Source organism: Flagellimonas amphidinii, assembly GCF_013090115.1.
Taxonomy (GTDB): Bacteria; Bacteroidota; Bacteroidia; order Flavobacteriales; family Flavobacteriaceae; genus Flagellimonas; species Flagellimonas amphidinii.
In genome coordinates this window covers 230,687-285,726 of the sequence record NZ_JABFNN010000031.1, presented here as the reverse complement: position 1 = coordinate 285,726, position 55,040 = coordinate 230,687, and the positions used below count along the sequence as shown (strand labels likewise).

The 55,040-nt window shown below is 36.1% G+C and carries 44 protein-coding genes and 1 pseudogene (1 of these 45 cut by a window edge); 19 read left to right on the top strand and 26 right to left on the bottom strand.

The window, feature by feature from the left end; all coding sequences use genetic code 11:
* Positions 1–251: 251 nt before the first annotated feature.
* The 3 genes from HJC33_RS09720 to HJC33_RS09710 all read left to right on the top strand — a co-directional run bounded on the left by HJC33_RS09720 (position 252) and on the right by HJC33_RS09710 (position 2,769).
* A complete protein-coding gene (locus tag HJC33_RS09720) occupies positions 252–1,265 on the top strand; it encodes a sensor histidine kinase (RefSeq protein ID WP_171658625.1) in 1,014 nt (337 codons plus the stop codon).
* The gene (locus tag HJC33_RS09715) at positions 1,262–1,963 is read left to right on the top strand and encodes a LytR/AlgR family response regulator transcription factor (RefSeq protein ID WP_171658624.1); all 702 of its coding nucleotides are present in this window, start codon (positions 1,262–1,264) and stop codon (positions 1,961–1,963) included. The genes HJC33_RS09720 and HJC33_RS09715 overlap by 4 nt, the downstream gene beginning before the upstream one ends.
* Before the next feature lie 68 nt (positions 1,964–2,031).
* Positions 2,032–2,769: a tyrosine-protein phosphatase gene (locus tag HJC33_RS09710; protein WP_171658623.1), complete on the top strand. Its 738-nt coding sequence runs from the start codon at positions 2,032–2,034 to the stop codon at positions 2,767–2,769.
* A 1-nt stretch (position 2,770) separates the two neighbouring features.
* Here HJC33_RS09710 and HJC33_RS09705 read toward each other — a convergent pair whose 3' ends face one another.
* From HJC33_RS09705 to HJC33_RS09690, 4 genes and pseudogenes are all read right to left on the bottom strand, one after another.
* On the bottom strand, positions 2,771–5,149 hold the full coding sequence (locus HJC33_RS09705) for a GumC family protein (protein ID WP_171658622.1): 2,379 nt from the start codon (positions 5,147–5,149) through the stop codon (positions 2,771–2,773).
* Positions 5,150–5,200: 51 nt separating this feature from the next.
* On the bottom strand, positions 5,201–5,968 hold the full coding sequence (locus HJC33_RS09700; protein ID WP_171658621.1) for a polysaccharide biosynthesis/export family protein: 768 nt from the start codon (positions 5,966–5,968) through the stop codon (positions 5,201–5,203).
* Positions 5,969–5,981: 13 nt separating this feature from the next.
* Positions 5,982–7,931 carry a polysaccharide biosynthesis protein gene (locus HJC33_RS09695; RefSeq protein WP_171658620.1) on the bottom strand — a complete coding sequence of 650 codons (1,950 nt, stop codon included), beginning with the start codon at positions 7,929–7,931 and terminating at the stop codon, positions 5,982–5,984.
* Positions 7,928–9,062 (bottom strand): annotated as a pseudogene (locus tag HJC33_RS09690) (DegT/DnrJ/EryC1/StrS family aminotransferase). Before HJC33_RS09690 ends, HJC33_RS09695 begins: the two are co-directional and overlap by 4 nt.
* 329 nt (positions 9,063–9,391) lie before the next feature.
* Here HJC33_RS09690 and HJC33_RS09685 point away from each other — a divergent pair.
* Together HJC33_RS09685 and HJC33_RS09680 are read left to right on the top strand one after the other, a co-directional pair.
* The gene (locus HJC33_RS09685) at positions 9,392–9,568 is read left to right on the top strand and encodes a hypothetical protein (protein WP_171658619.1); all 177 of its coding nucleotides are present in this window, start codon (positions 9,392–9,394) and stop codon (positions 9,566–9,568) included.
* A gap of 87 nt (positions 9,569–9,655) precedes the next feature.
* Entirely contained in the window at positions 9,656–10,681 is a 1,026-nt protein-coding gene (locus HJC33_RS09680; protein ID WP_171658618.1) for an NAD-dependent epimerase/dehydratase family protein, read from the top strand.
* 6 nt (positions 10,682–10,687) lie between these two features.
* On the opposite strand, the gene HJC33_RS09675 is transcribed toward HJC33_RS09680, so the two are convergent.
* On the bottom strand, positions 10,688–11,749 hold the full coding sequence (locus HJC33_RS09675; RefSeq protein WP_171658617.1) for a hypothetical protein: 1,062 nt from the start codon (positions 11,747–11,749) through the stop codon (positions 10,688–10,690).
* 2 nt (positions 11,750–11,751) lie between these two features.
* Entirely contained in the window at positions 11,752–13,185 is a 1,434-nt protein-coding gene (locus tag HJC33_RS09670; RefSeq protein ID WP_171658616.1) for an MBOAT family O-acyltransferase, read from the bottom strand.
* 259 nt (positions 13,186–13,444) lie between these two features.
* On the opposite strand from HJC33_RS09670, the gene gmd reads away from it, so the two are divergent.
* From gmd to HJC33_RS09640, 6 genes are all read left to right on the top strand, one after another.
* Positions 13,445–14,557 carry a GDP-mannose 4,6-dehydratase gene (gene gmd / locus HJC33_RS09665; protein ID WP_171658615.1) on the top strand — a complete coding sequence of 371 codons (1,113 nt, stop codon included), beginning with the start codon at positions 13,445–13,447 and terminating at the stop codon, positions 14,555–14,557.
* Positions 14,558–15,649 carry a GDP-L-fucose synthase family protein gene (locus HJC33_RS09660; protein WP_171658614.1) on the top strand — a complete coding sequence of 364 codons (1,092 nt, stop codon included), beginning with the start codon at positions 14,558–14,560 and terminating at the stop codon, positions 15,647–15,649.
* A 30-nt stretch (positions 15,650–15,679) separates the two neighbouring features.
* Positions 15,680–17,125, top strand: coding sequence for a lipopolysaccharide biosynthesis protein (locus tag HJC33_RS09655; protein ID WP_171658613.1), 1,446 nt, complete (start codon positions 15,680–15,682; stop codon positions 17,123–17,125).
* 54 nt (positions 17,126–17,179) lie between these two features.
* Positions 17,180–18,349 carry a glycosyltransferase family 4 protein gene (locus HJC33_RS09650; RefSeq protein WP_171658612.1) on the top strand — a complete coding sequence of 390 codons (1,170 nt, stop codon included), beginning with the start codon at positions 17,180–17,182 and terminating at the stop codon, positions 18,347–18,349.
* A gap of 4 nt (positions 18,350–18,353) precedes the next feature.
* Positions 18,354–19,631 (top strand): glycosyltransferase family 4 protein, encoded by a 1,278-nt coding sequence (locus tag HJC33_RS09645; RefSeq protein WP_171658611.1) that lies wholly within the window; start codon positions 18,354–18,356, stop codon positions 19,629–19,631.
* Positions 19,632–19,901: 270 nt separating this feature from the next.
* On the top strand, positions 19,902–20,867 hold the full coding sequence (locus HJC33_RS09640; protein ID WP_171658610.1) for an O-antigen ligase family protein: 966 nt from the start codon (positions 19,902–19,904) through the stop codon (positions 20,865–20,867).
* A 12-nt stretch (positions 20,868–20,879) separates the two neighbouring features.
* Here HJC33_RS09640 and HJC33_RS09635 read toward each other — a convergent pair whose 3' ends face one another.
* The 4 genes from HJC33_RS09635 to HJC33_RS09620 form a co-directional block, all read right to left on the bottom strand.
* Entirely contained in the window at positions 20,880–21,914 is a 1,035-nt protein-coding gene (locus HJC33_RS09635) for an acyltransferase family protein (RefSeq protein WP_171658609.1), read from the bottom strand.
* A 39-nt stretch (positions 21,915–21,953) separates the two neighbouring features.
* Entirely contained in the window at positions 21,954–23,210 is a 1,257-nt protein-coding gene (locus HJC33_RS09630; protein ID WP_171658608.1) for a hypothetical protein, read from the bottom strand.
* Between the two features lie 3 nt (positions 23,211–23,213).
* On the bottom strand, positions 23,214–24,338 hold the full coding sequence (locus tag HJC33_RS09625; RefSeq protein ID WP_171658607.1) for a glycosyltransferase: 1,125 nt from the start codon (positions 24,336–24,338) through the stop codon (positions 23,214–23,216).
* Between the two features lie 109 nt (positions 24,339–24,447).
* On the bottom strand, positions 24,448–26,256 hold the full coding sequence (locus HJC33_RS09620; RefSeq protein WP_171658606.1) for a hypothetical protein: 1,809 nt from the start codon (positions 26,254–26,256) through the stop codon (positions 24,448–24,450).
* 421 nt (positions 26,257–26,677) lie between these two features.
* On the opposite strand from HJC33_RS09620, the gene HJC33_RS09615 reads away from it, so the two are divergent.
* Both HJC33_RS09615 and HJC33_RS09610 read left to right on the top strand, forming a co-directional pair.
* The gene (locus HJC33_RS09615) at positions 26,678–27,544 is read left to right on the top strand and encodes a glycosyltransferase family 2 protein (RefSeq protein ID WP_171658605.1); all 867 of its coding nucleotides are present in this window, start codon (positions 26,678–26,680) and stop codon (positions 27,542–27,544) included.
* Positions 27,545–27,579: 35 nt separating this feature from the next.
* Positions 27,580–28,785, top strand: a complete 1,206-nt coding sequence (locus HJC33_RS09610; protein WP_171658604.1) for a glycosyltransferase family 4 protein — start codon at positions 27,580–27,582, stop codon at positions 28,783–28,785.
* Between the two features lie 6 nt (positions 28,786–28,791).
* On the opposite strand, the gene HJC33_RS09605 is transcribed toward HJC33_RS09610, so the two are convergent.
* Positions 28,792–30,177: a phenylacetate--CoA ligase family protein gene (locus HJC33_RS09605; protein WP_171658603.1), complete on the bottom strand. Its 1,386-nt coding sequence runs from the start codon at positions 30,175–30,177 to the stop codon at positions 28,792–28,794.
* A 54-nt stretch (positions 30,178–30,231) separates the two neighbouring features.
* Positions 30,232–30,633 carry a hypothetical protein gene (locus tag HJC33_RS09600; RefSeq protein WP_171658602.1) on the bottom strand — a complete coding sequence of 134 codons (402 nt, stop codon included), beginning with the start codon at positions 30,631–30,633 and terminating at the stop codon, positions 30,232–30,234.
* 155 nt (positions 30,634–30,788) lie between these two features.
* Here HJC33_RS09600 and HJC33_RS09595 point away from each other — a divergent pair, with 155 nt between their 5' ends.
* Positions 30,789–33,023, top strand: coding sequence for a TonB-dependent receptor (locus HJC33_RS09595; protein ID WP_171658601.1), 2,235 nt, complete (start codon positions 30,789–30,791; stop codon positions 33,021–33,023).
* A gap of 10 nt (positions 33,024–33,033) precedes the next feature.
* Complete coding sequence (locus tag HJC33_RS09590) at positions 33,034–33,396, top strand: heavy-metal-associated domain-containing protein (RefSeq protein ID WP_171658600.1); 363 nt, start codon at positions 33,034–33,036, stop codon at positions 33,394–33,396.
* A gap of 36 nt (positions 33,397–33,432) precedes the next feature.
* Here HJC33_RS09590 and HJC33_RS09585 read toward each other — a convergent pair whose 3' ends face one another.
* Both HJC33_RS09585 and HJC33_RS09580 read right to left on the bottom strand, forming a co-directional pair.
* On the bottom strand, positions 33,433–34,815 hold the full coding sequence (locus HJC33_RS09585) for a tyrosinase family protein (protein ID WP_171658599.1): 1,383 nt from the start codon (positions 34,813–34,815) through the stop codon (positions 33,433–33,435).
* A gap of 64 nt (positions 34,816–34,879) precedes the next feature.
* Entirely contained in the window at positions 34,880–36,973 is a 2,094-nt protein-coding gene (locus tag HJC33_RS09580; protein WP_171658598.1) for a fibronectin type III domain-containing protein, read from the bottom strand.
* Between the two features lie 246 nt (positions 36,974–37,219).
* Between HJC33_RS09580 and HJC33_RS09575 the strand changes: the two genes are divergently transcribed.
* Together HJC33_RS09575 and HJC33_RS09570 are read left to right on the top strand one after the other, a co-directional pair.
* The gene (locus HJC33_RS09575; protein ID WP_171658597.1) at positions 37,220–37,837 is read left to right on the top strand and encodes a sugar transferase; all 618 of its coding nucleotides are present in this window, start codon (positions 37,220–37,222) and stop codon (positions 37,835–37,837) included.
* On the top strand, positions 37,830–38,471 hold the full coding sequence (locus HJC33_RS09570) for an acetyltransferase (protein ID WP_171658596.1): 642 nt from the start codon (positions 37,830–37,832) through the stop codon (positions 38,469–38,471). Before HJC33_RS09575 ends, HJC33_RS09570 begins: the two co-directional genes overlap by 8 nt.
* 63 nt (positions 38,472–38,534) lie before the next feature.
* Here HJC33_RS09570 and HJC33_RS09565 read toward each other — a convergent pair whose 3' ends face one another.
* The 9 genes from HJC33_RS09565 to HJC33_RS09525 form a co-directional block, all read right to left on the bottom strand.
* Entirely contained in the window at positions 38,535–39,713 is a 1,179-nt protein-coding gene (locus HJC33_RS09565; RefSeq protein WP_171658595.1) for an OmpA family protein, read from the bottom strand.
* 116 nt (positions 39,714–39,829) lie between these two features.
* Positions 39,830–40,291 (bottom strand): hypothetical protein, encoded by a 462-nt coding sequence (locus HJC33_RS09560; RefSeq protein WP_171658594.1) that lies wholly within the window; start codon positions 40,289–40,291, stop codon positions 39,830–39,832.
* A gap of 3 nt (positions 40,292–40,294) precedes the next feature.
* Entirely contained in the window at positions 40,295–41,437 is a 1,143-nt protein-coding gene (gene bshA / locus HJC33_RS09555; RefSeq protein ID WP_171658593.1) for an N-acetyl-alpha-D-glucosaminyl L-malate synthase BshA, read from the bottom strand.
* 29 nt (positions 41,438–41,466) lie between these two features.
* On the bottom strand, positions 41,467–44,379 hold the full coding sequence (locus tag HJC33_RS09550; RefSeq protein WP_171658592.1) for a glycoside hydrolase family 3 N-terminal domain-containing protein: 2,913 nt from the start codon (positions 44,377–44,379) through the stop codon (positions 41,467–41,469).
* 92 nt (positions 44,380–44,471) lie between these two features.
* Positions 44,472–44,954, bottom strand: a complete 483-nt coding sequence (locus HJC33_RS09545; RefSeq protein ID WP_171658591.1) for an ABC transporter ATPase — start codon at positions 44,952–44,954, stop codon at positions 44,472–44,474.
* Position 44,955: 1 nt separating this feature from the next.
* Positions 44,956–45,741, bottom strand: coding sequence for a (Fe-S)-binding protein (locus HJC33_RS09540; protein WP_171658590.1), 786 nt, complete (start codon positions 45,739–45,741; stop codon positions 44,956–44,958).
* Positions 45,742–45,750: 9 nt separating this feature from the next.
* Positions 45,751–47,073, bottom strand: coding sequence for a 4Fe-4S dicluster domain-containing protein (locus HJC33_RS09535; RefSeq protein WP_171658589.1), 1,323 nt, complete (start codon positions 47,071–47,073; stop codon positions 45,751–45,753).
* 3 nt (positions 47,074–47,076) lie between these two features.
* A complete protein-coding gene (locus tag HJC33_RS09530; protein ID WP_171658588.1) occupies positions 47,077–48,039 on the bottom strand; it encodes an MlaD family protein in 963 nt (320 codons plus the stop codon).
* Positions 48,040–48,108: 69 nt separating this feature from the next.
* The gene (locus tag HJC33_RS09525; RefSeq protein ID WP_171658587.1) at positions 48,109–49,296 is read right to left on the bottom strand and encodes an N-acetylmuramoyl-L-alanine amidase family protein; all 1,188 of its coding nucleotides are present in this window, start codon (positions 49,294–49,296) and stop codon (positions 48,109–48,111) included.
* 130 nt (positions 49,297–49,426) lie between these two features.
* On the opposite strand from HJC33_RS09525, the gene HJC33_RS09520 reads away from it, so the two are divergent.
* Entirely contained in the window at positions 49,427–52,114 is a 2,688-nt protein-coding gene (locus tag HJC33_RS09520; protein WP_171658586.1) for a putative LPS assembly protein LptD, read from the top strand.
* Between the two features lie 51 nt (positions 52,115–52,165).
* A complete protein-coding gene (locus HJC33_RS09515) occupies positions 52,166–52,546 on the top strand; it encodes a RidA family protein (RefSeq protein ID WP_171658585.1) in 381 nt (126 codons plus the stop codon).
* Here the strand turns inward: HJC33_RS09515 and HJC33_RS09510 are convergent.
* From HJC33_RS09510 to pfkA, 3 genes are all read right to left on the bottom strand, one after another.
* Entirely contained in the window at positions 52,539–53,390 is an 852-nt protein-coding gene (locus HJC33_RS09510; RefSeq protein WP_171658584.1) for an N-acetylglucosamine kinase, read from the bottom strand. The two genes, HJC33_RS09515 and HJC33_RS09510, sit on opposite strands and share 8 nt — an antisense overlap.
* Positions 53,391–53,469: 79 nt before the next feature.
* Positions 53,470–54,471 (bottom strand): type I glyceraldehyde-3-phosphate dehydrogenase, encoded by a 1,002-nt coding sequence (gene gap / locus HJC33_RS09505; protein WP_171658583.1) that lies wholly within the window; start codon positions 54,469–54,471, stop codon positions 53,470–53,472.
* Between the two features lie 20 nt (positions 54,472–54,491).
* A protein-coding gene (gene pfkA / locus HJC33_RS09500; RefSeq protein ID WP_171658582.1) for a 6-phosphofructokinase crosses the window boundary here: on the bottom strand, positions 54,492–55,040 show its 3' portion. The gene runs 438 nt beyond the window's last position; only the last 549 of its 987 coding nucleotides appear in the window; the start codon falls outside the window, past its right edge — the gene reads right to left on this strand; its stop codon occupies positions 54,492–54,494.

Genomic DNA, 55,040 nt, shown 5'->3' with positions numbered 1-55,040 from the left:
CATAAAGCAAGTTGAAGGTTGGTTTGGTAAGTAATCCTTCTTATCAATACCAGTCAATAGTGAGGTGATTCGTGACGCACTACGATTGCATCGGGAAATAAAATAGTATGTTCAAACCCAAATAACACTGAGCATATTAAAAAACTAAAACTGCAGCAAATGCGGATTAAGGTGGGAAAAGTGTTGTTCACAGTATATCTTTTCTTTTGCTACCTTGATAAAATTATTTTTACATCAAGTTTTTACCTTCAATGTCAATTTCTAAAAAAGAGCTCGTTTTTCAACTGGTCCTTTTGGTTCTTGTATTTCTATTCTATTCATTCGATAGGGAAAATCACGGGTTCCAATGGAGGCAAGTGGCCTTTTTTGCCAATTATGCTCTTGCTGCGGTTACGATTGGATACTGGCTCATGCCTCACTTTTTATATAAGAAGAAGTATTGGCAATTTTTTTCAGGGGTACTTTTAATCATTATTGGCGCTATCTTGATGGAAGAATTAGTGTTGGAATTGATTTTTTACGCTGGTAGCCGTAGAGCTCGAATTTTTCCTGGAATTTATTATGCCCCATTTGGCATAATACCTATCATAGCCATTCTAGCTGGCTTTAAATTTGGATGGGACGCGCTACAGAAACAACAGCAAATCGAGGAATTAAAAAGCTCTGTCCACGAAAGTGAACTCCAATTCCTTCGTTCACAGATCAATCCCCATTTTCTTTTCAACAACCTTAACAACCTTTATTCTTACGCTTTAGAAGGTTCAACAAAAACACCTGAAATCATTTTGGAACTCAGTGGGATTTTACGATATATACTTTATGAATGCAAGGAAAAGTTTGTACCATTGGAAAAGGAAATTTCGCAACTGCACAACTTTATAAAACTGAATAAATTACAAATAGAAGATCGAGGGTCTGTAGCATTCAATATTGGTACTATTAACTCAGGTTATAAAATAGCACCGCTAATTTTGATCGTGTTTATCGAAAATGCTTTTAAACATAGTCAGGCAGGGCAAACGGACAATATTAAAATTACGATTGACTTGCACATGAAAACAAATGTCTTGTATTTTAGTTGTACCAACAATCATAAACCAACTCAAGGACTAGATACTGTAGCAGCTGGAATAGGGTTAAAAAATGTAAAAAAACGTCTAGAGTTGCTTTATTTGAACAACCATGATCTTGTTGTAAGAGAAAATCAGGAAACCTATGAAGTAAAGCTTTCCATCAAACTGAACCAAATAGAAGAAGGGGCATGACCTGTATTATTGTTGAAGATCAACCACCGGCACAACGTATCCTCAAAAAATACATTGATGATATGGAATCTCTGGTACTTGTCGGTACATTCCAAGATTCAATGCAAGCGATGGAATATTTGAAATTGAAACAAGCAGAACTTATGTTTCTGGATATACACCTTCCCAAACTTTCAGGTATTGAATTTCTTAAGACGATGAAAAAACCACCGCTGGTAATATTAACCACCGCCTTCTCCGAATATGCTCTTGAAAGTTATGAACTTAACGTTGTGGATTATCTATTAAAACCCTTTTCATTTCAGCGCTTTGTACAAGCCGTATCAAAGGCATTTGAGCTCAATGGGCAGAAAGAAATGGAAAACAAAGCCTTAGTAATCTCTAACAGGCAGGAAATTTATGTTAAATCAGGTTATGAGCATGTAAAAGTGGCACTGGATAGCATAACCCATATTACTTCCAATGCAGATTATACAGAAATAAATACTAGACAGAAAAAGTACCTCTCTAACGAGTCATTACGCTATTGGTTGGAAACATTACCAAAAAACCAATTTTATCGCATTCACAAATCGTATATTGTAAACACAAATGGTATTGAGAAAATCGCGGGAAATCAACTATATCTAATTGATGGCGCCAAACTTCCTATAGGGCGTTCCTATAAAGAAGATTTTTTAAAAAAGGTATTGGGTTAGTTATAGAAAAGTATCGCCATCCATAAAAAGAAAACTTATACCCTATCTTTGCAATCCAAATTTTATGGATGCTGCATTTTTTTGAGAAAAAACGATATCTAGTCGATTATCTGCATGGATTGGTGGATATCCACAACCATATACTTCCTGGAATTGATGATGGCGCCAAAACAGCTGATGACTCTTTGCAACTTTTAAAGGGGTTTTCTGAGTTTGGGGTCAAGAGTTTTTTCTGTACACCCCATATCATGCATAATTACCATGATAATACTCCTGAGAGCATTAAGCAGGCTTACAATATTTTAAAAGCAGAGCTTGCTCAAAAAAATACGGATGTAAAAATTGACTATGCTGCAGAGCACATGATTGATGATAACTTTGAGACGCTTTTAGAAAATAATGGTGTATTGGCGTTGAAAAAAGAATATTTGCTCATTGAAATGTCTTATTTACAGCCTTCATTCAATTTTGACTTCGCCATAGAGAAAATAGCACAGCACAGTTACTTTCCGATTCTGGCCCACCCTGAACGCTACTTGTATTTTCACCAAAAATATGAGACATATAGCAGTCTAAAAATGCAAGGGATTCTGTTTCAAATGAATCTTTTGTCCTTAGGGGAATATTATGGTAAAGAAGTCCAAAAAGTGGCTTTAAAGCTATTAAAAGATGGTTTTATCGAGTACGTTGGGTCCGATGTTCATAACATGAGACATTTATCAGCATTAAAAGAAGTTAGGCTATCCAACAATACCTTGAAATTATTGTTACCTATAATAGAAAATACTATTTTAACTTTTTATTGAATTAAGAGAAACTCCACCATTTCTTAACAGTTCTACCATAGCCGTAGCCATATTTGCCCCCATAACCTAAGTTAGCCTCTTTAACTCCGTTTACAATGAAAGATAGGTTTTTAACTTTCTTTTCTTCTATTAGTTTAATTGGGTATTCCAAAACCTTCTGCTCAGTTACCCCAGCTTTGGTCACATATAAAATTTGATCTGCATAATCACTGATTAACAAAGTATCAGTCACAACCAACATAGGAGCAGAATCAACAATCACATAATCATATTGAGAACTGGCTTCGTCTAAAAACTGTTTTACCCGATTGCTCATCAATAATTCAGCTGGGTTGGGAGGTATTTTACCCGAAAAAACAATATCAACTTTGTTCTCATTGATTAACATAGGGGTTATTACCTCTTTAAATCCTATCCTTTCATCATATAAGTACTCTGTCAGCCCTTTATTTGTTTTTCTCCCAACAACTTCTTCACTAGATTTTACATTTTCTACTTCTAAATCTGAATAAAAATTGTGCAATTTTGGATTACGGATATCAGCACCAACCAAAAGCACTTTTTTTCTTGCACTTGCCAAAACCATACTCAGGTTAGAGGATAAAAAGGTCTTTCCTTCTCCTGAAACACTAGATGTAATCAAAACAATACTTCCACGATCGGATTTTACTTTCTTTTTTAAGACATAATCTAAATTAGTTCTTAAAATACGTAATGATTCACCCAATACATTACGATCCATTCCTGAAACCAATTTACTATCTTTTCTACCTAGTTTTGGTAATTCAGCCATAACCGATGCTTTATTGGAAATGGTTTGTTCCAATTCAATTTTACCATGTACTTTGTCATCTATTAAATCTCCTAAATAGATGATGGAAAAAGGTATCAAAAGGCCAACTACAATAGCTGCCAAGTATACCATATTGGATTTTGGGGATACAGGTTTATCAGAACCGTATGCTGCATCAACAATTTTAGATTTAGGAGCCGCTGAGGCAAAGGTAATTTGGGATTCTTCTCTTTTTTGTAACAGATATAAGTAAAGAGACTCTGTTGTTTGTTGTTGTCTAGAAATATCTCTTAAAGCTCTTTCGTTGCTAGGAGCAGCATAGATTCTAGAATTAATTTGCGAAAGTTGTTTACTTAAACTATTCACCTGAAGATCTAAATTGTTGGTAACATTATTTAAACTGGACTGCATACCTCTTCTAAGCCCCTCTAACTGTTGATCTAGTTTAATAATAACTGGGTTTTTTTCATTAGAACTTTCCAACAACCTATTCCTTTGTGCCACCAACTCATTGTAACGTTCTGCCGCATTTGCAATTCCTGGATCGCTCAAACCAACATTTGTAGGGATAATATCATATCCTTGCTGATCACTAATCAGGTCCTTCATGGAATTGGCAATATTAAGCTGAATACTTGCATTTTGTAGTTCTTGCTCACTTGCAGCGCTTTGATTAAAATTTACACTGGACTGAGAACCCAAATCAGCAATTCCCCTACTCGACTTAAAATTTTCCGCAGTTTCATCTACAGAGGATAAATCCGTGTAGATTTCATTGATTCTATCATTTATAAATTTGGTAGTTCTATCCGCTATTGCCTTTTTATCAGCTACCGCATTGGAATTGTTAGTCAAGATTAGCTCATCAATAATATCAATGGCCCTTTGTTGTATAGGATCGGTCAATGACATATTGATAATATTGGAAGAAAGTTCATTTGAAGCCTTGATAAACATACGATTTCTGTACGAGCTAGCTACGTCGGGAATAGGATTTATAGCCACAACCACTCTTTTGTTTTTATAAGGCTGCAAATGTTCTGTATCTGGGACCAATATAATATCACCAATTTTTGTGTTGATTTTTGAACCAAAATCATAGGTCTTAAAAGGTCCATTTTCATCTTCACTATAATCAAATGAAGTATTGGAATTAAGATCAACAAAAAAATGATGTTTAGACTTATTTACTAGAGAATCAGAGGAAATAAAGTTTATATTGAAAGGAAACTTTCCCCCATACAATTCATTATTTCTAATGTTCCCTATGACAAAATAACGGACATTCAATTTCAACTTTTTTACTACTTGGATAAAATTACTTCTAGCCTGTAGCAACTCTATTTCGTCTTCAATTTTGGCTTTCCCTCCAGAGAAGATATCCAAATCTTGAAGCACACTCAATTCTGAAGAAGCACCTTTATCCTCTAGAATTTGAATTTTTGCAGAAGCACTATACTGAGGAGTAGCATATCTAAGATAAACAAAAGCCAAAGCAATAGTTAAAGCCGCTGAAAGCGCAAACCATTTCCAATGCCTTAAGTAAGAATCAATCTGTTTTTTTATATCAGAAGAGGATCCATTCATCTATATGGGGAATAATCTGTTGTTAAATAGGTTTTTATCAATTTAGAAACCCTAATTTCTTGTTAACAATACAACTGTAGAAGTTACTAATACAGATATAATAGAAACAGCAATTGACGCTCTTTGATCCAAACTTGAAGCTGTTTTGCCAGACTTATTGGGTTCCACATACACTACATCATTCTGAGTGAGGTAATACACTGGAGATTTCAGCGCATCTTTTTGATTTAGGTTAATTCTGTTGTATACTTTGGTACCATCAAAATCCCTTATTACCATAATATTGTCACGTCTACCTTTTATATTAATATCCCCTGCCATTCCCAAAGCTTCCATAATGGTAATTTGTTCTCCATTAACTGGAAATGTTCCTGGTCTATTAACGGCTCCGAGCACAGTTACTGTAAAGTTTCTAATCCTAATATTAATAATTGGGTCTTTTAGATAATCAGCTAATTTTTTGCGAAGCAACTCACGTGTCTCACTTGGTGAAAGTCCAATAATCTTTACCTTACCAATAACGGGAAAATCAATTTCCCCGTTCTTATCAATCAGATAGCTTACCTGCTCGGGTCTTATTCCAGATTCTTCCGAACCTTTATATAAATTAAAGGGAGCACTGGCTTCTGGATCCAAAGTAGAAATATGTATGCTTACAAGGTCATCAACCTTAAACTTGGTAGTTGCAGAGTTTTCATTGATCAGTGTTTCAAACTGACTGGCATCTTGAAAATAAACTACATCTTGCGGAGAACTACATGAGACTATCAGACACGCAATAATAGCATAGCATGCAATTACAAATTTTGTTTTATTCATAAAAGGTTTTATGTTATCTGTTCAATTGTGGCAATTCAGGTTTGGCTTCTTGACCTTTTGGGTCATCTTCCTTTTTGTTGATGTCCAATTTACAAAAATCAGAATTGTTAGAGATGTATTCTGGAACAATACTTTTCATTAGCTGTACTACATTGTCTTTAAAAAACAAATTTGATATGCAGAGTTCATCAATCATTGTTCGAGTCTTGGAATAATCTATATCCCTCACTTTACTAATCATTATTTTATCATGATATGTTGGAAGAGTATTCTCTCCATTTGCTAGGAGTTCTTCATATAATTTCTCTCCTGGTCTAAGTCCAGTAATTTTTATATCAATCTCATCAGGATAGTGGAGTCCAGAAAGTCTAATCATGTTTTTAGCCAAATCCATAATCTTAACGGACTCTCCCATATCAAATATGAAAATTTCTCCACCTTGCCCCATTGCACCCGCTTCCAATACCAACTGCGATGCTTCCGGTATGGTCATGAAATATCTTGTAATATCCTTGTGTGTTACGGTCAATGGACCACCTTTTTCAATCTGTTTTCTAAATAAAGGAATAACAGAGCCATTGGAACCCAATACATTGCCAAATCTAGTTGTAACAAATTTTGTTTTACCTTCTTGCTGTCTACATCCTATATACATCTCAGCAATACGTTTTGTCGCACCCATTATATTAGTTGGATTAACAGCCTTGTCCGTAGAAACAAAAACAAATTTTTCCACATCGAACTCTACCGCTAAGTCCGCCATAGTTTTGGTACCTGCAACATTTATCTTCACCGCCTCATAAGGATTGTGCTCCATCAATGGCACATGCTTGTAGGCAGCAGCATGGAAAATTCGATCAGGGCTATGCTCCTCAAACAAAGTTCTCATTTTGTTTTTATCTCTAATATCTCCAACTATTGGAATAAAATTGAAAAATCCAGATTGCTTTAATTCTTGTTGTAGGTCATATAGGGCAGATTCCGCCTGGTCGATGACAATCAAAGACTTATAATTATACTTACATATCTGTCTTACCAACTCACTGCCTATTGAACCTGCACCACCAGATACCATAATCACTTTATCTTCAAAATCCTGGCTGATTTTGCTATTCTTGATTTGAATTGGTGGACGATCCAAAAGATCTTCTATTTGAACCCTTTTAATCTGAGATACTTTTAGTTCTCCATTAATCCAATCCTCAACCGGAGGAACAATTTTAACTTTAACCGGGAGGTCTACAATTTCATTGACCAAGGTCCTAAGGTGCTTGGGACGAATATTTTGAATCGAAAAGATTACTTCCGAGATGTTGTGATACCTTACAAAATCTTCCGTGAGTACAGATTTGTTATATACCTTGACCCCATTAATCTGCTTACCAACTTTTTGAAGGTTATTGTCTACAAACCCCACAACCTTAACCTTCATTTTGGAATGATTTGCCAAAGTATTATGGGTAATAATCCCAGACTCTCCAGCACCATAGATAATTAAATTTGTTGTTGGTGTTTCATTACTTTTTATTAAACTCTCATAACAAATCTTAAAAACATATCTTGATGAGGTTAGAGTAATAAAGGTGAGCAAACTATTAATGATGATTATAGACAACGGAATAGTAAACCCTTCAGCTAGACTTACATATTTATTTAATAGCACCACCCCAATTGTACCAATACTTGCTAAGCAAATTGCGTTGAATATAGAATAAACATCCTTAATGCCAGTGTGCCTTACTACACCTTTGTAACTCCCTGATACTAAAAAGGCCACAAGAAACAATAACACAACAATAGGTAACTGCGACCAAAGTCGCTGTACATCAAAATTGAAACTTAGATTGAATCGTATGAAATAGGCCATCACAAAGGATACAGCCACAATACCTAAATCAATCAGCAATACGGTCCATTTGGACGCGTGATGCCTTTCATTATCAAAAATGTATTTTTTAATCATCTAAATTCACTTTTAATGACATGACAAATTCTTTCCAAATCCTCTTGGCCCATATTGGACCCACTGGGCAAACACAATCCTTGTTGAAAAAGGGCTTCACTTACACCATTGGTATAGTGAACTGATTCTTTAAAAACCGGCTGCATATGCATGGGCTTCCAAAGTGGTCTTGATTCTATATTTTCATTTTCAAGTGCTATTCTAATTTTCTCGCGTGTCTCAAAAGATGGGGTCAATATACAGCTCAACCATCTGTTGGAAAAGCTACCTTCCATTTCATCCAAAAACTCAATCCCTTGAATAGCCGATAAATGTTCCTTATAGTATTCAAAATTGAATCTTCTTGCAGCGACACGATTTTCCAAAACTTCCATTTGTCCTCTTCCAATACCGGCAAGTACGTTGCTCATCCTATAATTATAGCCAATATAAGAATGTTGGTAGTGTGGGGCTTTATCTCTAGCTTGAGTAGCTAAAAAAACTGCTTTTTCCTTAATCGCCTGACTTTTGGCCAATAGAGCGCCACCGCCTGATGTTGTTATGATTTTGTTCCCGTTAAAAGAAAGAATACCAATCACCAAAACTTGCACACTTTACTCCTTTATAAGAGCTTCCCAATGCCTCAGCGCTATCTTCAACTACTGGAATATTATATTTTTTGGAAATAGCATGTATTTCATCAACTTTGTAAGGCATTCCATATAGATGGACAGCAATAACCGCTTTGGGCTTTTTGCCTACCTTTATTCTATCTAGAATTGCTTCTTCCAACAATTCAGGACAAATATTCCAAGTATCCGATTCGCTATCTACAAAAATAGGAGAGGCACCTAAATATGCAATCGGATTAGCTGATGCAGAAAAAGTAAAGCTTTGGCATAACACCTCATCACCAATGCCTACTTCTAAAAGCTGTAGAGCCAGATGAATGGCTGCTGTTCCAGAACTAAGACAAGCTGCATGTGTATTGTTTCCAACGTATCTTTCAATACTCTTTTCAAAACCTTGAACATTTGGACCTAAAGGAGCTATCCAATTGGTAGCAAAAGCCTCATTTACATAGCTTTGCTCTGTATCACCCATGTGAGGTGAGGAAAGCCAGATTTTTTTATTAAGCAGGACATTTTCCATGTTTGGGTGTTATTTAGTCGTAAAAATAATGTCAAAGTCTTTTTTGAAAGACAAAATGATAAACTTATCGTTATATGAGCTAAATACTCGTTCAAATAACTTCCATACTATTCTTTGCTTTGTTCTTAAAAAAATAAACCCTTTATAGGCATTAGCTTTTTGGATATTTATACATCCATTGTCCGATTAAACCATTTTAAATTAAAAAACCTCAAAAACATCTTTTATTGAAGCTGGTTCCCTAGGAAAACCTAAACCATCTTGGCACAAGGTCAAAGTAAGAAAATGAAAGATTAGTCACCTTTACTTCTAATCATTTATAGACTTCCATGGATACTCATATTACAGCTGTTCTTATAAAATGGGGCAAGTTCAAAACCTTATATTGGTTCAAATTATATCATAATATGTTAGAGCCCACTTTGGTTTTTGATGGCAGAAGATTGGTGAACAAGCAAGAAATGGAAGATATAGGATTTGATTATTATAAACTTGGAGAACATTAGATAATACTCTTTAGGATGAATCAATCATAAATCTATTACTTCAAATACCGATTATCTGCATAAATTTGCCTAGAAAAACATAAGCATTTGAAAATTTTAGTTACCGGTGCAGCTGGTTTTATTGGATTCCATGTTGCTCAAAAATTACTGAAACATGGTCATGAGTTGGTTGGGTTGGATAACCTTAATCCTTACTACGATGTAGACCTGAAATATTCCCGTTTATCCCAATTAGGTATAGACAAGTCAGAGTCTGCCATTTTTGATACACTTTGCACAAGCAAAACATACGGTACCCGATTCCAGTTCATACGAATGAATCTGGAAAACAGGGAAAAACTTCCCGAGCTTTTTAAGGAAATAGGCTTTGAAAGTGTTTGCTCAATGGCAGCCCAAGCAGGTGTACGTTATAGCATAGAACAACCTGAACCCTATGTAGACACTAATGTGGTTGGATTCCTAAATGTTTTGGAAAGTTGCCGTAACTTTAAAGTTAGTCATTTGGTCTATGCCAGTAGTTCCAGTGTCTATGGACTTAACGAACAGATTCCTTATTCTTTGGATCAAAAACTAGATAAACCTGTAAGCCTGTATGCTGCCACTAAAATAAGTAATGAGCTTATGGCTCATGCTTATAGCAATTTATTTGGCTTTAGGACAACAGGTCTACGTTTTTTCACCGTTTACGGCCCTTGGGGACGACCAGATATGGCAATTTATTTGTTCACCAATGCTATATTGAACAACAAACCCATCAAAGTCTTCAATAATGGTAATATGGAAAGGGACTTCACCTATATTGATGATATTGTAGAAGGAGTCATTCAAGTACTAGAGAAAGAAGGCAATGAAAAACTTCATAACGTTTATAATATTGGCGCTGGAAATCCAGTAAAATTGATGGATTTTATCACCGAAATAAGTAAAACCCTTAATACTGAACCCCAACTGCAGCTACTCCCTATGCAAAAAGGCGACATGGAAAGAACCTGGGCCGATATAAGCCAGCTTAAAAACGACTACGGATACGAGCCAAAAACCCATATTAAGGAAGGCATTGGAAATTTTGTAGATTGGTACAGGGACTATTACTCAAAACAACAAACCAAATAATTGGAATTAGTTTGTCTTCAAAAAAGGAGTAATTTGCTGGGTATATAGGTTGGCCCCACTTTCATCCAAATGGTCAAAATCTGCCCAATGCTCCCTAGATTTTAAAAACCCATAGTCTTGTAGTGAATATACCCCAACACTATCGGATGGCACTTTCTGATAATCATCCCTAACATACCCCGAATAAGTATTGACATCAACCAACTTTGGAATATAAATTTTCCTTATTGCTATTTTATTGTCAATGCCTATTTGAATAATGGATTGCACAAAACGTTCCTGCGCACCTACATTGTTAATGAAGTCACTTTCCACCCATACTTTTTTCACCAATCTTCGCTTGGCAACCTTTAAATAATTAGTAACCGAATTATCATCGGTCTCATTGGTGTACAAAAAGTCATTTTGGTATAGATTATAATATTGGTCACTCTTCTTGCCTGAAAAGTTTGCCATAGTATAGTCATAAACATGTTGTGGAATTTCATGCTTATCATAAATAACACCATAAGACTTTTGCAAGAACTTATTATAATTTTCATACTCCGTTTCAGAAGAACTCAGATTAAAGAACAAATACTCTAAGCATAGCTTTGATTTTTTAAAAATGAACTGAATGTAATCAGAGTTGATTCCTTGTCCATTACCCAACAGCGTTATTGATGTGTATAATAATGGTGTCATTTTATGAAGTCCCTTAAACGGGGTCTTGCCCTTTAGGATAATAATCTCTTTTGGGGACATGTTTTTTAGTCTTTCTGTGAAATACAGCCCTATTTCATTCCCATTATGTGGCACTCCCATATTAATGGCATTAACTCCACTTAAAACCAGTAACGAATCATTTATAGCCCCTTGTACTAAAGAAGAACCAAGAAAAATGGTACTATTTTTAATGCGCTCGGGTTTATTTTTAATTAGGTTAAGATTCCATCCTATTTTTTTGTAAGCTGTATCCTTAGTTTTATGAACTATGAACCCATCGGAAAACTTCACACATGAAAGCCCAAAACACACTGCCAACAACACGGCGGAAAGCACAATTAATTGAACCAAAAACTTCCTCATATCTAAAATTGAAAGTAAATAAAGTCTTGTTGATTATCCATGCAACCAATGATGCAAAGACAAACGATGAGATAGAAAACCCATCTTACCGGTAGTTTCCAATCCCCACCAATTCTTTCTATTGCAAATTTGTCTTTTCTGCCCATCCATTCAAAAGCCAATAAGAAAAATAAAAAGACAAACAATCCCCAAGGCAAAAATTCCAACGGTTCTCCTATTCGACTAAAAATACCATATAAGTAAGAAAACGCATGGTTTAAGTTTTCTGCCCTAAAAAACACCCAAGCTAAAATTGTAAGTAAAAAGGTGGTTGCAATTTGACAAAGCTCTTTTAATGAAGGTAAAAAACTGTTTTGAGCCACTACATCTAAGTTTTTTCTATTCTTTTTAGAAAGCAAAAGGGGTAAAAAATAAAGTGCATTAAGTCCACCCCAAACAATAAAAGTCCAATTTGCCCCATGCCAAAAACCACTTACCAGAAAAATAGCAAAAGTGTTTCTTACTTTCATCTTTAGGCCTCCCTTACTACCTCCAAGAGGAATGTAAAGGTAATCTCTAAACCATGTAGAAAGCGAAATATGCCATCTTCTCCAAAATTCTGCAATGTCTCTTGAAAAATATGGGTAGGCAAAGTTCTGCATCAAATCAAACCCAAATAATTTAGAAGTTCCTATAGCAATATCTGAATATCCTGAAAAATCTCCATAAATCTGAAAAGCAAATAGAAAAGCACCCAAAAGTAACGTTACTCCCCCCTGATCAGCAGAGTTGTCGAAAATTAGATTTACATATTCCGCACATTGGTCGGCAATCACAACCTTTTTGAAAAGACCCCATAAAATCTGTCGGGTTCCATTAACCGCATTCTTATAAACAAAAGTTCTTTTTTTATAGAACTGCGGTAATAAATTGGTCGCTCTTTCAATTGGGCCGGCCACAAGTTGGGGGAAAAAGCTTACAAATGCCAAAAAGGCAACAATATCCTTAGTAGGTTTTAATTTTTTTCGATAAACATCAATAGTATAACTGAGTGTTTGAAAAGTATAAAAACTAATTCCAACCGGTAGAATAATATTTAAAGTATAACCATCAAATTCATATCCGAAAAAGCTAAAAGCAGATTTAAAGTTATCCAGAAAAAAATTGTAATATTTAAAAAAACCTAAAAAACCAAGATTAACAATAATGCTTATCCAAAGAAATACTTTGCGCTTAAATACATTCTCTGTTTTAGCCAAACCTCTTCCTATGGAATAATCCACAAGGGAACTAAAGACAATAAGCGATAAAAATCTATAATCCCACCAGCCGTAAAACAAATAGCTGGCAAAAACAATCAACAAATTTTGGAGTCGTAGATTCTTTTGGGTCACAAACCAATACAAGAAGAATACAATCGGTAGAAAAACTGCAAAATCAAATGAATTGAATAACATACTTCACTTACTGGTTGGTTTAAATGTTAACGGTTATTGGAAAGAACTATTTTCCGTCTGCAATATTACTATTGAATATCAATCTGTCATAAAAAATATTGATATGTTTTAACAAGTCATCGTTAAACGGTTCATTTTATGCTCAAAGAAATTCCTTAATCGTATAATAGTGTATTTTCAAAGAAGTATTTTTGTCTACACAAAGTGAATATGGATATTCGCTAGATATTTTAAAAACACACATTTTAGATACCACCAAATGAAAAAAGCATTGATTACCGGAGCTACCGGTCAAGATGGAGCTTATCTTAGTGAATTCTTATTAAAAAAAGGATATGAAGTACATGGCCTAAAAAGACGTTCATCCCTTTTTAACACTGACCGTATCGATCATTTATACGAAGATCCCCACGTGGAGAACAGGAAGTTTATTCTTCACTATGGAGATATGACGGATAGCACCAACTTGATACGATTGATTCAAGAAATACAACCTGATGAGATATATAACCTTGCTGCAATGAGCCACGTAGGAGTTTCTTTCGAGACTCCAGAATATACTGCAAATGCAGATGGCATAGGTACACTAAGAATTTTAGATGCCGTACGCTTATTGGGTCTAGAAAAGAAGACTCGCATTTACCAGGCTTCAACCTCCGAGCTCTACGGAAAGGTGCAAGAAATTCCACAAACAGAAACAACACCTTTTTACCCAAGAAGTCCATATGCTGTTGCAAAAATGTATGCCTATTGGATTACAGTTAATTATAGGGAGGCCTATGGAATGTATGCTTGTAATGGTATACTATTTAACCATGAATCTCCAATAAGAGGTGAAACTTTTGTTACCCGTAAAATAACTAGAGCTACATCTAGAATTGCTTTAGGGCTACAGGATAAAATGTACTTGGGAAATTTAGATGCCCAAAGAGATTGGGGACATGCCAAAGATTATATTAGAATGATGTGGATGATTCTACAGGCTGACGAAGCTGAAGATTGGGTTATTGCAACAGGAAAAACCACCCCAGTTAGAGATTTTGTGCGTATGAGTTTTGCTGAAGTTGGCATTGAACTGGAGTTCAAAGGAACTGGTGTAGATGAAAAAGCTTTTGTAAAAACCTGTAACGACCCTGACTATCAATTAGAAGTTGGAAAAGAAGTGTTAGCAGTCGACCCTAAATATTTCAGACCTACTGAAGTTGATTTGTTGATTGGTGACCCTTCGAAAGCAAAGAATAAGTTAGGATGGATTCCAGAATATGATTTGAATGCACTAATCAAAGATATGATGCAAAGCGACCTAAAACTTATGCAAAAAGATCAGTTTCTTAAAAAAGGAGGTTACCGTATTCTAAATTATTTCGAATAGATGGACAAAACTGCCAAGATTTATGTTGCTGGCCACAGAGGATTGGTTGGTAGCGCCATAGTTAAAAACTTGGTCAATAAAGGGTACCAGAACCTAGTTGTAAGAACAAGTTCTGAGCTGGATCTAAGAGATTCCCGAGCCGTGGAAAGTTTCTTTAAAACGGAAAAACCTGAGTATGTCATTTTGGCTGCAGCCAAGGTTGGTGGTATCGTTGCCAATAATACATACAGGGCCGATTTTATATATGAAAACTTGATGATACAGAACAATGTGATTCATCAAAGTTATCTCACAGGGGTGAAAAAACTATTGTTTTTGGGAAGCACATGTATTTATCCCAAAAGCTGTCCCCAACCCATGAAAGAGGATTACCTTTTGACCAATGTTTTGGAATACACCAATGAGCCCTACGCTATTGCCAAGATTGCAGGTATCAAAATGTGTGAGAGCTATAACCTTCAATATGGAACAAATTTCATATCTGTGATGCCTACAAATCTTTACGGCCCAAATGACAATTTTGATTTGGAAAAGTCACACGTGCTGCCAGCCTTAATAAGAAAAGTACATCTTGGCAAAGCATTGGATGAAGGCAAATGGGATATCATCAAAAAGGATTTGGACAAATTGCCTATTGAAGGTGTATCAGGAAAAAGTGGTGAAGGCGATATTATTTCAATTTTGAAAAAATATGGAGTTTCAAAGAACGACCAATCCGTGAGTGTGGAAATATGGGGAAGTGGAAAACCTATGCGGGAATTTTTATGGTCTGAGGATATGGCAGATGCCTGCGTTTTCCTAATGGAAAACAGAAACTTTGAAGACACCTACTCCGAAAACAGTAAAGAAATTCGAAATACCCATATTAATATCGGAACAGGTGTTGACATTTCCATTGCTAATCTTGCGGAAACTATAAAAGGAATCTTGGGTTTTCAAGGAAACTTTGTATATAACACAGAAAAACCAGATGGCACTCTAAAGAAATTAACAGACGTGTCCAAACTCAATCAATTAGGATGGGAGCATACTATTGAATTGGAAGAAGGTATTAGCCTATTATATAACTGGTTTACCGCTGATTCAAAATAAAGCTCATCTATTAGTTACTATCTGCTGCCAATGAGCCTTGGAAATAAAATTTTGACCGGTGCCTTTTGGAGCTTGATTGAAAGGGTTTCAACGCAAATAATCCAATCCATATTGGGGATTGTGCTTGCAAGACTACTTTCTCCAACTGACTATGGACTCATTGGACTACTAACTGTTTTTATTGTTATATCTCAAGTTTTTATAGACAGTGGTTTTACTAAAGCTTTGATTCAAAAACAAAATAGAACACAAAGCGATATATACACTGTCTTTGTTTTCAATATTTTAATAAGTGTGACTTGTTATTTGGTTCTGTGGCTTGCTTCTCCATTTATTGCAGATTTTTATGAAATTCCACAACTCAAGATACTCCTTCGGGTATTATCCATTTCTTTAATGCTCAACTCCTTATTTGCTGTCCCAATGACATTGGTTACCATCAATCTCAATTTCAAATTATTGGCCAAGGTAAATTTAATAACAGTAACCATATCTGGCCTTGTTGCCATTTATTTGGCTTACACAGGTTTTGGGGTATGGGCGCTAGTATATCAAACATTGCTAAAATCTTTGTTTACAGTTTTATTATTATGGTTTTTGGTGAAATGGACTCCAAAGTTCCAATTTTCTAAATCATCTTTTAAGGAACTGTTTTCTTATGGTTCTAAATTACTTGCAGGTTCATTGTTAAATACTGGTGCAAACAATATTTCAGCTTTGCTTATTGGAAAAGTTATAAGCACAAAGCAATTGGGCTACTATACTCAGGGCACTCAGTTTACAGATTTAGTATTCAAAACAATAAACTCCATAGTAAATAAGGTTATTTTGCCTACTTTGTCCAAAATTCAGGATCAAAAAGAAGCTTTGGTAAAATACTCCAAGAATATCCTGAAAACCGCAACACTGTTCACCACTCCCATTTTTTTCATTTTAATTGTGATTGCAGAACCTTTCATAAAAGTTTTACTCACAGAAAAATGGCTCCCTGCAGTTCCAATATTGCAAATTTTTGCGGTAGCTAGATTAATTACTATAATCTGTGGAATCAACGTCAATTTGTTGTATGTACTCGGCAGGACAGATATTACATTAAAGCAGCAGTACATTAAAATACCCATAAGACTCATTTTTATTATTGCCGCTATTAAATTTGGAATTGTATATGTTGCCTTAGGAGAGCTATTGGCAACTACCATTCATTATTTTATAGACTCTTATTATCCCGGAAAAATTATGAACTATGGCACAAAAGACCAAATCAAGGATATGGCACCTGTAATGCTCCTAAACCTTTGCTTAATGTTATTGTCTTTTATTTTAATGTACTACATCCCATTGGATTGGTTAAAACTGATTGCCACACCTATATTTTATGGAGTTATGTGCTTAATAGGGATGCACTTTTTAAAAATCCCGGAATATTTGGCCTTGGTAAAAAAGACAAAGGAAATGATTAAGCGTAAAAAAACATAACTTGGATACAATAGCGTTAAATAATGTAGCTAGTTTCTTAACCAAAAACATGAGATGAGGGTAACATTTTTTTCAAACTTCTTCAATCATCATCAAAAACCTTTGGCAGATGAGCTATATAAACTTTTAGGTAATAAATTCACCTTTGTTTCGACAATACCTATGCCGGAAAGTTTTAAAAAAGCTGGATACCCAGATTACAACAACCTACCGTATATACTAAATGCTTTTGAAGATGAAAAAAAGTATGACTTGGCTATGGAACTTGGATATCAATCGGAATTGGTGATCTTGGGAGCCACTTCATTAAATTATATACATAAAAGACTAACCACAGAAAAAATAACATTTCGGTATTCGGAGCGTATTTTCAAAAAGAGTAGATGGCAAAAATTCAATCCGCGGGCAATTATCCATCAGTATAAATTGCACACCAAGTTTAGAAAAAAGAATTTTTATCTGCTCTGTGCCAGTGCCTTCACCGCCAACGACCTTTCTTGGTTGTTCGCCTACCCAAATAAAATGTTTAAATGGGGCTACTTTACTAAAGTTGAAAAAATCCCCATAGATAAGATTTTAAAGGAAAAAAGAGGTGGTTCCTTGAAGATACTTTTTGTTGCAAGATTAATAGATTGGAAACACCCTGAAATGGCAGTTCTTTTAGGCAAACACCTAAATAAAAAAGGTGTTGATTTTGAAATTAATATAGTGGGAAGCGGGGTCATGATAGAAAAGCTTGAAGATTTGATACATCAAAATAATCTTCAAAAAGTAGTTCACCTCAAAGGAAACTTACCCAATGAGGAAGTATTGGATTTAATGAAAGTATCCCATATCTACCTTTTTACCAGTGACAGAAATGAAGGATGGGGAGCGGTCGCCAATGAGGCCATGGCCAATGGATGTACTTTGGTTAGTAGCAATATGATTGGCGCATCACCATTTTTGGTTGAACCAGGACAAAATGGAATGGTCTTCCGTTCAGGTAGCATTCAAGAAATGACAGCGCAAGTTTTCCTACTGGCCGAAAATAGGGATTTGTGTGAAGAACTAGCCAGAAATGCTTACAACACAATATCAAAAACTTGGTCTCCTGAAACAGCGGCCAAACGTTTGTTGGATTTGTATGAAATGTTAAAAAGAGGTATAGATAAAATAGAATACGAAAAAGTTGGGCCTTGCAGTAAAGCCTTTCCAACACCGAGTAACTGGTATAAAAAATAGCAAGATGAATATACTTTGGGTAACAAATTCAATCCTTCCAGATTTAGCGGAAGCCTTAAACATAAAGCATAGGCCTTTTGAAGGATGGCTCATTAACCTTCTGCAAAGATTGTCTCAAAAAGATATCAATCTAACCGTGGTAACAGCCCAAAAGAAAATGGGTTATCATCATCACAAAAGAAATGGGGTCAACTATTTTGTTCTCGAGACCATAAAAAACAAAGCAGAATACGACTCAACTTTGGAAAACCAGTGGAAAAAAGTAATGAAACTGTCACAGCCAGACTTGGTACATATCCATGGTTCTGAAAATGCACATGGTTTGGCTTTGATCAATACTTTTCCAAACCATAAATATGTACTATCCATTCAAGGGCTTATTCTTGTGTACAGTCGTTATTACCGGGCTGGTCTAACTTCTTCAGAAATCTATAAAAATTTAACCATAAGGAATATTTTAAAAAGAGATTCTATCATTTCTGAAGAAAAATGGTTCCGCAAAAGGGGCAACACCATAGAAAAACTATACTTTGAAAAGGCTGGAAATTTTATCGGTAGAACCTCTTGGGATAAAGCGCATACCGTGCATATGAGCAATGGTGGCAATTACTTTCATTGTGATGAAATGTTGAGGAATTCATTTTACGAGACATCGCCATGGGAGTATCAAAAATGTAAGCCATTTTCCATATTCATTAGTCAAGGTAACTACCCTATCAAAGGAATGCATCAAGTTTTAAAGGCTGTTGCACTCTTAAAAAATGACTTCCCAAAAATAAAATTGTCCTTTGCTGGTAGGGATATTCTGATGACCAATGATTCTTTCAAAAACAGAATCAAGCAAAAAAATTACGGGAAATATCTTAGCAACTTGGTAAAAAAGCTGGATCTTTCAGACAACATTGAATATTTGGGCATGCTTAATGAAGAAAAAATGATAAATGCTTACAAAGCTGCTAACATCTTCATTTGCCCTTCCAGTATAGAGAATAGTCCAAATTCATTGGCTGAAGCACAAATTCTTGGTGTTCCTTGCATTTCATCCTATGTTGGAGGAGTGCCGGACATGGTAGAGCACAATAAAACCGGATTATTGTATAGATTTGAAGAAGTGGAACAGCTTGCTGAACATATAAGAACATTGTTTGTTAATACTAATCTGGCCATTGAAATTGGTTCCAATGGCAAAAAGAAGGCTGTCGAACGGCATGACAAAGAAACCATCGTTAACCAAACAATGAATATCTATCAATCCATAATTTCTCGCACCTCTATTGATTAAGGTTAAATGACCTAGTAGGTATTTTTACAACTGGCAATGAAAAATTCATTATTTACTTTCATTAAATCCATAGGGTTTATTCAACTAGGTCTAATTCTTATTTATCTTTTGAATCCCTATAATAAAGGTTTTGCCGTTGGATACTTGTTTTTTGTTTTAATATATACCAAAAAGTCATTTGTTCTTAAAAATTTGGACAAGACCTACTATATTCTTTTTATTTTTTCATTAGTATATGCGGGGTTTTATTTTTTTAACCTAGAGCAAGGAATGCAGTGGCTTTTTATCTATGCCACTTTCCCGCCTATATTTTATCTTCTCGGAAAGAAAATAATTCAAAAACAGACCAACACAAGTATTTTAGCTTATCTCTTAATACTATTTGGAATTGTATATTCATTGACTGGTATCTTATCTGTTGGAACCAATCTTTTAGAAGGAGGGTTTGTTCAATTGGGAAGGTCTATTGCTGATTTTTGGACTGGAAATGAACGATTGGCAACGGCCATGGGTTCATTTTTTGTTTTTAATATGGCAATTCCAGGTTTATTAATCGTATCCAAGAAAAAACTTTCGCTCTTCTCCAAAGTATTATTGATGGGTGTTTTTGTTATTTCCTTGCTCTGTGTTTTTAGGCTTGGTAGTCGTACACAGATTTCTTTGGCCTTCATAGGAATTGTAGTTGGAATTGCCTATCGTATCAAAAGTCAGAACTTACTATCCAATTTTCGATTTTTCTTTGTGCTTTTTATACTACTAATTCTAGCGATAAATTATGTTTCCATTGATTTGGACGCAGATTATCTTTCTTCTTTAGGCCAACGTTTACAAGATAGTGAGAACGCCGCAAGCGCAGGAGGTAGAACCGATAGGTGGTACAAATCAATGGTGAATTTAGTTGAAAAACCCTTAGGATGGTCCGTAGATGAATTTGGTTACTCTCACAACATGTGGTTTGATGCGGCAAGGAATGGTACGGTTATTTCATTTATCTTATTGCTGATTTTCACTGTTATATCAATCAAAAACATCATCCGAACATTAAAAGTGAACCCCAATGCAACACTGTTCAATGCGACCATTCTGCTCTTTAATATTGTAATATTTTTACAATTTTTTGTAGAACCGGTCTTAGAGTCTCTTTATGTTCTTTTTGCTTTTTACTGTCTTATACAAGGATATATCAACCAATACACACAGAACTTTCTTGGAGAAAAAAATGCTGTTACAACTTAGATTTCCATAGCATCAATAACCAATAAAATAGCGGGATTTCTCGCCTAGAACCTTCTTAACCGCCAGACAGAATAGAACATTCACTGTTATTAAAAGAATCACATATACAATAGAAGCTGGTACTTGTAAAACGTGTGGAAAAAAATCATCAACTAGGTAATAGACCTTTTTTAGATGGCGATCAAAAATCACATGGGTAAAATAAAGTGCAAAACTGCAATCGGCCACAATTGAAAAACTGGGAAACTTATTTTCCTGAATATTTCTTGATAGATGAAGAATAATAAATGTAATTGCAATTTTTTGAAGATAAACTAAAGACTCCCTTGGATTGGTAAATCCCAAATAAACTTTTTCATGATCTACCCATAGCAAAGCAAAAGATGTTGCCACTGCAATTACTGTCAGTAGCCAAAATCTTTTTTTGACCATTTGCATAACATATTCAAAATTCATGCTAGTATACATGCCAACTAGGTAGGTAGGCAAAAAATATACAAATTGCCCGATAGTGATATCAACAGTTGTCCTTGTTCCTAAAATTGGCAATAAAAACAACCATGGAACCACCTTCAAAAAGGTTTTTTCCTTAATTGCCAAAAAAATAGGGCTTAACAGAAATACAATCAAAATAAATGGAATGTACCAAAACTGAAAAGATGCTGTACCTCGTATTAATTTTTCTGGAATGATATATAGATAATCCATTAAATCCACATTGGCCTTGGCACCTGTGAAATCTTCTGAAAAAATCAAAAAAACACTTATAAATACATAAGGAACAACTACATTCTTGAATTTGGATAAATAGTACTTCCTAATTTGAAATTTGTGGCTTAAGTAATGAAATAAAAAGCCTGAAATGAACAAAAAGTAAATAGTACTTCCATGAAACAACATGTCTCTTACCGCATTTACAAAATTCGCATCAACCAGATAGTCAGTTTTTGATGAAAACCTCCACGTATGGATAAAAACAATATTTAGTATTGCAAAAGCCCGAAAATAATGAAAGGACCATAAAAATTGTCTTTTTTCTCTAGTCACAGATCAAAGAGTTTTGGTTGTATTTAATGGCTTACCATCTTAGATTTTCATGACACATAATGCTCTTTCGCCTGTGTGCACAGAATCAAAACAGACCATATCTCCCTTTCGGTTCATACGAGGGTGCAAATCGCAGCACCAATGTCTATAACTTTTGGACTGGAATCTTTTTAGGGAGTTTACTGCTGCCAAAAGTTTAGCTTTATTAGTTTCCACGTCGACACTGTACAATTTTGCCATACGGTATTTATCTGGATAAGTGTCTGTGACAAAAGCTGTATTGGAAATAAAACTCTGATGTCCATCCGAGTTGAGTTGTGGATATGCTATACGTTTATATGTTCTTAACGTTGGATCTTCAAACAGTACATGACTATCTAATCCTTCTATCCTACTGTATGCAATAATTTGATTTTTTTCATTCCATACATAGTGCGAAACCATTTCATCAGTAGGAGAAAAATAACATTGTTTTGTCTCTCTGTCATAAACCGCCATTTGAGTCCATCTCTTAGATACATTTTCCACAACCGTCCCTCTATACAAAAAGGACACATATCTTTTATCTGGAGAAAACAAGGAGTGGGTTACATATTGGTGAGCCTCCTCAATAGGGTACTCTTTAAGATTACCTTTATCATTGAGCTCTTTCAAATTAATCACTAATTCTTTGAAACCATCCTCTAAGTTTCCTATAAACAATCCTGTTTCTTCAGGAACCTGCACGTCTTTATATGAACCATCCTCATAGCCATAACCATATCCAGGCATAGTCATTTCTAACCTTCCGTAGCTAAAAGATGTTGCATATTTACCACATAAGGAAACACTATCAATTGGAAAAGGGATTGTTTTTGTGGTTTTATCATGAATATTATATAACCTTGAAACTAGAGTTTCACCGTTTGCATCATTGTAAATAATATGGTCCTTACCGGCCCATTGCAGTCTACATCCTTTGTGATAATTCCACGCTCTTGTTTCACCAATCTTGGTATAATTTCCAGGTTGTCCATCTTGTAAAGTAAAATACCCAACCTCCAATACATCCTTTTTTGTAGGCATACGAAGAGGTATAGTAAGCTTGTTGGCCAACACCATAGTATCATCAAAGGAAAATGGCGATATATCGTGGAACCCAAAAAAATAACCTTCCTTGGTCCATATGTTGTTCAGAGAATAATCTTTTTTGTTGGGCAATAAATCGTATGCAGATTGGTAAAGGTTTCGTATTTTCCCCTTAATCTTAGGGTTGTGCTTTACCGTATCATAAACCAGTTTCTCTAGTTTGTTCATCTGTTAATGGTATAGTTTTATATAATCTTGGGCTATTTTATTCCAATCAAAAGGAATAACTGTACTGTTTAAATCTTTGTATTTTGTGCCCGCCACAGTTTCTATGCCCTGCGCAATCGACTCTATGTTATCCGGATCTACTGATTGTCCAACAGGAAAATCTCCAAAAAACCCATCAATTCCTTCTCCTTTAGAATATATGATAGGTAATCCTTGTGAAAGTGCTTCAATATAAACAAGACCAAATAATTCCTGTTTAGAAGGCATGGTGAAAATATCGCTTTCCCTATATACCTCCAAAAGCTTGGAGGCATCTTTTATTTTACCTTTATAGTCCAACCACTCATAAGTGCCGACCATCTTCAGAAATTCCTCATAATAGGTAGGCTCATATTGGTTTGCTCCTCCAACCATAGTGAGTTTATAACTTCTTGAACCAGTCTTTTTATTTAAAAAATAAACAGCATCTATCAATGCTTGTACATTTTTCCTTTTCATTATTTGGCCAACATAAATTAAATCAACCGGTTTGTTTTCATCAATGCTTCTCTCTGGAAAAGGATTGCTCAACCAAATATCATGAATTCCATTTGGAATTATCTGCGTTTTTTTTGAAAGCTTCTCTACAAGTCTTTTGGGCATCATAGAGAAGAGCCTATCTCTATATTGAGGTGAAATAAAAATTATCTTCTCTGCTTTTTCAAGAACTTTATTAGCCCCTGCCCTTCTGTGATACATGTATTTGTACTGTAAATTGATATCAGTAGTTCTAACTGCAACAATATAAGGTACCTTATTTGACTTATGGATTTTATACGCTATCGCTCCATCAGTGAATAAATTATGAGCATGCACAAAGTCAATATTTTTATGCAAACCTTTAGAAATAAGCTTCTTATACAAACTATTTATTTTACCAAAATAATTATACTTGTGAGCAGGCTTTATGCTTTTGTCAAAAACCAATTCTGTGTTTTCAAGCTCAACAATATTTTCAGGTTTCCTATTTAATTTGATAGGAATGTAGACCTTTTGTTTTAAAGAGGTATCTAGCTTAGTATAAAGTTGGGAGTAAAGGTGATTATCTATATAATAAGAATTGAGATGAAGTATGGTTTTGGCACTCATTGAAGTTATTTTTCAACAAACTTAACTAATGGCTCACAATATTATTGTGCCTTGTACCAAAAGAAAAAAAAAACCGGTAAAATACCGGTTTCTTAGAAAATCTTCATGTTTATTCACTAGGTGGATTATTAGTGACCCCTTCTACTTGATAATTATCTTTGGAGGGGACTTCGCTGTTCCAGAAATTTGAATTCAAAAACTGCGTATTGCTGTTAAGAGTAAAGACACCTTTCCTATCATCTAATTTCTCTAATTGGCTCACATTGGTAATTTCACTATCAATGATTGAAAAATTACTGTTTGTCCTTGCAATTACAAATAAATTAGGCGAATCTTTAAAGGAACAGTTTTGAAAAGAGTTGTTACTGGACAAGTCATCTACCTCATTCCACCAATTTAAGTTTATGATTGAGGAAGATTTATTGGAAATAGTAACATTTCTGAATGTATTGTTTTGACCAGCATGCTCATCATAAGGATTTTTTCCACTATCAGAAAAACTAACTCCTGAGCCGCCGTTTTCTAGCGTACAGTTTTCAATTAAATTATATTCCGCTCCATCCATAACGTTAATACCTCCTCCTTTAAAAAGCCCGTAACTATTAACGCCCATAATAGCTATGTCTTTTGCGTAACATTCAATAGCCCCGTCAAAGTGAACATTGGTCCCGTAAACATCACTGTGTTGCATGACATTGTTCTTTGAAAGTTGATTAAAACAAATACCATGCCCACTATGGTTACTACTTATAAGCCTATTCACCCTAAGATTGGTAAAAAGATTATTTTTGCCTATGGTATGAAAATAGTAATCCTGTGGATTTCCATTATCAATATCGCTGCTAGATTCTGAATAAGCAACAAGTGTATTTCGACTGTTGTTTATTGTAAAGCCTCTAAATGCCATATTATAAGCGGCACAGTTCAATATCACATTATTAGAACCCCAACTGTTTGTAGAACTTGAATATATCATCCATCCTGTTCCCTGTAAATCAGAATTGGAACCGCCCTGCCCTTCAACTTCAGTAAACCATCCATGGTTGGCCTGAACAACATTTTCAAAGACTGAATTACTCAATATCCTGAATTCAAACCCTCTCCTAAAATATTGTATCTGCAAGTTTCTAAAAACAAAACCCTGTTCACCTCCATCACAATAAAAAAGACTTTCATTGTCAATATATTTCCCCGATCCTTTACTTCCAGAAAAAGTAGGCATCTCTGACGAATTCAAATCATGCGTTCCATCAGAATTTCTTGATCCTGATTTATAATCCTCCCAACTCACTGTGGCATATTGCCCTGCGTTGATATCCCCTGCAGAATTTTTGTAACCAATCCAATAACAGGGCTGTGATGGAGAACAAGGCAAATTTGACAAATCATAATGAGCATTTCCACTAGGGTTAGTTCCATAATTATATTCCCCTGCTTTTATATAAAAAACATCACCAGCTTTAACAAAACTTGGGTCAAAGGCACTATCTATATCTTTTGGGCTAGAAGCGCTTAAACCATCGTTCTGGGAAGAACCATCAACGGCAACATAAATAATCCTGTTAGGATTCGAAGGAGTCAAAGGAATATCATTACCCGCATCTACTGTAAAGGGAGCTGTTACATCAGGAATCACAGGATCAACAGGATCTTGGTTACCATTACCATTACCGTTATCCCCATCATCGGTTCCGTCTTCATCTCCTCCTGAATCATCTGTACCATCATTCTCATCTGTACCATCATTATCGGAATCATCTTTTGTATCAGTATTGTCTTCATCAGCTTCGTTCTGTTGAATATCTTCTTCAATAGCTGCCAAAAACAATTCATTGTCATCTGAACAAGAAAAAAGAGCTATTGTCAATAATAATGAAAGAAATATTTTGAAGTTATTAAGTGGGGCTATATACTTCATCGCAATTTAAATTTGTAAATTTGGGATTGAGTGAACCATTGATATTTTTACTGTCGCACTCAAAATTAAGTTGTTAAAACATACACTCGTTAAAAAGGTCGTTTTTTTCGATGAAATGCATTGTTTTGTTTAGTTAGTTGCATTTTATCCTTTGTTTTCTGAACTTTTCAACTCTATTTTCTATACTTTTATCGAATAAAAGGTTAATAATTCTTACAGATACGTTGATTTTATATAAACGGATTATACAATATTTCTTTTTAACATTTTTTTATTGATTTAAAAAGTTCCTATACCTTTCCGTTATATTTGTTGGTACACATTATTGAGCAATTGGTCGAGTTTTTATTTTTTTTAAAATACCTCTTGTCTATTTTTACAGTTGAATTGAGTCCGTTTTAACCTAGCTCCAATAATTAAGATGAACAACATAGCGGTCTTGTTGACCTGTCACAACAGAAGGGACAAAACCATCCTTGCCCTTCAATCTCTTGAAAAAGCATATAGCTCTTATTCCGGCGATCTTAATATTTCTGTTTATTTAACAGATGATGGGTCTACTGATGGTACTGCTGATGCTGTATCTCAAAAGTTTCCCGAAACCATCATACTCAAAGGAGATGGAAATTTATTTTGGGCCAATGGCATGATCAACTCTTGGTCGGAAGCTGTCAAGAATAATCATGATGGGTATTTATTACTTAATGATGATACTTTTCTTTTAGATACTGTCTTTGACGATCTTAAAAATACTCATGAGTATGCGATCAAAACCTTTGGCACCGCTGGGGTCTACATTGGATCAACCAAAGATCCAGACACAGGTAAGCTTTCATACGGGGGTGGCATTTTGACCAATAAACTACTATATCGGTTTAAAATATTAACTCCTAATGGAGAATTTCAGGAATGTGATCTTGGCAATGCCAATATTATGTTTGTTGATGACTCTGTGATTGAGAAGGTGGGTATTCTATCTGAAGGATATGAACATGGCCTTGCTGATTATGATTATACCTTAAAGGCCAAAAGAAAGAATATCCCTGTATTGGTCGCCAAAAATTATTGTGGTCTATGCGAAAGAGACAACAAAGGGTTGTACCATAATTTTGAATCTAAATCACTGAAAGAGAGAATAGATCATTTATACAAACCAACAGGAATTGCTTTCAAGTCTCGATTACTTTTTATGAAGAGATTTTTCCCTTATAGAGTTCCTGTATTTTATGTAATGGGCTGGTTCAAGGTACTATTTCCCAGACTATACGTTAGAATGCGTTTCAAATAACTATAAAAACAATCCCCAAAACACTATACCAAAAAATGAAGATTCTATATATACACCAGTACTTTGTAACTCCGAAGCAACCAGGAGGAACAAGATCATATTGGATCAGTAAAGAACTTATAAAAAATGGGCATGAAGTTATTATGTTGACCGCTACAAAGGATAAGAATAAACCTAGGGAAATGGTTATAGATGGTATTAAAGTAATCTATCTGAAGATTCCTTATGACAACCATATGGGCATCTTTAAAAGATTAATTTCCTTTCTAAAATTCATGATTCTTTCAGCTTTATATGTTTTAAGAACCAAAAAACCTGATTTGGTAATTGGAACTTCCACACCACTAACGGTAGGGTTCCCATTGCTGGTTGGTAAAAAACTAAGAAAACTACCATATGTGTTCGAAGTTAGAGATCTTTGGCCAGAGGTTCCAGTCCAAATGGGGGGAATCAAGAATAAACTAGCCATAAAATTGCTTTACCGTTTTGAAAAAAGTATCTATAAAAATTCATTACATGTAGTCGCTCTTTCGCCAGGCATGGAGGATGGTGTCATAAAAGCTGGCACGCCTGAATGCAAGGTAACCACCATTCCCAATATGTCTAAAATCGATAAGTTTTGGCCAAGGGAAAAGAATCAGGAACTTATGAAGGAACTAAATCTACGCCCAGACACCTTCAAAGTAATCTATTTTGGTGCTATGGGATTAGCAAATGGAATGGAATATATTATTGATGGCGCCCGGCATCTAAAAGATGAAAAAGACATAGAGTTTCTTTTTGTAGGTGATGGCTCAACAAAACCCCTCTTAGAAGAAAGAGCAAAAAATGAAGGTTTGGACTTTATGCATTTTTATGGCAAAGTCCCCATGGCAAAACTTTCTGAAACTGTTAATTTATCAGATGTTTCTTTGGTTACTTTTGCAGATCTTCCCATTCTTGCAACAAATTCACCTAACAAACTTTTTGATACGCTTTCAGCTGGTAAACCCTTAATTGTAAATTCTCCAGGCTGGACTAAAACTATGGTAGAATCTGAAAAATGCGGTGTGTTTGTTGATCCAAAAAATCCAAAAGAACTTGCTGAGCAAATCTTGGCATATAAAAATGACCCCAAACGACGAGATGAATTTGGCAAAAATGCAAGAATATTGGCTGAAAAGAAGTTTGACAAATCCATTTTGTGCAAACAGTTTGCGGAAGTAATCAATAATATTGATACAGATTATATTAAAAAGTGATTAAAGTTAAATCACTTTTTTTAGATCATAGTTTTCTATTGATTTAAAAGAACTACGCGTAGTTCTTTTTTGATTGCTGAGGACATTATTGATGACCAACTTTCTTTTTCCTGAAGCAAGTAATGGAATATCCTCCACATATTGGATAGTAATCTTGGCATTCTGACCAAAATAGCCCAAATATTGTTGTTGAAGCGCATTTTCATCCTGCTTATCCAATTTCTTGGATACTTTCATCTTAATAATATATTCATCCAATGATTCTTGGATAAACTGAAATTGCTCTATACCCTTAAACTGAAGAATATGATGTATGATATGGGATGAAATAAATTCCCCTTTGGTATTGATGAACATATCCATTTTACGTCCCTCTATTTTTGCGAACAATGGTTGTCCAGTAATTGGATTATACTCTAAAATGCCAACATCCCCAGTATCATATCTTACCATGGGCATAGCATAATTATAATAATCTGTAAGCACGATTCTTCCTGGTTCTCCTGGTTTTACAGGTTCATCCTTGTTCAAATCCAATAGTTCTATATGATAGCTTGCTGTATTAATTTCAAATTTTCCTGAACTTGTCAATGTCTGCTGGGCCAAAATTCCATTTTCGCTATTAGAATACCTCGAAAGTACTTCGGCTCCAAAATACTTATAAACCTTTTGCTTAACATCATTACCCAAGGCCTCAGCCATAGCAATTATGGAAGAGAATTTACCGCTTAATGGTTGGTCACGGTGTTCTTCTAAATATTTACAAATGGAATCAAGTGCTGAAGTATAAGCCAAGACATTAATTTCTGATCGGTCACTTTCAAGCTCATTCACCAATCTTGGAATGTTTTCATCATCTAGATCATCCACAGAATACGGAGATACATTTTGGGACCATGATTGAAATTTTGATTTGAAATATTGTTTGTCCCAGAGTCTTAGGTAGTATAGTTTGGCTCCAATTTCATAACCTGCTTTTTGAGCAAAGAAAATGGTATCCGCGGTATTCCTGAAACGTTTATTTCTATCATGATAAATCTTAAAAGGTTTTCCTGTAGAACCACTTGTCAATACTTGGTGGTTGTATGCGTTTTTGAACGAAACACTTCGAAAAGCCTCAAAATTATCCCTTACTGTTTGTTTGTCAATTACTGGAAATTCCTCCAAATTAGGCGTATCAGATAATATTTGCCCGTCATAATAAGGCACGCTTTGTCCAGCATGTTTTAGAATGTTTGAAAGATTCTCTTTTATAATTCTTGTAGATTCAGGGGAATTAGGTTTGTCCTGAATCCGTTTAATCTGCTTGTAATGCTTCAGAACATTGCTCCCATTTAGGATATCATAACCCCAAAATGAAAGCTTTCTAAATTGTTCTAGTGTTCTCCTCATATGTCTATTTAAGCCGTTTCGTGCTTATTTGGTTGTTGATTTGATAATTTAAACCTATTGGTCTTCAAAAGAATTTACATAAATCATTCTATCAGCAAGACTGTCCACAACATAAACATATTGTTTAGCTTCTGTTGATGGAATTTTCACATATCTCCCATAATTAATACTGTCGCTGATGCAATAAATCAAAGGATCGTGCATCAACGAATTGTACTTCAATACTTTATATACAGATGTGTCACCAGATTGCAAATCCTCAAAGCGCATGGAGAACAGGGATACTTGGCTTAACGAGAATTTACTATTGTTGATAATCCTAATCTTGGTATCAACAGACTTTTGGGCAAAAGCACCACAACCCAAAAGAAGACAAAAAATAATACCTAAAAATAAGACGGCCCAACTTTTTATCCATTGTCCATTCCAAAACACTAACCTACTAACACTATGCATTTTTAAAGTTACTATATGACATTTGTCATGGTTTTTTATTTCTTTAAAAAGTCAAAAAAATCTATGAAATACACTCCTATGTTAAAATACCTTTGACAATCATTAAATAATCATTAAAAGTCCTAGCTTTATCACTCAAAATTACCTCATCGGAAATGAAATTTCCTTTATTTCTGTTTCTCATTATAACAGGGCAATACTGTCAGTCCCAGATTCAGGTTATCGGGAAGGTAGTAGAGTACAATGAAAAAGGTAAGACCATTGTTCTCCCCTACGCGAATGTATATTGGTTATCAACCACTGTTGGCACAACGACTGATTCTTTAGGAAATTTTCAAATTCCGTATAGATCAGATATAAAAAAGCTTGTCATTAGTTCGGTTGGTTATCGGTCAGATACCATTCCTGTAAATAGACCCAACCTAGGAAAAATTGTATTATATCCAACTGTAGTTTTGGATGAGGTTGTAGTAGAAAAAGAGGTAGCACCTTTACAAAAATCCCTTTTCAAAGTACAAAATGTAGTATCTGTTGATAGTCGGGAAATGCTAAAGGCTGCTTGTTGCAATCTTTCGGAGAGTTTTGAAACCAATCCTTCTGTGGATGTCAACATTTCAGATGCAGTACTTGGGGCCAAACAAATTCAAATGTTGGGACTAACAAGCCCATATTTAATGTTTACACAAGAAAATATGCCTTCAATAAGGGGAGCTTCACAAGTATTTGGCCTTTCTTTCATACCCGGTTCCTGGATAGAAAGCATCCAGATTACTAAAGGTGCTGGTAGTGTTTTGAATGGTTTTGAAAGCATCTCGGGGCACATCAACAGTGAATTAGTAAAACCGCTTACAGATAAGCGCTTCTTCTTAAATATGTATGCCAACAACTATGAACGATATGAATTCAATTCAAGATTCAATCACAATATATCTGATGAACTTGGAATGGGGATATACATTCATGCAAATTTACGTAATGGTTATATTGATAATAACGAGGATTCATTTTTGGATACTCCTTTGGCCAAACAAGTGAATTTTATGAATCGTTGGCAATATCAAAATGCTGAGACCGGATGGGTCAGTTTTGCAAATATTCAGTATTTATCTGACACCAAAGAAATAGGACAATCTGATTTCAATATTGAAACTGATAAGCTTACCAACAATTCCTGGGGTAGTGAAATTACCACATCAAGATTGGATGTTTCTGCAAAACTAGGATATGTTTTCCCGAATCTACCCTATCAAAGCTTTGGCTTTCAAACAGCATATAGCAATCATGATCAAAATTCTTTTTATGGATTGAATCAATACAACATTGATCATCAATCATTTTATTCCAACCTTATTTTCAATAGTATTATTGGCAGTACGCAACACAAGTTCAAAACTGGAATCAGTCTTACCCATGATACTTTTAATGAACGCGTTAATCAAACCGAATTCAATAGATATGATAATGCTATTGGCGCTTTTCTTGAATACACTTTCGACAATCTTGAAGGTTTAAGCTTTGTGGCTGGGCTAAGGGCCGACCAACACAATAATTTAAATGCTTTTATAACACCAAGGTTCCATTTAAGATATTCATTGTGGGATAAGGCCAGTTTTAGAGCGTCTTTTGGAAGAGGTAAACGTGGCGCTAATATTTTTGCGGAAAACCAACAACTATTTGCATCTTCTAGACAGATTGTTATTAATGGGAATGGTGGTAATTATTATGGACTTGAGCCTGAAAAAGCATGGAATTATGGAGTTAGTTTTATGCAGAAACTATATCTCTGGAATCGTGTTTTGGATTTTTCGGTGGATTTTTATCGAACAGATTTTGAAAATCAAGTTGTAGTGGATTGGGAAAACCCGCGAGAAGTTTCTTTTTATAATCTTGATGGCAATAGTTATTCCAATAGTTTACAAATTGATTTAAACTATGAAATCCTTCAAGATTTTCATTTGAGGACCACCTATAAATATTTTGATGTTGTTACCGATTACACCAGTGGTACATTGGATAGACCATTACAGCCTACTTATCGTTTTTTTGTCAACCTAAATTATGAAACCCAAAAGAAAAATAACAATCAATGGCGATTTGACTTCACTGCCAACTTTTTGGGCAAACAAAGGCTCCCTAACACCAGTACCAACCCTGAAGAATTTCAACTATCCTCTCACTCTCCAGCTTACGGACTAATCAATGCACAGATAACAAAAGTGTTTTCAAACAAATTTGAATTGTATGTTGGAGGTGAAAACATCAATGGTTTCACCCAAAACACCCCTATAATTGATCCCAATGACCCTTTTGGCACTTATTTTGACAGCACCATATTATATGGGCCAGTTTTAGAGAGCGCTTATTACATTGGTTTTAGATATAAAATTTAACTTTAACACCATGAAAAAAATAATACTTCCCTTTTTAATGCTATTTACCATAAGTATAGGTTATGGTCAGGATAAAAATAAATCCATCTCCTTTGAGGTAAAAGGTAATTGTTGGATGTGCCAAAATCGTATTGAAAAGACCGCTGTTAAAATTAAAGGAGTAAAGTTCGCCTCTTGGGACTCAGAGAGCAAGCAATTCAATGCTATAATTGATGAGCGTAAATGTTCCGTTGATGATGTAAAGGAAAAAATTGCAGAGGTCGGTCACGATTCTGAAGGATTTACAGCCCCATTAGAAGTATATAACAACTTACCTGAGTGTTGCAAATATAGAAACCCTGAAAGTTCCCATATGAATCACGGGAAACATTAAACACATAAAAAAGGGCCTTTGAAAGGCCCTTTTTTATTACATTTTTATAACTCGTTTGACTACCAGTAGATTTCCTTCTGCATCAGTAACTCGAATCACATAAAACCCAGATGCCAATCCATAAAGATCTTTTATTATTAAGGTATCTGTGTTTTGGAAAGCCTCCTCTCTAATCAACATCCCCATCATATTGAATACCTCTATAACACAATCTTTACGTTTACTTAAGTTGATAGTGATTTTCTCGGTAAATGGGTTTGGATGAGCGGTAATAACGATGGGCTTATCATCTAAAAGATTACCCCCCTCTTCCCATACTATGGGTTCAAATAATTTTTCTGAATATTGGTAAGGGTTATATTCACGAGTTTTCACCAGTAAACCTGCCTTATTATTGTTTCCTCCATTTTGGGTATCTATCAAAGCCTCAAAGGAAGAACCAGGAACTGCCTCAAAACCAGGAGTTAGATTAATTTCATTAACAGACTCAAACCTAGCAACAGTACCTACTGGAACCAAAAAGTTATCACCTGCCTGTATATTAAATTGATAGTAAAAAATTTCTTCTGGATTATAGGTGTTACTAACAATATAATTGTCTAATTCAGCTAATCCATTTTCAGCATAAAAAACGCCATATACTCTTGAATCAGTTATATCATTTGGATCTACCAAAGGTAAAGTCTCACCATCAAAAACATAGGTGCCATCATAGCGTAGCATAGATGTGGTAATGAAAGATGAGCTTTGATGTATTTCTTCCCAATCATGCCATACTTTATCAACATGGGAATGATGAAAATAAAATACGGGATCCCTTGGAGATAAAGATGTACTCATTGGACGACCTGTCCAAACATGAGCTCCTCTATGCACTGCTTCGCGTTCCAAAGTATTAGAAAATGTAAAGAAATCAGTTTCTGCCAATAAATTGCTGAGATTTGTAGAAGTTGGCATTGGACCATCTCCCCCTAGATTTCTTCCTAAAGACCAATTTGCATCAAAACTTCCTAAAAAATCTTCGTCCCATAATGCATCTGTCGTAGACTGATATTGAATTGAATTCCAATATCCCAAACTTATCTCTGGGTTGATATCTTGCACAGCCTGTTCCATTTCAAACATTTGCCTTCTATGCCATGCCAAAAATATCTCACGCTCAGGTTCATCAGGCAAGTTGAAATGCAAGTCTAAACGAGTTGGATCAGCAGTATTATCAAAATTGAAAAAGTCCCCATGAAAAGTAGCCAGATCATTGAACAAATCAGCACCATTTCTCAGCTCATAAAATGCATCCACCAACTCAGTAATTTCATAATCGGTCATTTCATCAAAACCCTTTCGAATACTTTGTCCAAAAATAGATTGACTAAAAAGTATGGTCAGCAAAATAAGGCTCGTTACGTAATTTTTTTTCATATAATAAGATGTGATGGGTATGTCTTTTCTTCCAAACATAGATGCAAAACTCAAAACAACCTATTTATTGTTTTGGAGTACCACTATGTTCCAATTTATCTAGACGAATTAAAATGTCTTTAATCTCTGTATTTTCTTTCTTCAATTTTTTGATTTCCTCTTCTTGTGACAAAAGATAAAGTGTAAGTTCTTCTATTTTTTGAAGTAATCTAGCATCCATTTGACCTAGGTCTATCCCATCTTTTTTAACTTCTTCCTCGCTTGGAATATTAGGTAAGTGACCATTTGTTTTAATAAACTTCCTGACCTCTTCCAACTTCAACAAATTAAATTCTTCTTCGAAAACAAAATCTGGCCAGCTACCTTGGAGCTCCACCTTAACACCTTCGGAAATAACATTCCCAGCAACTGCCAATCTATACCCTTGAGTATCTGTAGTTCCAATTCCAATGTTACGATCTGCAAACAAATCCCGCGCTGACCAGTCAACAGTTGTTAAATTGGAATTGTCAGAGGTGTAATCTACAAAACCAGTTCCTGCAGAAGTTGTTACTGTTTCCAAATTACTTACAGCGGAGACATTCTCCGCAGCATCTTCAGCAAATACTGTAAAATCATAGCTGGTATCGGCAGAAAGGCCCGTTACATCTAAACTTGTTGTGGTACCTGTATTGGCTATACTCACACCATCTTGAAAAACTTCATAGTTGGTCACCCCAATATTATCTGTAGATGGGCTCCAGGCCAAGGTTGTTCCAGTAGATGTAATATTTGACGAAGCCAAGTCTACTATTGCGCTTGGAGCTTCTGTGTCTGGCACACCAAGAGTATTTACAGTTTCTGTGTTACTGACCAGTGATGTATTTCCTGCCGCATCTTCAGCAAAAACGGTAAAATCATAACCAGTAGCAGGTGCAAGCCCTGTAACATTAAAAGTTGTTGCGGTACCCGTATTGGCTATACTCACACCATCTTGGAAAACCTCATAATTAGTTACCCCAACATTATCTGTGGATGCAGACCAAGATAAATCAGTAGTAGTAGAAGTAGTAGTAGAAGAAGATAAATCGGAAATCGCTGTGGGAGCCTCTGTATCAGGTAGCGCTAAAGTATTTACCGTTTCTGTATTACTGACCAAAGATGTATTTCCCGCTGCGTCTTCCGCAAAAACGGTAAAATCATAACTTGTACTTGCTGTAAGTCCTGTTACATTAAAAGTTGTATTTGTCCCTGTATTTCCAATACTTACACCATCCTGAAAAACTTCATAGTTGGTCACCCCAATATTATCTGCAGATGTGCTCCACGAAAGGCTCGTCGTTGTTGAGGTTGTATTAGTTGAAGACAAATCCGTTACTGCTGTAGGAGCCTGCGAGTCAGATAGTGTATTAACAGTCTCCGTATTACTGACCAAGGAAACATTGCCGGCAACATCTTCAGCAAAAACAGTAAAATCATAACTTGTATTGGGTGCCAAACCTGTAACATTAAAAGTTGTATTTGTACCTGTATTCCCGATACTTACACCATCTTGGAAAACCTCATAATTGCTTACTCCAACATTATCTGTGGATGCAGACCAAGATAAATCCGTTCCAGTCATTGTAGTATTTGAAGAGGAAAGATCTGTAATCGCACTTGGTGCTTCCGCATCACTGTTCGCTACTGTAATTGAAATGTTATCTATAAGTACCTCATCCCCTACATTACTGGCATTTCTAGAAGAAGTATATATTCTGATAATTGGATTAGCATTGGTAGCGGTAACTGTCCATGTATATTCCGTCCAAGTTCCCGAAGTAATTGCTGTAGTGCTAAATCCTGTAAAGCCAAACCAATTGGCAAAAGCTGGACTATTGGGATTGTTGCCTTGTCTGGCCCAGATGCTGATATTGTATTCTTCACCAACCACGGCATTAAATGAATAACTCATATCTCTACCAGAGGCCGAACCTGCTCGTGAGGCTTCTAGACTGATAGCAAAAGAGCCCTGAAAAGGATTGTCAGTACTGGAGGTCAAATTACCAGATGTGTTCCATCCTGTTGTAGTATTTGCTTCATTCTCTATAGAAGCTGCATTGGAATCGTCATGAAGATTCTGTGCAAATAACCCCGTAGTACCTAAAAGAATTAAGAGGAAAAGTAATTTTTTAGTCATTTAGTCTCAGTTTATAGGTTGTATGGTAGTGCTAACTATAACAAAGTTATAGGTACTGAAAAACAACTGGTTATTTAAAAACAAATTATCGATAAAACGCAAAAAAATACTATGACTGAATACTTATTTAGTTTTGAATTGTGTTAGAATTACATTTCTCATGCAGAACATCGACAAATTCTGCAAGATGTTTTTATATGTGATAATTTTGTTTGATTTTTACGGCCTAACCTAAAAGACTCAAATATGTACCGCCTATTCCTGAAAAGGTTATTTGATGTATTTGTTTCATTTTCAATAATTTGTATAGCCTCCCCAGTCATCATCATTCTGATGATAATTCTTTACTTTTCTAATAATGGGAAGCCATTCTTTTTTCAGATAAGACCTGGTAAGAATGAAGATTTGTTCAAACTGGTAAAATTCAAGTCTATGAACGACAAAAAGGATGAAAATGGAGAATTATTACCCAACCATTTGCGCATAACAAAAATTGGAAAGTTCATCAGAAAAACCTCATTAGACGAATTACCTCAGCTATTTAATGTCCTAAAGGGAGAAATGAGTCTCATTGGGCCGAGACCCTTGTTGCTCAAATACTTACCTCTTTACAATGAGGAACAGAGAAAAAGGCACTTGGTAAAACCTGGAGTAACAGGTTGGGCGCAAGTCAATGGTAGAAATTCTATATCTTGGCAAAAACGATTTGAATTGGATATTTGGTATGTTGACAACGTATCATTCTTAACTGATCTTAAAGTCATGCTTCTTACCTTACAAAAAGTACTACTGAGAAAAGATATTGACAGTGGTGATACTGTGGGCATGGTACCCTTCACTGGCAACAACACTGAAAATGAGTAAAAAATCCCTTATCATAGGAGCCGGAACTCACGGACAAATCTACGCATCTTATCTTGCTGAAGCGGGAATAGAAGTAGTTGGTTTTATTGATGACAATGAAGCTCTATACGGAAAAAGTATTCTCAATATACCCATTGTTGGCACTTTTGAAGATTTGAACAGAAATAAAATAAAACAACTCGCCCAAAATGTTTACTGCCCTATTGGCAATAATCGCATACGAGAAAAATATTTATCAGAATGTAAAAAAATGGGATATGATATTCCTAGCTTTTTTCATCATACTTCATGTATAGGTCCTGATACTCATATGGGAGAAGCCAATTATATGCTTCCTGGAAGTATTGTAATGCCTCATACTAAAATTGGGGATTTTTTCATGGTCAATATGTCCTCAACTATAGGTCATCATGTAATTATTGGAAATGGAGTATTTATGTCTTCTGGTGTTAATGTAGGCGCCAATTTAGAGTTGGAAGATTATGTTTATGTTGGTATTGGCGCTACTATCATGTCCAGTATAGGGAAAATTGGAAAAGATAGTCTTATTGGTGCTGGAAGTGTGATTATTAGGAGTGTGGAACCTAATTCCACTATGGTAGGTAATCCAGGTAGAGCACTTCCGAAGAAATAAATTTTACTATTGACAAAAAAAGCCAGGCATTGTGCCTGGCTTTTTGTTTACCAAAAACCTAATTTAATACTTAATAATCTGAAATTCTGATCTTCTATTCTTCGAATGTTTCTCTTCTGAACATGGAACATTGTCATCACATTCATTAACCAGTTTAGTTTCCCCAAATGCTTCAAAACTAATTCTATCTTTAGCTATAGCTTTTGAAATCACATACTCTACCGTACGTTCCCCTCTTCTCTGTGACAACCATTGGTTATATTTATCAGTCCCCCTAGAATCAGTATGGGAACTTACTTTAATTACAAGATCGGTTTCGTCTTTCATAACTGCCACCAACTTATCCAACAGTTCTTTATCTCTAGAAGTCAAATACGACGAGTTCAATTTAAAATATACATTACCCAAATCATTTAGCTTAGATTTAATTACAGCCCTACGTGCATGTTCTGCTTCTTTTTTTGCTTTTTCCGATGCCGCCAATTCAGCAGCTTCTTTTTCTTTTTTCACACGTTCCGCCAACAATCTTGCTTCCTCATCAGCCTTTTCTTGAGCAGCAATTGAATCTTGGAGTTTCTTTTGTTCCTCTTCTATTTCTTGCAATAAAGCAAGTTTTTCTTCTCCTTTTCTGGATAATCCCTTTTCAACCTCAAATCTATAGGCAACTCCAACAGCATGTTGAACATGGTTAGTAGAATTTTCAGTATCCATAGTCCATTTACCTGTAGAACTGAAATCCAATCCCCAATGCTCAGAAAACCAAGTCCTAAAACCTACCACCGCGTTATATGTACCCCTACCTTGGTTATTAGCATCTGTATAACCTGCACCTATCCCAATATATGGATCAAAAAAGCCCGTTTCACCCAGAATCATATTAAGGTCATAGCTAACCCTAAAATCTACGCCAAAATAGTCTCTATCCTCTGGGTTTACTGCATTATCAACTATTTTTCCTTCATTATATCTGTTGTATGTTCCTATGGCTTCTAATCCAAGACCATTCTTGAAATATCGCCCAACACTTACTCTGGACGGGAATGGAACCATGTTCCAACCTTCACTAAAGTCGAACAACTCTCCAAATTCATCACCAGAATCGTCCACCATGTTGGTTCCTACTGTAACCAACCAGAAACTTTGGACAATACTGTCTTTTTTCGTTAATTCAATTTCTTGGGCAAAAATGAATGATGAGAAGTTCATTACCACTGCCAATACGACCAGTTTTAAAGTTTTCATAAGCAAGATTTGAGATTTGCTCCAACAAAGCTATGTCAACCTTTCCTAAAGCTGAATTTTGCACTTTCAAGTGCCTCAATTTTCGATAAGAAGTAAAAATAGGGTGAAAATCTGAGCTACCATCCTAATTTTTGAAAATCTATTTTCTTGGAAGTATTTGGGATTTTGTACACATAAAAAGAATGGAATATCGATGCATTCACATCTTTTTTGAAGTCATTATTTTTGAGCAACTCCACTGCGATAATTATGTTGCTCTCAGATTCTTCGGTTTTGGATAATTTAGGCTCTATTTCACCTTTTTGTTGCCCCATACAGATAACTATGACTGTTTCTTTGGAAAAGTCAATTACAGGAACAGGAAGTCCAGGTTTTCTGGTTTTATTGATTTGAGCATAGAATTTATGCAAAGATTTGGCATCCTTGATCACTTGGGTATCGTATTCCAAAATGCCACTATAATGATCTTGTGCAATTAGAACTAAATCTTTCATTTCCTCACCAGAAATTGATTGCCCTTCTTTTTGGGCTTTACAAGAAAGCAAACATGCAAATGTTATGAGCAGAATTTGTTTCACAAATCAATAGGTATTCTTGAATCTTGACTTATAGGCTTTTTCATAAACCTCTTCATATATAGGCAATATATGAACTATATCAAACTTTGAAGCTGTTTTGAAAGCATTTTCCTTGAACTTTTCAAGTGTACCCTCATCTCTTAGTATTTTCAGGGCTTTTACTGCCATATCCTCAACATCTCCTACATCAGACAAGAAACCAGAAATGCCTTCTTTGTTCACCTCCGGAATTCCTCCAATATTACTCGAAACTACGGCCACTTTATTTATCATGGCTTCCAAGGCCGCCAATCCAAAACTTTCAGATTCTGATGGCAGTAAGAACAAATCAGAAAAACACAAGATTCTGTCTATCTCAGTGCTATTGCCCAAGAAAAGTACTCTTTCTTTAATATCAAGATCATCACAAAGTTGTTCGGCATATTCTTTCTCTGGCCCCTCTCCGACCATAATCAGTTTAGCTGGAATTTCTTTTTGAATACGATAGAAAATCTTTATTACATCTGGAATACGTTTAACCTTTCTAAAATTACTGATGTGTGTAACGATACGTTCATCATCATTGGCCATCAACGTACGTTGACAATCTGTATATTCCTGGCTGTATTTTGAGGTATCAATAAAGTTTGGAATGACTTCTATTTCTTTTTCAATATCAAAAATTTCCAAAGTGCTTTGTTTCAAAGCTTCAGAAACTGATGTTACCACGTCTGATTTATTAATGCTGAAGTTGACCGCAGGTTTGTAAAAAGGGTGTTTTCCTACCAAGGTAATATCCGTACCATGCAGTGTAGTAATCATAGGAATAAAAATACCTTCTTCCTGAAGCATTTTTTTGGCCATATACCCCGCATATGCATGAGGAATAGCGTAATGTACATGTAACAGCTCTATCCCGTACATTCTTACAGTATCCACCAATTTGCTGGACAAAGCAAGCTCATAAGGTTGGTAATGAAAAAGAGGATATTCAGGCACGTGTACTTCATGAAAATGAATATTGTTGCCCAAAAGTCCCAAACGTACAGGTTGTTTGTAGGTTATAAAGTGAATCTCATGCCCTCTTTCGGCCAAAGCGATTCCCAATTCAGTGGCTACAACACCACTTCCTCCAAATGTGGGGTAACATACAATTGCTATTTTCATAAAAACAAATCTAAAGCAATATTTGCTTTTTAATGTATAATGGAATCATAAATAGCTTGTTGTATCCTTGTCCGTAAACCAGATTTGACCAACAAAGTATTGGTTGCTGAAGGAAATGTTCTGTTCGATAAAAACACGTAGACCAGCTCTTCATCTGGGTCAGCCCAAGTATAAGTCCCCGTAAAACCGCTATGTCCAAAGCTTTTTCTTGAAACGCAACCGCAGGTAGGTCCTTTTTCTTCCAATTGAGGTTTATCAAAACCAACCCCTCTCCTCACATTTTTATGACAGAAATAACACGTGTTGAATTTTTTTATGGTTCGTTCATCCAAAAAACGCTCTCCTCCATAAATACCCCCTTGAAGGTACATTTGCATAATTTTGGCCACATCATTGGCATTACTGAACAGTCCCGCATGCCCCCCTACTCCGCCCTGCATAGCTGCACCCATGTCATGCACATAGCCTTGCACAGTTTGATATCTATAATAATTATCTTCTTCCGAAGGGACAATCTCTTCTTTTGAAAATCGGTCAAGAGGATTAAACATGGTATGCTGTAAACCCATTGGAGTGTACAGAAACTCGCTTATCAGTTCATCAATAGGTCTTCCGTACGTTTCCTCTATGTATTTTTTGAATACATAATAAGCAACATCACTATAGCGGTATCGATTGGATTTCAGCTTTTGTCTTCCAATTCTATTATAAATAGAATCTTTATAGGCATCGGTTAAGTATAAATTGTCTGCCACTTTGTATGAAAATCCACTCATCGCTACATTCCGGTAAAAATCAGGGGACGGTTTCCTGTTTTTGGTCAATGTATCAATATAGAAAGCAATCCACGCAGGAAGCCGCCCATAATGAGACAAAGCTTTGAGAACGGTGACATCTTTTAATTCGGTTTCCTCATATTCTGGAATCAAATCCTTGAAGGTATCATTCAGCGCTATCTTCCCTTCCTCTTCCATTTTCATCAGTAATGGTAAAGTAGAAAGAATTTTGGTCAAGGATGCCAAATCATATATATGATTTTCATTAACAGAATTGTCCGTTGTATATGTTGGCTTTCCAAAGTTCTTCTGATATACTACTTTTCCTTGTTTTGCAATAAGGACCTGCGCTCCTGGAAACATCAAGGAATCCAATCCTACCTGCATTAAACTGTCAACTTTTGCCAATTTGGATGAATTTAATCCAACTCTTTCTGGAAAACTATATCCTAAACGCTGCAAGGGTTTCAAATGAACTCCGCTATGTACCGGAAACTCATCATGAGCAGAGACTGGAAGTTTTCCATTTGCTCCAACCGCGCCAAAAATCACCTCAGCGGCCTTTTCTTGGGCAATTGTACTGTTTTGATATGCCATAACCACGGCATCCATAGTATTAAAATTGAGCACATCTGAAAGAGCATAGGGCTTGGCAAACAGGGCCAATATGGTATTGCTGGTCCGCATTCTAGCGATTTCCTCTAACCAAAACAGCTCATTTTTAGAAAATTTATAGCCCTTCCACGGACTGGCGTTATTCTTATGAAAGCCTACAATGACCAAATTAAAATTGGCCAAGCCGTTTCGATAACCAGCAGCATCTTTCGCACTTATCTGTGTAACCTTGGCATATCTATTCAACGTATTGAAAAAGGTAGCCCCGGTATCATCTCCAAATTGAACATAGGCAATTTTCTTATTCTCCAATTTTTTGATGGGCAACAATGAAAAATTGTTTTTGACTGCTGTAATGGCATTTTCAATAGCTTCTTCGTAGATGATATTGTTTTCGATTCCATTTAAATCCTCATACAGATGCTCTAAAGCAACAGGTTGATAGTTGTTTAAACCCACTTTGTACTTAGCCATCAATATTTTTTTCACAGAATAAGCGATCCGATCTTCAGAAATGACTCCTTGTTCATAAGCTTCAAGTATTTTACGCTTTGCCTTGATAACATCTTCGGGCATTAAAAGCATGTCGTTCCCTGCCAAAAAAGCTTCCAATTCCACCTCTCCTTCATTGGCGAATTGTGAAACCGCTTTCATATTCAGAGCATCAGTGAAAACCAACCCTTGAAATCCCAACTCATCCTTTAAAAGTCCAGAAATTATACTTTCAGAAAGTGAAGAAGGGTGGCCTAACCTATCTTCCAAACTGGGAACATCCAAATGGGCCACCATCATGGAACTCAAGCCATGATTGACCAATTCTTTAAACGGATATAATTCTATGGAATCCAGTTCCTTTCTTGAAGAATTAATGATGGGCAACGCCTTGTGCGAATCTGTGGCCGTATCTCCATGTCCTGGGAAATGCTTGCCACAAGACAAAACTCCTGCACTTTCCATACCTTGAACAAATGCAATTCCTTTTTGAGCTACGTTATCTGGTGATTCACCGAAGGAACGATTGCCAATAATCGGGTTTTGAGGATTGTTATTAACGTCTATATCTGGTGCAAAGTTAATGTGCACTCCCAATCTTTTGGCGTGTATTCCTATTTGATGGCCCACTTTCTCAACAATCTTATTGTTTTGAATAGCCCCCAAGGTCATGTTCCAAGGAAAAGCGTAAGTAGAATCTAGCCGCATGGCCAGTCCCCACTCAGCATCCATACCGATCAATAACGGAATTTTTGAACTTGTCTGATACTCATTGGTCAACTTTGCTTGCCGCACAGGGCCACCAGTGGAAAATATGACACCTCCAATACCATGCTCTTGGATAAGCTGGGTAATTTTATCTGTTGCCGTGTCACCTTGGTTTGAGGCAACACTTACCATGAACAATTGCCCAATTCTTTCATCCAAGCTCATTTGTTCATAGGTATTTTCAACCCAAGCAGATTGTGCAAGAGAATCTTTAACAATCAAAGGATTATTTTGACCTTTTGCTGTAAAAAATATAAATAAGAATAGGGGAATGTAAAGGTTTATCCACATAAATATCTTGTCTAGGACATGAACTTATTGAGGATAAAAATATTGCATTTCATCGAAGAAAGCACTGAAATTAGGATATTTTAAGGTTTTTGTCAGACAAATCTGGCGTGCCAACTTTCACTTGCCGGAACTTCCCAGTTCTCTAAATATTCCAATTTACTGGCAACCAAATTATTGAAGACAATGGTATTTTTGGAAATGGCTTTGTCCTTAGCCATCTTTTTAAAATCTTTCAAAGGTTTGTAGGCGATGTATTCCCCTTGTTTGAAAGAAACATTCATTCTATCCAGTAATACAACATCATATTTTTGTTCCAAAGTTTGGATAAAGTGTACTGAAGCATCAATAGAACATCCTGAGGCACTGGCATTGGATTGATCCAGTCCAATTATTATGAATCTATTGTATTTTATTTCAAAACCAGCATGCAAGTCACTGCCATGAGCGGTCCATTGTTGTAAAAAACTTGACAAATACGCTATTATCTCTTTTTGTTCCTCAGCTGTAAAACTTCTATTGGATTGGTATATCCATATTCTTGAAGTATCGGGAAGGGCACTAAAATCAACTAACATTTTAAATTGAATTTGCAATAAGTTCAGCTACATCCAACACGGTAACACTTTCCTCTTTCTCGTGGGCTTTAATTCCGTCTGTCATCATGGTATTGCAATAAGGACATCCTGTAGCAATTATATTGGGATTGGTCTCCAAGGCATCTTTTGTGCGCAGTACATTGATATCCATATCCCCTTTTTCCGGCTCCTTGAACATTTGGGCACCTCCTGCACCACAACACAAAGCAGTTTTTTTATGGCGTTTCATCTCTATAATATCCGCATTGGTCTTTTTTAAGACTTCACGTGGAGCGTCATAAACGGCATTGGCACGACCTAAATAACATGGATCGTGAAATGTAATTCGTTTTTCCTTATAGACTTTACCTTCAAGCGACAAACGTCCATTATCCAATAGCTCTTTAATATATTCTGTGTGATGAACCACTTCATAGGTACCGCCAAGACCTGGGTATTCATTCTTTAAAGTATTAAAAGAATGTGGGTCACAGGTAACAATGCGTTTTATCTCATAGCCATTCAGCACTTCAATATTCATCATGGCCTGCATTTGGAACAAAAACTCATTCCCTGCTCGTTTTGCCACATCACCTGTACAACTTTCCTCCGATCCCAAAACGGCAAATTCCACATTGGCTTTGTTGAGTATTTTCACAAATGCCCTAGAAATCTTTTTGGCCCTGTCGTCATAACTACCAGCAGAACCTACCCAAAACAATATCTCTGGCTGCTTTCCTTCAGCCATAAATTCTGCCATGGTTTTAACTTGAATTTGTTCGCTCATAGCTTAAGATTATTCGTTTACCCAATTTAGTCTATCCATTTGATTGTATGGCCACGGAGCGCCATTATTCTCAATATTGGACATCATATTGTTCAGTTCTGTGGGAGCAGCTGATTGTTCCATCACCAAAAACCTACGCATCTCCACAATAATAGAAAGCGGATCTATACTTACAGGACAGGCCTGAACACATGCATTACAAGTTGTGCAAGCCCATAGTTCCTCCCGACTGATATAATCATCTAACAGTTGTTTCCCGTCCGGAACAAATTCTCCTTTGTTGGCATCCATGATTTTACCGACTTCTTCAAGTCGATCACGGGTATCCATCATGATTTTACGTGGAGAAAGTTTCTTTCCTGTCTGATTGGCCGGACATTCCGAAGTACATCGGCCACATTCCGTACAGGTATATGCATTGAGTAATTGCACCCAGTTCAAATCCATAACATCGGAAGCACCAAATTTTTCAGGTTCGGGTGTGTCTTCAGCTGGGGTAGCAAAAGGGTCTGCAGATGGATCCATCATTAATTTGACCTCATTGGTCACTGCCTCCAAATTATTAAACTGCCCCTGCGGCTTTATTTTTCCATAATAGGTATTGGGGAATGCCAAAAGTATGTGCAAATGTTTGGAATAGTACAAATAGTTCAAAAAGGTTAATATGCCCAAAATGTGCAACCACCATGCAGTGCGTTCTACCAGTATTAATGTAGATTGTGAAAGACCATCTATCAATGGAACTATAAACTGACTTACGGGAAAAGCTCCAGCTTTGGTATAATGGTCGGCTCCTAACTGCTGTAGTTGAAAATCGGCAGCATTCATCGTTAAAAACAGTAGCATCAATACCAATTCGATGTACAAGATCATATTACCATCTTGCTTGGGCCATCCTTTCATTTCTGGTTTGATGAATCTTTGTAGTCGAATAATATTTCTTCGAATCCAAAAAATCACCACCGATACGATGACCAATAGTGCCAAAACTTCAAAAGACCCTATAAGAAAATCGTAGATGGGTCCCAAAGGAGCAAATAATCTGTGTGTCCCTAAAATACCATCCAAAATAATTTCCAGCACCTCAATATTGATGATAACAAAACCCACATAAACCAAAATATGAAGGAGACCAGCTATTGGCCTAACCACCATTTTGGACTGCCCTAATGCAATCCTAATCATGTTCTTCCAACGTTGAGGCTTATTATCACTAACATCTACCTTTTTGCCCAATTTGATGTTTCTGGATAATTTTTTGACATTTCTGGCAAAAAAACCTATTCCAAAAACCAGAGCAATTACAAAAAGTATATTGGGTAGATATTCCATAAATTAATCTTGTTTTTGTGCTGGGTCATTTTCAGGAAGTTCGTAATCTTTCTGCTTTTTTCCGAAAACAGAAACGTTGACATAACGTTTTGGGTTAAGTCTGAAATCCTGTAGCAACAAATCCAATTCACGTGAAACCTCACTTAGGTTGTTGTACAATTCTTCATCATGGGTCAATTTACCCAAAGTGCCTTCGCCTTTCTCAATTTTTGACAGTATTGTGTTCAAGCTTTCAACAGTGGTTTGAAAATCAGATACGGTCTGGGCCAATCCAGCGTTGGCCAATGAATCTGAAAGTTTAGAGAAATTGGAAGTGATGTTATCCACATTCTTCAGTGAACTGTCCAGTTGTTCTTTATTGTTTTCCAGAAGCAAGTTCAACTTGTCCGCACTTCCTTTAAAAGAGGTCACAACTTCATTGAGCGTTCCAATAGCTAGTTTCAAATCTCTCTTTGTAGGTTCATCCAAAATTTCATTAACGTTCATCAAAAGGGTATCTGCATGGGAAACTGCGCCCTCAACCTTCATTTGTAAAGGAGTTAATTTTTGCTGAACCAATTCTGTAATTCCTGGTTTTATGTTTGAAGTCAATGTGTCGCCAGATTGAGCATTGGGAGCCTTGTCAAAAACAGGATTAATTTGGATGCCCTTTCCGCCGATAATTCCTGTATCATACAGCTCCGCAACACTATTCTTTGAAAAATCAAAGTCTTTCCCTACAGTAAAAGTGACCACTAATTTACCTGAACTATCCAAGAAACGTATGCTTTGGACATTACCAACATTGAGGCCATTAATGGAAACCTGAGTACCTGGCTGCAAACCGCCGACATGACTGTAAACAGCATAAAATGTTTTATTGTTTTCGAAAAAAGGAGAGGATTTTAGATAGTTCAACCCAAAAATAAGAGCTACAATTCCAGCTAGTACTATAATCCCAGTTTTGACTTCCCTGGTTAGTTTCAAGAGTTTCTTTTTATGGTTAAAAACAAAATTAGAAATATTTTTGACAAGCGGGTCAGTGGATTTTCATTCCTATTTAAGAGCTTCCTTAATGGATATCCTTTTTCCATTCTTGTAAGCTACAATATAAGATGTTGAATATCCTCTGGCATTGGCTTGTTCCTTAAGCTGTTTGGCCTTATCCATGGAATTTGCATTGCCATACATATACCGGAACAAATTCTTATAAGGTTCTTTGGACAATTCATCCAATCCATTAAAATTTTCCTTTTTTAAAGGGATATTCTTAGCACTGGCCAACAACTGAACTTTGAAAACCACTCCATTATTGGATGTTGTGCTTTTAGAAACAGTATTTCTTATGGGTTGTGTTTTCTCTTGAGCATTCTCCGCAACTCTAACTTCTTCTTTTTTATCTTTTATAGGGATGTCAACTTTCACCTTGGTATCTTCCACAGGTACAGTATTTTGACCAATACTTGATCTTATGTCTTCTTTATAGGCTAAAACTGCACTGGCAATGGCCCTTCCCATTTCCTGTTGGCCCTTTTTCGAATTAAGATAACCACCTTCATTCTTATTGGTCAAAAAACCGGCCTCTATCAAAACACTTGGCATAAAAGTCTGGTGCAGCACAATGAATCCTGCTTGTTTTACCTTTCTATCTTTTCGTTTTAACTTTTTGGTGAAGTTATCCTGAAGCTTCTTGCCCAACAAAATACTCTGATCCAAAAATTCTTCTTGCATTATGGTCAATCCAATGATGGATTCCGGGGAGTTAATATCATATTCCGCATATCGTTGCTCATAATCATCCTCCAAGTAAATTACAGAGTTTTCCTTTTTGGCAACTTCAAAGTTCTGCCGATTGGCATGCAATCCCAACACAAAGGTTCCAGCACCATATGCATCAGAATTGTGCGAATCGCAATGAACGGAAACAAAAAGATCAGCATTTGCTTGATTGGCTATCTCACCACGTTTGAATAAATCCACAAAAGTGTCATCCTTTCGAGTGTAGACTACTTTTACATCAGGATTTTTTTCCAATTCCTTGCCTGTCTCCAGTACAATGGCCAAAGCAATACTTTTTTCAAGGTAACCATTTCCCAAATTGCCTGGATCGTGACCCCCATGTCCCGCATCCAAAACAACCACAAATTTATCCTTGGGGGGTACTTCGGAATAATTCTTGGTAAATGAAATCAATGTTGGGATTGTAAACAGAAAAACTAAAAATGTTAACCAACTTTTATTCATAAGAACTTATCAATTAGAGTGTCCTGGAATGGTTAAAAATATTGTAATCCCCAATAATCAGAACAAAAAATATATGTAAGTTTGAAGCCAAAAACTGGGCCAAACTAGCACAAAAATAGGATTTATCGCGTTGCAATCAAATAAACACTTTTTAGTTTTCCTATTTGTTCTCCTTTGTAGCAGTGCTTCGTTAGTGGCTCAGGAAGACCCGATTACGCCTTTACCCATCAAGGCGATTCAAGATAGTATTACCGCTCCTTTATTGCCTCCAAACATACTAAATGATTCCATTGTTGTTGATTCTGTTGAAGTGGATTCTTCCTCTAATAAACAGCCTCTTCTACTTGATAAAATCAAATACAAAGCCAAAGATTATGTAAGATTAAGTCAAAAAGACAATAAAATCTACCTGTATGATGAGGCCGAAATTTATTACCAAGATACTGAACTCAAAGCTGGTGTCATTGTAATGGATTATGTTAAAAATGAAGTGTACGCAGGGCGAATGCGTGATTCCACAGGAGCCTATTCCCAGTTACCTTATTTTAAACAGGGAACCAATGAGGTAAGGCCAGATTCCATTCGTTTTAATTTTGACACGCAAAAAGCGCTTATTTGGAACTCCAGAACCGAACAGGAAGCAGGTTTGGGACAATTGGGCAGTGATGCCATGAAAGTTTATGCTGAAATCACGAAAAAGGAGAACGATTCGGTTTACTTTTTAAGTGAGGGCAAGTTGACCACTTCAAAAGATACAGCAGACCCAGACTACCATATTAGAATCCGTAAAGCAAAGTTTGTCCCTAAGAAGAAAATTATTGCTGGGTATAGTAATATGTACATTGTGAACGTCCCTACGCCTATTGCACTTCCTTTTGCCTATTTTCCACTTACTACAGGTAGAGCCCCTGGTTTGCTCTTTCCTACTTTTGGAAATGATCCCCAAAGGGGCTACTTTTTACAAAACGGAGGATACTATTTACCTATAAGTGATTATGCAGACATAAGTGTTACCGGGGACTTTTATACCAATGGCAGTTACGGGTTCAAAGTACGATCAGATTATGCTAAGCGATACAAATTCAGAGGTGGAATAAATATTAGCTATGAAAATCTTATTCGAAGTCAAAAAGGTTTTGATGATTTTAGCAGAACCAGTAATTACAATATCCGGATACAGCATTCCCAGGATTCAAAAGCAAGCCCTAATTCGCGTTTTTCGGCTTCAGTAAATCTAGGTAGTAGTCAGTTTTTCACCAATTCATTGAATCAAATCAACAGGAACAATTCGCAAACCAATACTTTTGCTTCCTCTATAAGTTATTCCAAAACATTTCCTGCTTATCCCTCTGTAAATACCAGTTTAACGCTAACCCACACACAAAACTCAAGGACACAAGCCATAAATATGTCCTTGCCAACTTTTCAAGCCAGTATGGAACGTATTTTTCCCTTTGCTAAAAGAGATGGCATTAAAAAGGGGTTGATACAAAACACCAATTTTCAGTATGACGTTAATGCCCAAAATAGCATTACAACCACCGAAGAAGACTTTTTTACCAGCAAAATGTTTGAAGATGCTAGAATAGGTGCTAGGCACAGGATACCTATCAGCACCAACTTCAAAATTGCCAAATACCTGAGTGTTAGTACCAGCACAACCTATGAGGATATTTGGACTTTGGAAACCATTAGAAGGAGTTATGACCAAGAAGCGGAGGAAGTAGTTACAGATACTATTCCAGGTTTTGAACGTTTTAATAGGTACAATTTTAGCACTAGCATTGGAACAACTGTTTATGGTACCTTCAACTTTGGCGAGGATAAAAAGATACAGGCTATCCGCCACGTGATGAGTCCATCCATTGGATATAGTTACACCCCATCCTTTGAACAGTTTTATGAAAGCTATGTGGATGGTGATGGCGATGAAGTACAATATACCCCTTTTGAAACCAGTATTTACGGTAGACCTTCCCTGACAAAAGGAAGCTCTTTAAATTTTTCATTGCAAAACTCACTTGAAGCCAAAGTAAGGGACAAAGACTCAACAGCTACCGAGCCAAGAAAGGTGAAAATACTAAGCAATTTGACATTTGGAACCAGCTATAATTTTGAAGCTGATTCTTTAAAATTGAGTCCAATTAGCATGAGTGGCGCAACTGAAATCATTAGAAACGTGCCAATCAACTTTTCAGCAACATTTGACCCCTATGCCATCGATAACAATGGTACAAGAATCAACACCTTTAATATTAATAATGGTGGTGGATTGTTTCGATTGACTTCCGCAAGGATCAATACTGGTTTTTCCCTAAAAAGCGATATGTTCAAAAAAGGAGCTAAGAAAGGTGGCCGTGCGGAAGAGCAACAAAGAGATTACGGAGCAAACCCCTTTGAGATGGACACAGGCACGGAAAGGGATTCTTTTTTCCAAAAAGATGAAGAAGAGGAAAAAGATGAGGAAAGTCCTTTGTATGCGAATGAACTTCCCTGGGACATGAGGTTGACTTACGTTGCCACATACAACAATTCAAATCGCCAGAAAGAAATCACCAACCACTCCTTAATGTTTTCTGGGAACATTAAACTCACGCCCAAATGGGAAGTTGGATTCAACTCTGGTTATGACATTAAAAACAAGGGATTTGCCGATACACGTTTCAACTTTAAGCGGGATTTGGACAGTTTCAGGTTGAGCTTTGATTGGACACCATTTGGAAGGTTTGAAAGATGGTACTTCTTCATCGGAATCAAAAGCTCTATTCTTAGTGATATTAAATGGGAAAATAGAAGTCAACCTTTTACAGGAAGGTGATATTTATTTTTGAATATTTTGATATCTTCAAACCACAATAATCACAATCACATGAAAGAAATCATCAACACTCCAAAAGCTCCGGCACCCATAGGGCCATATAACCAAGCCGTACTTATAAAAGACACCCTTTATATTTCAGGACAAATCCCGATTGACCCATCTACCGGTTCTCTTGTTGAGGGTGATATTAAAAAAGAGGCCCAACAGTCCATGGAAAATCTAAAAGCCATTTTGGAAGAAGCACAAATGACTTTTGAAAATGTAGTCAAAACATCAATTTTCCTGAAGGATATGAACCAATTTTCAGAGGTAAATGAGGTATACGGAAGCTATTTCAATTCAGATACGGCTCCTGCCAGAGAAACTGTGGAAGTTGCCAATCTCCCCAAATTTGTCAATGTGGAAATATCTATGATTGCCGTTAAATAGTTTGCTGATGAAATTCTACCAGTCCTTCAATAGGACGACGCCGAATTACCCCCAAAATCAAATCGTTGCGCTCTAATACCGTAGCAAGCTCATCTTTCAAAAAGTGTGCAATACTACCCACAAAGCTAATAGGAACTTTGGTGGCCAACTCAAATTGCATAATGTAATTGTTTACGAATTGTTGTAGGCCTTTTTCTATTACGCCTTTGCAATATGGGTGTTCCTTGTTTTCAATAATGAAACGGGCAAATGTTGCCAAATAGGTGTTTGGATTGGGTTGTTTGTACAGATTTTCTTTGATGACATCGGCATCTAAATTGTATTCTTTGGCAAACTTAATCCCCAAATCCTGAGGCATTTTGTGGTAATAATAATCCCTTAACAATTTTCTTCCGAAAAAGTTACCACTTCCATCATCCATCAAAATATAGCCAAGTGAAGTGACTTTTTGAAACAATTGATGACCATCATAATAGCTGCAGTTTGACCCTGTTCCCAAAATACAAACAATGCCTTGCGAACCAATTTTGGTGGTAGAATAAATTGCAGCATAGGTATCTTCCCTAACATCTGCTTTGGCATTAGGAAAAAAGTCCTTAAAAATATCTTTAAGGAAATTTTTCATACGGTCAGTACCGCATCCTGCACCATAAAAATATAACTGACTGACTTTCTCCCTATTCTTAGAAAGCTCAAAATTGTTTGCCAATCGATCTTCTATCACCTCTCTCGTAAGCACTTCTGGGCTTAATCCTAAAGTTTGGGTAAGAAATAGTTTTTCTCCCTTATTATCCAGGGCAATCCAATCTGATTTAGTGGCACCACTATCCACAATCAATATCATAATCAGTAAGTTTTATGGTTGGAACCAAGGCAAGGGGAAAAACCCTGCCTTGGAATTAGTTGTATAGTAAGGTACTAAATTATAAGCTAGCGGCGTACAATGCCAAATCCACTAATTTATTCGAGTATCCTGTTTCATTATCGTACCAAGATACTACTTTGAAAAACTTGGAATTCAATTCGATTCCTGCACCTGCGTCAAAAATGCTGGTTCTGGTGTCGCCAACAAAATCTTGAGAAACAACAGCCTCTTCGGTGTAACCCAAAATTCCTGCCAATTCACCTTCAGAAGCATCTTGAAAAGCTTTCTTGATTTCTTCGTAAGAAGTTTCTTTTTCCAATCTAACAGTCAAGTCAACAACAGACACATCAGCAGTAGGTACTCTAAAAGCCATTCCCGTTAACTTCCCTACTAGAGCAGGAATTACTTTGGTAACCGCTTTAGCAGCACCTGTTGAAGCAGGAATAATGTTCAATAGAGCACTTCTACCACCTCTATAATCTTTTTTGGATGGACCATCCACTGTCAATTGCGTAGCAGTAGTAGCGTGAACCGTGGTCATCAAACCTTCTTCAATTCCAAAGTTATCATCAAGGACCTTTGCCAACGGTGCAAGACAGTTAGTGGTACAAGATGCATTGGAAATAATTGTATCTGATGCTTTTACATCTTGGTGGTTAACACCCATTACGAACATAGGCGCATCTTTGGATGGAGCCGAAATAACAACTTTTTTAGCTCCTCCATCAATATGATATTGAGCCATTTCCAAAGTGGTGAAAATACCTGTACATTCTGCCACGATTTCAGCACCAACCTCGTCCCATTTTAGGTTTTTAGGGTCACGCTCTGCAGTAACTCTGATTGTATTTCCATTAACAATCAAATTACCATCCTTTACTTCAACAGTACCATCAAATTTACCGTGTACAGAATCGTACTCCAACAAATATGCAAGATGCTCTACATCCAACAAATCATTGATGGCAACAACATCTACGTTATCTCTCTGGACGGTAGCCCTGAACACCAATCTTCCAATTCTACCGAATCCGTTAATTCCTATTTTCAAATTTGACATTTTAAATGTATTTAGGTTAATTATGTAGTCATTATATCTGAAACCTTGATGAGTTCTTCATCAATTTCTGTATGTGCTTTAATAGCTTCATTTATAGGGGTAAGAATCAATTTGGTATCTCTTATACCCACCATATAATTGGTTTTGCCTTCCAACAGGCTTTCCACTGCTTTTACGCCCATTCTGCTGGCCAAAACCCTATCAAAACAGGTTGGGTTTCCACCACGTTGCATATGGCCCAAAACTGATACTCGAACATCATAAATCGGTAAATGCTCCTCTACATATTCTTTAAGTTCGAAGACATTTTTACCAATTTTATCACCCTCGGCTACAATAACAATACTGGAAGATTTTCCAGATTTCTTACTACGCTTTAGGGATTCCAGCAAACGTTCCAGTCCAAGATTCTGCTCAGGTATCAAAATTTCCTCAGCACCTGCACCTACCCCTGCATTTAGGGCAATATGGCCAACATCCCTACCCATAACTTCCACAAAAAAGAGGCGGTTATGAGAGCTGGCAGTATCTCGTATTTTATCTATTACTTCTACAACGGTATTGATTGC

What these genes read in the sequence shown, in the direction of transcription:
- HJC33_RS09720 (WP_171658625.1), top strand. Translation starts at nt 252, where the DNA reads ATGTCAATTTCTAAAAAAGAGCTCGTTTTTCAACTGGTCCTTTTGGTT.
- HJC33_RS09715 (WP_171658624.1), top strand. Translation starts at nt 1,262, where the DNA reads ATGACCTGTATTATTGTTGAAGATCAACCACCGGCACAACGTATCCTC.
- HJC33_RS09710 (WP_171658623.1), top strand. Translation starts at nt 2,032, where the DNA reads ATGCTGCATTTTTTTGAGAAAAAACGATATCTAGTCGATTATCTGCAT.
- HJC33_RS09705 (WP_171658622.1), bottom strand. Translation starts at nt 5,149, where the DNA reads ATGAATGGATCCTCTTCTGATATAAAAAAACAGATTGATTCTTACTTA.
- HJC33_RS09700 (WP_171658621.1), bottom strand. Translation starts at nt 5,968, where the DNA reads ATGAATAAAACAAAATTTGTAATTGCATGCTATGCTATTATTGCGTGT.
- HJC33_RS09695 (WP_171658620.1), bottom strand. Translation starts at nt 7,931, where the DNA reads ATGATTAAAAAATACATTTTTGATAATGAAAGGCATCACGCGTCCAAA.
- HJC33_RS09685 (WP_171658619.1), top strand. Translation starts at nt 9,392, where the DNA reads ATGGATACTCATATTACAGCTGTTCTTATAAAATGGGGCAAGTTCAAA.
- HJC33_RS09675 (WP_171658617.1), bottom strand. Translation starts at nt 11,749, where the DNA reads ATGAGGAAGTTTTTGGTTCAATTAATTGTGCTTTCCGCCGTGTTGTTG.
- HJC33_RS09670 (WP_171658616.1), bottom strand. Translation starts at nt 13,185, where the DNA reads ATGTTATTCAATTCATTTGATTTTGCAGTTTTTCTACCGATTGTATTC.
- gmd (WP_171658615.1), top strand. Translation starts at nt 13,445, where the DNA reads ATGAAAAAAGCATTGATTACCGGAGCTACCGGTCAAGATGGAGCTTAT.
- HJC33_RS09660 (WP_171658614.1), top strand. Translation starts at nt 14,558, where the DNA reads ATGGACAAAACTGCCAAGATTTATGTTGCTGGCCACAGAGGATTGGTT.
- HJC33_RS09655 (WP_171658613.1), top strand. Translation starts at nt 15,680, where the DNA reads ATGAGCCTTGGAAATAAAATTTTGACCGGTGCCTTTTGGAGCTTGATT.
- HJC33_RS09650 (WP_171658612.1), top strand. Translation starts at nt 17,180, where the DNA reads ATGAGGGTAACATTTTTTTCAAACTTCTTCAATCATCATCAAAAACCT.
- HJC33_RS09645 (WP_171658611.1), top strand. Translation starts at nt 18,354, where the DNA reads ATGAATATACTTTGGGTAACAAATTCAATCCTTCCAGATTTAGCGGAA.
- HJC33_RS09640 (WP_171658610.1), top strand. Translation starts at nt 19,902, where the DNA reads ATGCAGTGGCTTTTTATCTATGCCACTTTCCCGCCTATATTTTATCTT.
- HJC33_RS09630 (WP_171658608.1), bottom strand. Translation starts at nt 23,210, where the DNA reads ATGAACAAACTAGAGAAACTGGTTTATGATACGGTAAAGCACAACCCT.
- HJC33_RS09625 (WP_171658607.1), bottom strand. Translation starts at nt 24,338, where the DNA reads ATGAGTGCCAAAACCATACTTCATCTCAATTCTTATTATATAGATAAT.
- HJC33_RS09620 (WP_171658606.1), bottom strand. Translation starts at nt 26,256, where the DNA reads ATGAAGTATATAGCCCCACTTAATAACTTCAAAATATTTCTTTCATTA.
- HJC33_RS09615 (WP_171658605.1), top strand. Translation starts at nt 26,678, where the DNA reads ATGAACAACATAGCGGTCTTGTTGACCTGTCACAACAGAAGGGACAAA.
- HJC33_RS09610 (WP_171658604.1), top strand. Translation starts at nt 27,580, where the DNA reads ATGAAGATTCTATATATACACCAGTACTTTGTAACTCCGAAGCAACCA.
- HJC33_RS09605 (WP_171658603.1), bottom strand. Translation starts at nt 30,177, where the DNA reads ATGAGGAGAACACTAGAACAATTTAGAAAGCTTTCATTTTGGGGTTAT.
- HJC33_RS09600 (WP_171658602.1), bottom strand. Translation starts at nt 30,633, where the DNA reads ATGCATAGTGTTAGTAGGTTAGTGTTTTGGAATGGACAATGGATAAAA.
- HJC33_RS09595 (WP_171658601.1), top strand. Translation starts at nt 30,789, where the DNA reads ATGAAATTTCCTTTATTTCTGTTTCTCATTATAACAGGGCAATACTGT.
- HJC33_RS09590 (WP_171658600.1), top strand. Translation starts at nt 33,034, where the DNA reads ATGAAAAAAATAATACTTCCCTTTTTAATGCTATTTACCATAAGTATA.
- HJC33_RS09585 (WP_171658599.1), bottom strand. Translation starts at nt 34,815, where the DNA reads ATGAAAAAAAATTACGTAACGAGCCTTATTTTGCTGACCATACTTTTT.
- HJC33_RS09580 (WP_171658598.1), bottom strand. Translation starts at nt 36,973, where the DNA reads ATGACTAAAAAATTACTTTTCCTCTTAATTCTTTTAGGTACTACGGGG.
- HJC33_RS09575 (WP_171658597.1), top strand. Translation starts at nt 37,220, where the DNA reads ATGTACCGCCTATTCCTGAAAAGGTTATTTGATGTATTTGTTTCATTT.
- HJC33_RS09570 (WP_171658596.1), top strand. Translation starts at nt 37,830, where the DNA reads ATGAGTAAAAAATCCCTTATCATAGGAGCCGGAACTCACGGACAAATC.
- HJC33_RS09565 (WP_171658595.1), bottom strand. Translation starts at nt 39,713, where the DNA reads ATGAAAACTTTAAAACTGGTCGTATTGGCAGTGGTAATGAACTTCTCA.
- bshA (WP_171658593.1), bottom strand. Translation starts at nt 41,437, where the DNA reads ATGAAAATAGCAATTGTATGTTACCCCACATTTGGAGGAAGTGGTGTT.
- HJC33_RS09550 (WP_171658592.1), bottom strand. Translation starts at nt 44,379, where the DNA reads ATGTGGATAAACCTTTACATTCCCCTATTCTTATTTATATTTTTTACA.
- HJC33_RS09545 (WP_171658591.1), bottom strand. Translation starts at nt 44,954, where the DNA reads ATGTTAGTTGATTTTAGTGCCCTTCCCGATACTTCAAGAATATGGATA.
- HJC33_RS09540 (WP_171658590.1), bottom strand. Translation starts at nt 45,741, where the DNA reads ATGAGCGAACAAATTCAAGTTAAAACCATGGCAGAATTTATGGCTGAA.
- HJC33_RS09535 (WP_171658589.1), bottom strand. Translation starts at nt 47,073, where the DNA reads ATGGAATATCTACCCAATATACTTTTTGTAATTGCTCTGGTTTTTGGA.
- HJC33_RS09525 (WP_171658587.1), bottom strand. Translation starts at nt 49,296, where the DNA reads ATGAATAAAAGTTGGTTAACATTTTTAGTTTTTCTGTTTACAATCCCA.
- HJC33_RS09515 (WP_171658585.1), top strand. Translation starts at nt 52,166, where the DNA reads ATGAAAGAAATCATCAACACTCCAAAAGCTCCGGCACCCATAGGGCCA.
- HJC33_RS09510 (WP_171658584.1), bottom strand. Translation starts at nt 53,390, where the DNA reads ATGATATTGATTGTGGATAGTGGTGCCACTAAATCAGATTGGATTGCC.
- gap (WP_171658583.1), bottom strand. Translation starts at nt 54,471, where the DNA reads ATGTCAAATTTGAAAATAGGAATTAACGGATTCGGTAGAATTGGAAGA.